General features: G+C 46.8%; 38 protein-coding genes (2 of these 38 only partly in view). 32 read left to right on the top strand and 6 right to left on the bottom strand.

Translation table 11 applies throughout. From position 1 onward, the window contains the following. From MHI37_RS24855 to MHI37_RS24845, 3 genes are all read left to right on the top strand, one after another. Window positions 1-4139: the 3' portion of an immunoglobulin-like domain-containing protein gene (locus MHI37_RS24855; RefSeq protein WP_076337182.1), read on the top strand. 238 nt of this gene lie to the left of the window's left edge; 4139 of the gene's 4377 nt are visible here — the last part of the coding sequence; the start codon falls outside the window, past its left edge; it ends in the stop codon at window positions 4137-4139. 101 nt (window positions 4140-4240) lie between these two features. Beyond that, complete coding sequence (locus MHI37_RS24850) at window positions 4241-7066, top strand: CotH kinase family protein (protein ID WP_076337183.1); 2826 nt, start codon at window positions 4241-4243, stop codon at window positions 7064-7066. 294 nt (window positions 7067-7360) lie between these two features. Further along, a complete protein-coding gene (locus MHI37_RS24845) occupies window positions 7361-12484 on the top strand; it encodes an immunoglobulin-like domain-containing protein (RefSeq protein WP_342556516.1) in 5124 nt (1707 codons plus the stop codon). A 1131-nt stretch (window positions 12485-13615) separates the two neighbouring features. Here the strand turns inward: MHI37_RS24845 and MHI37_RS24840 are convergent. Then, window positions 13616-14506, bottom strand: coding sequence for an AraC family transcriptional regulator (locus tag MHI37_RS24840; RefSeq protein ID WP_256710614.1), 891 nt, complete (start codon window positions 14504-14506; stop codon window positions 13616-13618). 172 nt (window positions 14507-14678) lie between these two features. On the opposite strand from MHI37_RS24840, the gene MHI37_RS24835 reads away from it, so the two are divergent. Together MHI37_RS24835 and MHI37_RS24830 are read left to right on the top strand one after the other, a co-directional pair. Beyond that, window positions 14679-16430 (top strand): beta-galactosidase family protein, encoded by a 1752-nt coding sequence (locus MHI37_RS24835; protein ID WP_076338232.1) that lies wholly within the window; start codon window positions 14679-14681, stop codon window positions 16428-16430. 113 nt (window positions 16431-16543) lie between these two features. After that, window positions 16544-17965, top strand: coding sequence for an arylsulfatase (locus MHI37_RS24830; RefSeq protein WP_256710617.1), 1422 nt, complete (start codon window positions 16544-16546; stop codon window positions 17963-17965). A gap of 117 nt (window positions 17966-18082) precedes the next feature. Here MHI37_RS24830 and MHI37_RS24825 read toward each other — a convergent pair whose 3' ends face one another. Next, a complete protein-coding gene (locus MHI37_RS24825) occupies window positions 18083-19849 on the bottom strand; it encodes a sensor histidine kinase (RefSeq protein WP_076338234.1) in 1767 nt (588 codons plus the stop codon). Continuing rightward, a complete protein-coding gene (locus tag MHI37_RS24820) occupies window positions 19846-21273 on the bottom strand; it encodes a helix-turn-helix domain-containing protein (protein ID WP_076338235.1) in 1428 nt (475 codons plus the stop codon). The genes MHI37_RS24825 and MHI37_RS24820 overlap by 4 nt, the downstream gene beginning before the upstream one ends. Window positions 21274-21700: 427 nt before the next feature. Here MHI37_RS24820 and MHI37_RS24815 point away from each other — a divergent pair, with 427 nt between their 5' ends. From MHI37_RS24815 to MHI37_RS24785, 7 genes are all read left to right on the top strand, one after another. Further along, window positions 21701-22069 carry a hypothetical protein gene (locus tag MHI37_RS24815; RefSeq protein WP_083676400.1) on the top strand — a complete coding sequence of 123 codons (369 nt, stop codon included), beginning with the start codon at window positions 21701-21703 and terminating at the stop codon, window positions 22067-22069. Window positions 22070-22093: 24 nt separating this feature from the next. Further along, window positions 22094-22774 carry a family 20 glycosylhydrolase gene (locus tag MHI37_RS24810; protein ID WP_083676401.1) on the top strand — a complete coding sequence of 227 codons (681 nt, stop codon included), beginning with the start codon at window positions 22094-22096 and terminating at the stop codon, window positions 22772-22774. Next, window positions 22719-23597 (top strand): hypothetical protein, encoded by an 879-nt coding sequence (locus MHI37_RS24805; RefSeq protein WP_144023737.1) that lies wholly within the window; start codon window positions 22719-22721, stop codon window positions 23595-23597. Before MHI37_RS24810 ends, MHI37_RS24805 begins: the two co-directional genes overlap by 56 nt. 44 nt (window positions 23598-23641) lie before the next feature. Then, a complete protein-coding gene (locus MHI37_RS24800) occupies window positions 23642-25033 on the top strand; it encodes a sulfatase (RefSeq protein ID WP_076338236.1) in 1392 nt (463 codons plus the stop codon). Between the two features lie 236 nt (window positions 25034-25269). Next, window positions 25270-26208 carry an ABC transporter permease subunit gene (locus tag MHI37_RS24795; protein WP_076338237.1) on the top strand — a complete coding sequence of 313 codons (939 nt, stop codon included), beginning with the start codon at window positions 25270-25272 and terminating at the stop codon, window positions 26206-26208. Window positions 26209-26233: 25 nt separating this feature from the next. Next, a complete protein-coding gene (locus MHI37_RS24790) occupies window positions 26234-27130 on the top strand; it encodes a carbohydrate ABC transporter permease (protein ID WP_076338238.1) in 897 nt (298 codons plus the stop codon). A 69-nt stretch (window positions 27131-27199) separates the two neighbouring features. Continuing rightward, the gene (locus MHI37_RS24785; RefSeq protein WP_076338239.1) at window positions 27200-28834 is read left to right on the top strand and encodes an extracellular solute-binding protein; all 1635 of its coding nucleotides are present in this window, start codon (window positions 27200-27202) and stop codon (window positions 28832-28834) included. 91 nt (window positions 28835-28925) lie between these two features. On the opposite strand, the gene MHI37_RS24780 is transcribed toward MHI37_RS24785, so the two are convergent. Then, window positions 28926-29462: a chromate transporter gene (locus tag MHI37_RS24780; protein WP_076338240.1), complete on the bottom strand. Its 537-nt coding sequence runs from the start codon at window positions 29460-29462 to the stop codon at window positions 28926-28928. Window positions 29463-29472: 10 nt separating this feature from the next. After that, window positions 29473-30099: a chromate transporter gene (locus tag MHI37_RS24775; RefSeq protein ID WP_076338241.1), complete on the bottom strand. Its 627-nt coding sequence runs from the start codon at window positions 30097-30099 to the stop codon at window positions 29473-29475. 365 nt (window positions 30100-30464) lie between these two features. Here MHI37_RS24775 and MHI37_RS24770 point away from each other — a divergent pair, with 365 nt between their 5' ends. The 14 genes from MHI37_RS24770 to MHI37_RS24705 all read left to right on the top strand — a co-directional run bounded on the left by MHI37_RS24770 (window position 30465) and on the right by MHI37_RS24705 (window position 48856). After that, window positions 30465-31472: a formylglycine-generating enzyme family protein gene (locus MHI37_RS24770; protein ID WP_179090262.1), complete on the top strand. Its 1008-nt coding sequence runs from the start codon at window positions 30465-30467 to the stop codon at window positions 31470-31472. 89 nt (window positions 31473-31561) lie between these two features. Continuing rightward, window positions 31562-33208, top strand: coding sequence for a response regulator (locus MHI37_RS24765; protein ID WP_076338242.1), 1647 nt, complete (start codon window positions 31562-31564; stop codon window positions 33206-33208). Window positions 33209-33340: 132 nt separating this feature from the next. Then, window positions 33341-34417, top strand: a complete 1077-nt coding sequence (locus MHI37_RS24760) for a glycoside hydrolase family 88 protein (RefSeq protein WP_076338243.1) — start codon at window positions 33341-33343, stop codon at window positions 34415-34417. Window positions 34418-34442: 25 nt separating this feature from the next. Next, window positions 34443-36224 (top strand): histidine kinase, encoded by a 1782-nt coding sequence (locus MHI37_RS24755; RefSeq protein WP_076338244.1) that lies wholly within the window; start codon window positions 34443-34445, stop codon window positions 36222-36224. A 172-nt stretch (window positions 36225-36396) separates the two neighbouring features. After that, on the top strand, window positions 36397-38286 hold the full coding sequence (locus tag MHI37_RS24750) for a heparinase II/III family protein (RefSeq protein ID WP_076338245.1): 1890 nt from the start codon (window positions 36397-36399) through the stop codon (window positions 38284-38286). 33 nt (window positions 38287-38319) lie between these two features. Continuing rightward, window positions 38320-39474, top strand: coding sequence for an aminotransferase class I/II-fold pyridoxal phosphate-dependent enzyme (locus MHI37_RS24745; RefSeq protein ID WP_076338246.1), 1155 nt, complete (start codon window positions 38320-38322; stop codon window positions 39472-39474). A 262-nt stretch (window positions 39475-39736) separates the two neighbouring features. Further along, window positions 39737-40810, top strand: coding sequence for a glycoside hydrolase family 88 protein (locus MHI37_RS24740; protein ID WP_076338247.1), 1074 nt, complete (start codon window positions 39737-39739; stop codon window positions 40808-40810). Between the two features lie 34 nt (window positions 40811-40844). Next, window positions 40845-41792: an ABC transporter permease subunit gene (locus MHI37_RS24735; RefSeq protein WP_218638944.1), complete on the top strand. Its 948-nt coding sequence runs from the start codon at window positions 40845-40847 to the stop codon at window positions 41790-41792. Window positions 41793-41819: 27 nt separating this feature from the next. Further along, a complete protein-coding gene (locus MHI37_RS24730) occupies window positions 41820-42752 on the top strand; it encodes a carbohydrate ABC transporter permease (protein ID WP_076338249.1) in 933 nt (310 codons plus the stop codon). A gap of 80 nt (window positions 42753-42832) precedes the next feature. Continuing rightward, complete coding sequence (locus MHI37_RS24725) at window positions 42833-44479, top strand: extracellular solute-binding protein (protein ID WP_076338250.1); 1647 nt, start codon at window positions 42833-42835, stop codon at window positions 44477-44479. A gap of 72 nt (window positions 44480-44551) precedes the next feature. Further along, the gene (locus tag MHI37_RS24720) at window positions 44552-46249 is read left to right on the top strand and encodes a hypothetical protein (protein WP_076338251.1); all 1698 of its coding nucleotides are present in this window, start codon (window positions 44552-44554) and stop codon (window positions 46247-46249) included. Beyond that, on the top strand, window positions 46242-46895 hold the full coding sequence (locus MHI37_RS24715; RefSeq protein ID WP_076338252.1) for an SIS domain-containing protein: 654 nt from the start codon (window positions 46242-46244) through the stop codon (window positions 46893-46895). The genes MHI37_RS24720 and MHI37_RS24715 overlap by 8 nt, the downstream gene beginning before the upstream one ends. Then, window positions 46873-47850, top strand: coding sequence for an ROK family protein (locus MHI37_RS24710; RefSeq protein WP_076338253.1), 978 nt, complete (start codon window positions 46873-46875; stop codon window positions 47848-47850). The genes MHI37_RS24715 and MHI37_RS24710 overlap by 23 nt, the downstream gene beginning before the upstream one ends. Window positions 47851-47854: 4 nt before the next feature. Beyond that, on the top strand, window positions 47855-48856 hold the full coding sequence (locus MHI37_RS24705) for a Gfo/Idh/MocA family oxidoreductase (RefSeq protein WP_076338254.1): 1002 nt from the start codon (window positions 47855-47857) through the stop codon (window positions 48854-48856). Between the two features lie 13 nt (window positions 48857-48869). Here the strand turns inward: MHI37_RS24705 and MHI37_RS24700 are convergent, their stop codons facing one another. After that, window positions 48870-49769 carry a helix-turn-helix domain-containing protein gene (locus MHI37_RS24700; protein WP_076338255.1) on the bottom strand — a complete coding sequence of 300 codons (900 nt, stop codon included), beginning with the start codon at window positions 49767-49769 and terminating at the stop codon, window positions 48870-48872. Between the two features lie 146 nt (window positions 49770-49915). On the opposite strand from MHI37_RS24700, the gene MHI37_RS24695 reads away from it, so the two are divergent. From MHI37_RS24695 to MHI37_RS24670, 6 genes are all read left to right on the top strand, one after another. Next, window positions 49916-50737: a phytanoyl-CoA dioxygenase family protein gene (locus tag MHI37_RS24695; RefSeq protein ID WP_076338256.1), complete on the top strand. Its 822-nt coding sequence runs from the start codon at window positions 49916-49918 to the stop codon at window positions 50735-50737. A gap of 716 nt (window positions 50738-51453) precedes the next feature. Further along, window positions 51454-53160: a histidine kinase gene (locus MHI37_RS24690; protein WP_076338257.1), complete on the top strand. Its 1707-nt coding sequence runs from the start codon at window positions 51454-51456 to the stop codon at window positions 53158-53160. A gap of 17 nt (window positions 53161-53177) precedes the next feature. Next, a complete protein-coding gene (locus MHI37_RS24685; protein WP_076338258.1) occupies window positions 53178-54764 on the top strand; it encodes a response regulator in 1587 nt (528 codons plus the stop codon). Between the two features lie 180 nt (window positions 54765-54944). Then, the gene (locus MHI37_RS24680; protein WP_076338259.1) at window positions 54945-56252 is read left to right on the top strand and encodes an extracellular solute-binding protein; all 1308 of its coding nucleotides are present in this window, start codon (window positions 54945-54947) and stop codon (window positions 56250-56252) included. A gap of 77 nt (window positions 56253-56329) precedes the next feature. Further along, entirely contained in the window at window positions 56330-57265 is a 936-nt protein-coding gene (locus MHI37_RS24675; RefSeq protein ID WP_076338260.1) for a sugar ABC transporter permease, read from the top strand. A 1-nt stretch (window position 57266) separates the two neighbouring features. Beyond that, window positions 57267-57671, top strand: the 5' portion of a protein-coding gene (locus MHI37_RS24670) for a carbohydrate ABC transporter permease (RefSeq protein WP_076338261.1). 423 nt of this gene lie beyond the right edge of the window; 405 of the gene's 828 nt are visible here — the first part of the coding sequence; the start codon lies at window positions 57267-57269; its stop codon lies off the right edge, out of view.

Raw genomic sequence — 57671 nt, 5'->3', positions numbered from 1 at the left:
CCTCGTCGCCGACCACGAACCAACCGTCTGCTAACAATCCAGTCTGGGTCATGATTGATCTCGGTTCACAGTATCAGGTAGATCAGATTGTACTTTGGCCTCGCAACGATGGCGGAACGATTAGCAAAGGAGTCGGCTATCCGGTAGATTTCAAGGTCCAGATCTCAGCCGATAAGACGACGTGGATCGATAAGGCTGTTCATACGAACTATCCGTCTCCAACAACAGGACTGCAGCAAACGATTGATTTCAACAAAGACGGAGCTCGATATGTCCGTGTTATAGCGACTAAGCTAGTCGCGGATGATTGGAATCAATACGTTATGCAATTCCGTGAAATTGAAGTATTCCAGTCGGCTAGCGCATTAAATGACGCTGAAGCCGTTGCTGCGGATGCAGCAGCAATCGATCTGGGAAATCTAACGGCAATATACAAAAATTTATACTTGCCCAGCCTTGGCGGGGAGGCATCCAATATTAGCTGGGTTAGCTTGAATCCAAGCTATTTGAATGCCGAGGGTATTATTGTTAAACGACCGGAAGCAGGCGAGCCTGATGCGTCTGTAGTGCTTGAAGCGCTTGTTAAGAGAGGACAGGAATCGCAGGTGCGGGAATTCTCCGTAACGGTGAAGGCAAAGATCGCGCGTGTAGCCGAGCCTGATTCATTCAAAATCGGAATTTTCTGGCCGCCGACATGGGAGTTCACGAATGATGAGCAGTATAAATATATCAAGGAAGCGAATGTGACCGATGTTGAGAATGTTATCGGCGGGGGACTCGACTCCGAGGAGAAAAATCTCGAAATGCTGGAACTGGCAGAGGCAAATGGGCTGAAGGTGTCCGTTGCTGATACTCGTGTTAATGGGTCAGATCGGCAGATTCAGGAAATGGTGCAAACGTATATGGATCATCCGGCGACTAGTGGATATTACATCCAGGATGAGCCAGGGGTTGGGGGACTACAAGCAGCAGCAGACAGGTATGGCAAAATCCTCGCTGTTGACCCGGATCGGGTACCTTACGTAAACTTGCTTCCAGAACAAGCCGTTGCTGGTTACGAACATAATTATGTCAGAGCATGGGTGGAGAAGGCTGGACCTCAAAACTTAAAATATTTATCTTTCGATAATTATCCGCTGCTAATGGGCAATAGCTTTAGTGGTACTTATTTCAGCAATCTAGAAATCATTCGCAAGACGGGATTGGAGTATGGTGTGAAAACCTCCTCCTATCTGCAGTCCATCGGTATCCCAGGAGGATTAAGAAGGCCTATTGCTACAGAAATGGATTATTTGGCCTATGCCAACATGGCGTATGGAATGAAAAGTCTCGTATGGTTTACGTATTGGACACCAACTGAGCGCACAGAGGCGTTCACGGATGCAATTATAGATGCAGCTGGTAATAAAACAGACCTATACGTACCATTTCAACAGATCAATGGGAAAATCGCGAAGCTGGGACAGACGCTGATCAACCTGGATGCGGTACAAGTGTATCATTCGGGTCCTTCGAAGCCGGCAGGCGTGCCAAGCTTGCCAAAATCGTTTTTCTTCCAGCCAGAGGAACAATCGGATGATTTAATTATTTCTCATCTTGTGCATCAGACGAATGGGCAAACCTATATCATGATTGTGAACAAATCGTTAACCGATGCGAAGCAGCTAAGCTTCTCACTAGATACATCTGTCCGCGGTATTGAGGAAATTTCAAATGCGACGGGTCTAGCAACAAGTACAGATTTTGACCCTGAAACAGGTTTGCTTAAAACCGTATTAGAGGCAGGCGAAGGTAAGCTATACGTCATCCTTGGAAGCGAGGGGGGATTCCATGGACCTCAGATACCGGAGACGCTGCAGCCGGAGAGTAATCCGGTAAATCCTTTTCTAAACGTTGCACTTGGTCGCCCTGTGGAGGCCTCTTCGGATATTGGCCAATGGGGATGGCTTAAGGACAATGTGGTGGATGGCAAGCTATTAGGCGACTCGAATAACAGTGGATGGACCAGCCTGCCAGCTAAAAGCCAGCCTGCCGAGCGCGAATGGATTAGTGTGGATCTAGGCAGCATATTGCCAGTTAATAAAGTAAAGCTATGGCCGCGAAATGATAATCTCGCCGTCGGTTTAGGCTTCCCGATCGATTATCGGGTGCTTGTATCCACGAATAAGCAAATATGGACAGAGGTAGCGAAGCAGACGGATGTTGCCTTGCCAGACAAAGGCGAAGCGCAAGAGGTTACCTTCGACAGCGTGAATGCACGGTATGTCAAAGTTGAAGCCATCACGCAGAGACCGGATAACAATGAGGATTATGTATTTCAAATAGCGGAATTTGAAATCTATTTGGAGCATGAGCTAAGTACGCATTTACATGTTCAGGCAACACCGGCAAGCGTTGCCGTAGATGCTACTTCCCAATTGAATATAGGCTTATGGCAAGGAAGCGGGAGCTTGCTCCCTTTAACTGATGCGGTATTCTCTAGCTTAAATGAAGAGATCGCAACGGTGAGCTCTGCTGGATTAATTACAGGATTGAAGCCAGGAACGGCGACGATAAAGATTGATACAGCTGATGGAACGGATACAACGACGATCGATATCGTAGTCGATCGTTTGACAGATCCTTGGAAGCTATCGACCTACGGTAGTGCATGGGGGATCGCCAAGGAGGATTCCGGGGCTCTGCAAGTTGAGGCAGCGGGAACCGGATTGGGTAGTCAGGATTTCGTTTATGTGAATAGACCATTGGCTGCAGACAAGATCAATGAGCTGTCTGTTTCATTGAACCGGTATCAGATTCCAGATGCAGCGGCAGGTTTGGATGGTCGTACTGGCATTATGATGAGCGATTCTAATGCATCAGATGCTTCTTGGGTATATCTATCTATCTCCCCTGAGGGTAGGCTGAGAATGGAGAGCCGTCAAGGAAATGAAGCACCTACTGTTGCGGTCACAGGGTCATACATTCCTCTGCCTGCACAATTAAAGCTCGTGAAGAACGAAGATACTTTTACAGGCTATTATATGAGCAATGGAGTGTGGACACCAATCAACCTCACCGAAGCTGCTTCTAGCGTTTCGGTGCTATTCTCGGAAGGATTATCGGGAGGAATTGCCCAATTTTCTGGGTTATCAACGCGACATTCTGTGATTCATGCAGCCCTTCCGCAATGGGAAGCTTCTGACTATGCTGCGGACTTGGATATAGCGGAGGTTAATGATGCTCATACTGCACTGACTTTAGGCGATACAAGCGCTGTAACGGGCAATATTACATTGCCTTCAAAGGGCTTGAACGATACGGCAATAACTTGGGTGAGCTCGAATAGCACCTACATTGGTAATGATGGCAAGCTGATTACACGTCCAACTGCTGCGCAGGGCGATGCAACGCTGACGCTTACCGCAACGGTATCTAAAGGCGAAGCTAGCATGACGAAGGTATTTACTGTAACCGTGAAAGCGGAAGCTGCTGGTGGCAACAACGGCGGAAATAACGGAGGAAATAACGGAGGAAACACAGGCGGAAACACAGGTGAAAATACCGGTGGAGGCACGGGCGGTGAAACCGGTAGTAATACTGGGAACGGGAATGATATTACGTTAAGTGACATTACAGGCCATTGGGCTGTTAGTGCGATCGAAAGGGCTGTGGAGCTTGGCTTCGTCAACGGCTATAAGGATGGTACTTTCAAGCCAAATGGAGATGTGACTCGCGGAGAGCTCGCGGCGATGCTGAGTCGTGCGCTTGACCTGACAGCGACCTCCAGCTCGATCTCCTTTAAGGATGCTGATCAAATCCCTGCTTGGGCTCGCGGTCATGTGCTGGCAGCTGTCGATGCAGGATTGTTCAACGGCTTTGAGGATAATAGCTTCCGAGTCCATGCGTTTATGACACGTGCGGAATTAGCAGCGGTCATTATCCGTGCGCTTGGGATTCCAGTTAATCCGATGGCAGCGCTAAATTTCTCAGATGCTTCAGATGTGTCTGCATGGGCGAAGCCTTATGTAGCAGCTGGAGTGGAAGCAGGCTTCTTCCAGGGAAGAGGCAACAATAGGTTCGCTCCTAATGCGGTAACAACGAGAGCAGAGGCCGTAACCTTAATCCTGGCTTTAATCGATTACAAGGCGAAGCAATAATCGTATACGTGTAAAGCACCAACATGAGAAGCTGGAAATCCTTGAGTTATTAAGGCTCCAGCTTCTCTTTATTATGAGAAATGATCGAGGAGGATTCATACATGTTGAAACGACGGTTTACCCCGTTATTGATCATGCTCTTATGTCTTAGTATGTTGAATATTCCTTTGGGATCAGCAGCAGGAAATAAGAATGAGAATGAGAGCTTCGGGAAACATTGGGCAGTTGATGCGTTAGAGAAATGGAACGATCAAGGTATATTGAGAGTCGGTTTAGACGCCACGATTAACCCGGATAAGGAAATGACGAGAGGTGAGTTCATTGCCTTAATTAATTTTGTGTTTAATTATATAGCTGTAGATTACACAAGGTTTACTGACGTGCCAAGCTCTGCTTGGTATAGAGAAGATGTAGCTAAGGCTGCGGCTGCCGGTTATATGAAGGGGGTATGGAATAAGCAGGGGCAGTTGGAAGCGAGGGCGGAGCAGAAGGTGAGCCGGCAGGAGGCCGCTGCGATTATTTATCGGGCGTTTGGCTTTGACGCTGATCTGGATGATGCACCCTCCACTACTACTTTGAACCAGTTTATAGATTCACAAGAAATAGCGCATTATGCGAAGCCAGCAATGGCTTTATTGGTGAACGAAGGATATCTCTCAGGTTATCAGGACGGGCAAATAAAACCTAAGAGACTGATTACATTAGCTGAGGCGATTACGATATTAGATCGTGTATCTGGTTATATTTTGAATGAGCAAGGTATATTTACGGGCATTTTCACTGGCAATTTGGTTGTGAATAGGATGGGTATAAGCTTGAAAAATGCGACCATCCTAGGAGATTTATATTTGGGTGAGGGGATTGAGGCAGGAGGGGTAACTCTCTCGAATATTGTTGTCAAAGGGAATGTGTATGTTAGAGGCGGTGGGGAAAATAGTATTCTCATCGATAGCGCCACAATTAGTGGGAAAGTGATTGATGTAGTTGGCGACGGCCGGGTGCGAGTAGTCATTCGGGATTCTTTAACACCGGATATACCGGAGGTTCTTCCGGCACCTCCTCCATCCTCAGGTGGGAATAGCGGTGATGGGGACACTGGAGGCAGCACAGGCGGCAATAATAGCGGCGGTAATGGTGGAGACAGCGGTAATGCTGGTGGCGATAATCAAGGAGAAATCCAGGATCAGCTGGACCGTACGGATGTGGCTAATGCGAAGGAGGCACTCACTTTAGAGGGGCTAGCACAAGTAGTCAGCAACCTAAGCCTGCCAGCGAATGGGGCTAATGGAACAACGATTGTATGGTCATCTGACAAACCAAATATGATTTCGAGCTCTGGGATCATCAATAGACCTGCATTCGATCAGGCTAATGGTGTCGTTACGTTAACGGCGGTAATCACGAAGGGCATTGCGGCAGCTACTAAAATATTTACAGCAACAGTGCTTGCCAAGGAAGAAATGAAACTGAACGGATTGACTATAGGGGGATATGCAGCTAAAATCGATGCCCCTAGCCGGAACATTACGTTGCTTGTTCCGAATAGTACAAATTTAAACACGGTTCAAATGGATTATACGATAAGCGGAGAGAAATTAATGCTTGGTTCTTCCTCGTTAACGAGTGGGCAAGCTGTAAGGCTCGAAGAGACGCAGCAGCTAACCGTGATCGGTGAAGCTTCAGAGACTGTAATCTATACGCTAACCATTCGCAAAGTTGACAAGCTGATCAACACAGGCCTTCCGACGATTGTTATAGAGACAGCAGCGCCTGTAGTAGACAAAGAGAATAAGATTAATGGCACAATGCTCATTCAAGACGGCAGCAGCGATCCCTATGGAACTGGCTTATTTATCGGGGATATTACGATGAAAGGAAGAGGAAACTTTACGTGGGGGCAGCCTAAGAAGCCGTATGCTATCGAATTATTGAAGGACGCGCAGCTATTGGATTTGCCCAAAGACGATGAATGGGTATTATTAGCCAATTATGCAGATAAATCGTTGATGCGCAACTTTATCGCTTTTGAATTTGCACGATTGCTTGGTATGGATTATAGTCCCAGGGCTCGATTTGTAGATGTTTATATCAACGGCATCTATCAGGGGAATTACAATCTGACGGAGAAAATAAAAATATCCAACGATAGAGTAGCCATTAACAAGATTGAAGAAACCGATGTCTCAGGTGATGCGTTAACCGGAGGATACTTGATAGAGAAGGATTATCGGGACAGACTGGATGCTGATGATGTATTTTTCGAAACGACGCTTGTAAATGGGGGCAATGTGTTTGCGATAAAGGGACCGAAGAAGAAAAAAATTCAACCTAAGCAAATTGCCTATATTCAGCAATATTTTCAAGAGGCGGAGAATGCTTTGTACGGAGCTAGCTTTACTGACCCGGTGGAAGGCTACGCCAAATATTTCGATGTGGATTCGATTATCGACTGGTATCTCGTTAACGAGTTGTACAAGAATATAGATGCTGCATTCGGTACGAGTGTATTTCTTCATAAGGATAAGAATGGCAAGCTGAAGATGGGACCTGTATGGGATTTCGATGTTGGTGCAGGTAATGTTGAGGATCGGGGCGGGGATAATCCGGTTGGTTATTATGTCAAAAATGGTCTGTGGCTGTCTCGATTTTTCGAGGATCCTGCATTTAGATTACGGCTTGCCGAGCGATGGAAAGAAGTGAGAAACAATCAAATGGTGCAATTATTTTCACTGATCGAGGAAACGGGTGCAGCATTAGAGCGATCACAGCAGGAAAACTTCAAGAAGTGGGACATACTCGGCAAATATTTTTACCCCAACCCACCGGGGTGGCAGCAACGAATAACCTATCAGTCTGAGGTAGACTACTTTACGAACTGGCTGGAGGCACGTGCGAATTGGTTTGATCAGGAGTTTGTTCAAATATAGGACAGTATAAGTTTAACATTTATACTCCGCCTATATTTTTGGAGAAACTTCTGGTCCTTAGACAAGAACGATGTAGTCGTTTCTTCTTAGTTAACCTTGTATCGGTATCCATTAAGGCTCCCCTTAGGGGGAGTCTTCGTATTATAAAACTCCCGAAAATAAAGGATTAAACATGAAGTTTACGTCATTTTGATCTTGTCCAATTTACTCTAACATGAATATTAAGATGTGAATTTGATAGAAGGGCTTTCACCCTTCTAGAATGATCAAACCTTATTTTCAGGAGGCGGGCTTATGCGAAGAAGAGGATTGTGTGTGTGGTTAGCGATTGTCTTATTGTTGAATGTTGTTTCTATATCGATGCAAACGGTTACATTTGCGGATGCGGGGGTACCCGCTGTACGGGTGAATGCTGCGCTTAACAAAACCGTTCAGGTTTCTTCTGAATATGCGCAGGATGGCTGGGGAAAGGAGAAGCTTGTTAACGGTACTACAATTGGCACTGCCGGTGATATGGGCTGGACTAGTAGTGTAAAGACTACGAGTACCGAAGAGTGGGCTTTGATTGATCTGGCTCAAGGATATGCCGTCGATCAAGTCGTACTATGGCCTCGCAATGACAGTGGAATGAACAAAGGGGTAGCTTTCCCGATCGACTTTAAAATCGAAGTTTCGCTTGATAAGGCAGATTGGCAGACCGTTGTGGATAAAACCAATTATTCAAACCCAAGTACCGCTGCAGCGCAAATATTTGATTTTTCGCCTGTTTCTAATGTTCGCTATGTAAGAGTAACTGGAACCAAGCTAGTTATGGACGACCATAATGAATATGCCATGCAATTGGCTGAAATGCAGGTTTTTGGTGTTCTTGAGGGACCAGCTGTGATCCAACCAGAGCTTGGACTTGATTATAAGTATCTCAACTACCGGGAGGACTTTGAACAGGGGGTACCGGCAAGTTGGACGATTAACGGATCTAGTCATAAAATCGTGGATAATCAACTTCAGCTAGAATCCTCACTCGGTTATTACACTGGGAAAGAGTTTGGTGATTTCAAATATGTGACGGAAGGGACCTATGTCTTAGGCAGTGATACAAGCGTTGTTTTCCGAGCTAAAGATGCGAATAACTACTATCAAACGAACATGAGCACTGTAGGGGGCGGAATTAATCTATACAAAAATGTGGGTGGTGTTTTCACTCAAATTGGCGAATCTGCTAGCTTTATGCCTGTAGTGGGGAAACCAATCCGCATGACGTTAATTGCGGAAGGAAATAAGATCAGCTTCACCGTTGACGATGGCAGCGGCTCGAAGACGATTAATGCGACGGATAACACTTATACTAGCGGATACGTAGGTTTGAGAACATTTAATTCCATTGTCAATTATAATTATGCAAAGGTTTATGAGAAGACGGAGCTGCCGAATACTGACCAAGACAATATCCAGATCGGGGTTTTCTGGCCGCCTACTAAAGCTTTTGTGAATTCAACGCAATATGACTACTTGGCTGATGCCAAGGTTGACATGATCATGAATGTCGATTCCACTGACCTTCAGGAATTAGAGACGAATAAACAGATGCTGCGGCTCGCTGCCGAGCGGGGAATGAAGGTTCAAGTATCGGATACCCGATTTAAAAATACAGCATGGATGACGGATGCAGCTGTCAAGGCAATCGTTGAAGACTATGATGGTCGACCGGGTTTGGCTGGATACTACGTGAAGGATGAGCCTCAAGTGTCTGAGTACGATGCCTACGCGGCGACGTACAACAAATTTCTGCAATATGATCCGGATGCGATTCCGTTCGCGAATATGCTGGGCGGGGCTGACTTTAACAAATGGGTGAGTTCTGTTGGGGCAGATAATTTGAAATATCTTGCCTATGATGATTATCCATTCCTTGTAGGTGGAGGGTATAGGCCTACGCATTTTCAGGTAATGGAAATTATAAGGAAAATCGGAATTTCCAACAATCTTAAGACTGCACGTTTTTTGCAATCCCTTGGATGGCAAGGTGTATATAAAAAACCTACTGAGAACGATATGAGATTCGATGCTTATACGAGTCTTGCCTACGGGTTTAAGGCGCTCTACTGGTTCACTTGGTGGACACCAACAGGGCAGCAGGAATCGTTCACCGATTCGGTTATTGATAAAGATGGGAATAAGACAGCTACCTTTGATCAGGTGAAACAAATTAATACGGAAATCAAAGCGCTTGGCAGCACATTGGCTAAGCTGACAGCCAAAACCGTGTATCATTCGGGCGTTATGCCATCTGGTGGCGTGGCTGTACCAAGTGATTTCTTATGGAAACCTAATGCTGCAAGTGATGATCTGCTTATTTCAATGCTAGTTAATGAGCAAACAGGCCGTTCATATATTATGGCTGTGAATAAATCACTTACACAATCCAAAGATTTCACCTTTAATATCGATAAGAAAATTGGAGAAATTAAGGAAATTTCCAAAGCAACCGGCTCTGAAGTCGTTAGTTCTTCTTATAACGCTGAGACCGGTAAATTAACGGATACCTTCCTAGCCGGAGAAGGCAGGCTCTATGCGCTTCCTGCGGATTATAGAATCTATGATCCCTTCGGTGCTAAGCTGGAGTCAGAGGACGGGGTAACGGATAAGATCATGCTTGAATGGAATCCAATGCTAGATCAAGCTGGCATTGAAGCACCGACCTATCATGTTACCATCGCACAAGACCCTACTTTTACTGAGATTGTAGCAGAGCAAGAAATAATCGGAAATCGTTATGAAATAGATTTAAGCTTGTATAAATATTATCATGTGAAATTATCAGGCAAAACCGCGAGCGGCGATTTGATTCTGAACAGTAATGGCATTTTGCCTATCCAATTGAAGGAGGTTCAAAATCTTGCATACAGTGAATCATTCGATCAAGATAAAGCCGGTTGGACTACGGCAGCGGGAACAGTTGCGTTAACGAATGGGAAACTGCGTATGGGGACTGCAGCAGGGGACAATTCAGTAGCTTACTATAACGCTAAGAACTTCACGGATTTCACCTACGAATTGACGCTCGTTTACGAAAGTGGATCAGATACGAGTATGCTTTTCCGGTATAAAGACATCAATAACTACTATCAGACCAATATCAGCACGCATTCTACTGCAGGTGTAATGAGCTTGTATAAAAACGTGAATGGGACGTTTACCCAAATTGGGAATGCGGTTCCCTTCTCAGCGGAGATAGGGAAAACCTACAAGCAAACGGTGGTTATCAAGGGGAATAAAATTACGTTCATGTTGGATAACGGGACCCAAGTCAGAACGATCACAGCTACGGATAGTGCATTCACCGAGGGTTATATTGGTGTGAGAGCGTTTCATTCGGTTGTGAACTATGATGATATTAGTGTATATGTTCAGCCGGAGGGTGAACAGGATGCGATCGATGCGGCAAAAGCATTGTTTCTCAGCAACATCAGTGCAGTGACTGGTGATCTTACTCTGCCAGCTGCGGGTGCGAACGCAACGACAATTACTTGGTTGAGCTCGAATGGCACATATATTAGTAATGATGGGACACTATTGAACCGTCCATCGATCGAGCAAGGTGATGCAGCATTGACCTTGACCGCAACGGTAACTAAAGGCGCAAGCAGTGTCAACAAAATGTTCAATGTAACGGTTAAAGCGGAAGCGGGAGAAGTGATCGACCCGAATATAGCGGCAGTGGATGAAGCACTTGCGGCGCTGACACTGGGCGATACAAGCGGAGAAACGGGAGATATCAGCTTGCCTGCAACAGGTATGAACGATACCGTTGTCACTTGGTTGAGCTCGAATGACGCTTATCTCGGCAATGATGGGAAGCTGATTGCTCGGCCGTCTTCCGAAGCAGGTGATGTGGCGCTGACGCTTACAGCGACGATATCCAAAGGCGAAGTCAGCAAGACGAAAGTATTTAGTGTAACGGTTAAAGCGGAAGCGGGAGAAGTGATCGACCCGAATATAGCAGCAGTGGATGAAGCACTTGCGGCGCTGACACTGGGCGATACAAGCGGAGTAACGGGAAATATCAGCTTGCCTACAACAGGTATGAACGATACCGTTGTCACTTGGTTGAGCTCGAATGACGCTTATCTCGGCAATGATGGGAAGCTGATTGCTCGACCGTCTGCCGAAGCAGGTGATGTGGCGCTGACGCTTACAGCGACGATATCCAAAGGCGCAGTCAGCAAGACGAAAGTATTTAATGTAACGATTAAAGCGGAGGCTGCCAGCGGCAACAATGGAGGTGGCAATACAGGCGGTGGTGTTGTGACGCCAACTCCGACTCCGGAGGCTGCGAATACGCAGACGGTATCAAGTGCGCAATTGAAAGAAAATAACGGTACGATTATAATGCAAATGGGCAAGCATACACTGTCCCTGCCAATCGATACAGCAGAATTGCTTCAGAACCATGATTTAACGGTACAAACAGGTCAAGCAGCTGTAGTCATTCCTTCCAGCGTGTTAAAGGCGTTACAGGCACAAGCCGTACAAGAATTACGAGATGCAGCCTCTATTATCGTGAAGGTTATACCTGCACCGTTGTCGGCAGTCATTGGAGATTCGTCGTTGCATGCAGGAGAAACGGTATACGATCTTGACCTATATGTAGTGAATAAGGAAGGCAAGGAAACGCGGTTGGCTTCCTTTGCAGAAGCTATTCGTATTGAGCTTCCTTATGAGACTTCACAGAATACAAATCTGATCGGTATATATTATTATAATGAAACAAGTCGTAATTGGGAGTATGTCGGAGGCGAGGTGAATGCAGCAAAAGGAATGATATCTGTAGAGGTTCGTCATTTCAGCAGCTATGCGGTCATGGCGTACGATAAACAATTTACGGATCTCCCTTCGACGCATTGGGCTTCACCTGCGATTAAAGCATTAGCAGCGAAATATGTGGTTTCAGGTGTGGATGAGAGTCACTTCCAGCCTAATAGACTTACAACACGGGCGGAATTTACAGCGATGCTCGTTCGAGCTTTACAATTGAAGGCCGTGACAGAATTGGCTCCATTCAAGGATGTCGCATCGAATGCTTGGTATTCAGAATCTGTCCAAGCGGCTTATGCAGCAGGACTGATTCAAGGGAAAGCTGCGGACCAGTTTGCTCCTCAGGCTCAGATCACGCGTGAAGAGATGGCGGCTTTGCTCATTAGAGCATCGTTGTATGCGAGTCAGAATAGAGCATCCGATCACGCTGGGCTTGATAGCTATCAAGATCATGACAAAGTATCAAGCTGGGCGGCCGAAGCTGTGGACAAAGCCATTCAAACCGGACTCATGAAGGGCAAGAAAGCAGGTTATTTCAATCCCTCAGACAAGGTGACACGCTCAGAAACGGCTCAAGCTATCTGGAATTTGTTGCAGCAATAAGACAAGCCATAATGATAATTACAAACGCTACTGACATCTTGTTGTCGGTAGCGTTTGTGCGTCGTGAGTAAGGCTTAGGTCCATTTCCACCGCAGACAAGCTATCCTGCACATTCGCACTAACTTTGCGCTTTTCAGCCTCACATTGCTGCCTATCCTGCACATATGCATTAGAATAGGTTGATTTCAGCTTGACACGTCTCTGTAAGGCTGTCTATATTGCAGGCGTGCAACATAGGCAAGCGGGAACACAGAAAACCAGCTGCTATCCTGCTAAAGTGCAGTATAGCTAAGAGTGACCCTAAAACCCGATGTCGGTAGCGTTTGTGCGTCGTGAGTAAGGCATAGGTCCATTTCCACCGCAGTCAAGCTATCCTGCACATTCGCACTAACTTCGCGCTTTTTAGCCTCACACAGCTGCCTATCCTGCATATATGCATTAGGATAGGTTGATTTCAGCTCGACACGTCTCTGTAAGGCTGTCTATATTGCAGGCGTACAACATAGGCAAGCGGGAACACGGAAAACCAGCTGCTATCCTGCTAATGTGCAGGATAGCTAAGATTGGCTCTAAAACCCGATGTCGGTAGCGTTTGTGCGTCGTGAGTAAGGCATAGGTCCATTTCCACCGCAGTCAAGCTATCCTGCACATTCGCACTAACTTTGCGCTTTTCAGCCTCACATAGCTGCCTATCCTGCACATATGCATTAGAATTGGTTGATTTCAGCTCGACACGTCTCTGTAAGGCTGTCTATATTGCAGACGTACAACATAGGCAAGCGGGAACATGGAAAACCAGCTGCTATCCTGCTAATGTGCAGGATAGCTAAGATTGACTCTAAAACTCGATGCTAGTACATTCAAATAGGGTATATGCTGAGGATACTATTTTTTGGGGGAAATCGTGGGTTGTACGTAATCATGCAGCGGATTAAATTGATCTATAAACAATAAAGCCCAGTATTTCAAATCGTTCAAAAGTATAAAAGCTATATTTGATGAAGCCAAGCATCTTTTTTCCTCACCGCAAGGTGTTGGCAGATGATTGATTACTTCATGGTTAGGAATGCATGAAGTAATCTGATAGGTGGTATTCGCAGCCGGATCCGTTCATACGGCAACGACACACGATTATTCATAATCATGGCTTTCTGGTACATTTCCTTGGTGCTTTGGCTTGAACGCTGTCGGAGAATGGCCAGTCCAGCGTCGGAACTGCCGGGAGAAATGGCTGGACGATTGAAAACCGAGGCGCTCAGATATTTCGGAGATAGGCAAATAGGATGTGACGAGCAGCTCTTTAGCCAACATCAATTTTCTCCGGCTTATGTATTGCCGCGGCGACAAGCCATACACCTTGGTGAACAGTTTTGTGCATTGGCTGCGGCTCATGTTAAGCTCTTTCGCTACGTGCGCGATCGAGATATTCTCGAAAAGACTGAGCGACAGCCTTTCCTCAATCGCATGCGCCGTGTCGGCGGCAAGCGGCGTAACTTTGCCCGCCTCTACTCGTCCCTCGCTCTGTTCGCGGACTAGCGACAATATCTCGCGGGTAATGAGCAGGATGTTCGCTTGCAGCAACAGCTTATCTCCTAATTGAGCCTTGTCAGGGCATTCTTCCTCGCTGGGGTTATTTCCCGTCAAATCTCGCATTTCCTCGATATAACGGTTCAGCTTACCAGAGCGTGCGGCATCAGTGGCCGGTACAAGGCGGTAAGAAGCTGTACCGAGTAGGCTGCGGATGTCCAGATCGTCCAGGTCGAAATGTACATTGAAAAACTCGTAATCCATTTGGGAAGCATTAGTTGTCTTATGCCTCTCTCCCGCGTTTATCAACAGCCAATCCCCCACTCCAAGCGTGACGGTCGTTCGATTGATTTCTTGCTTCACCTCTCCACCCAGACAGCATAGGAGCTCGAATAAATGATGATGGTGACGCGGGTATTCCCAGCCGGGAGGATATCTGCCGATTTGAAAGCCGGTCACCTGCAGCGTTGAAGTCATGTTTGGGAAGTCAATCACGTTTTGCATGTGCCTCACTCTTTCACTAGAGTTTTGCCCTTATTTTATCATATGCAGCTGCGAAGTGAACTAATCGATACAAATGGTATATAAAATGCACCATTTGGCGATTGAGGCTCGGACAGACAATTCGGATAATGAAGCTAACGTCATTTGTTTTGGAGGGGTTATCATGTCTAAACTTAAAGTGAAAGGCTCGCAATTTATGTTGGAAGGAGAAACGCTTCAGATTTTGTCTGGTGCAATTCATTATTTCCGTGTTGTTCCTGAATATTGGGAGGATCGTCTGTTGAAGCTTAAAGCTTGCGGTTTCAATACGGTGGAAACGTATATCCCGTGGAATTTGCACGAACCAGAGGAAGGATCGTTCTGTTTCGAAGGATTGGCGGACGTCGAACGGTTCATCGCCCTCGCTGGGGAGCTTGGTCTGCACGTTATCGCTCGGCCGAGCCCATACATATGTGCGGAGTGGGAATTCGGAGGATTGCCTGCCTGGCTGCTGCGCGAGCCGGATATCCAACTGCGCTGTATGGACGAGTGTTATTTGCGGAAGGTTGACGCGTATTATGACGTGCTTATACCGAAGTTAGTGCCGCTTCTTAGCACAAACGGCGGATCGGTTCTCGCGGTGCAAATCGAGAATGAATACGGCAGCTACGGCAATGATAAGGATTATTTGTCCTATATAAAGCAGGGCCTGCTTGAGCGGGGCATTGATGTATTGCTCTTCACCTCGGATGGTCCGACGGATCAAATGCTGCAGGGCGGGACGCTGCCAGACGTGCTGGCTACTGTGAACTTCGGATCCAGACCCGATGAGGAGTTTGCGAAATTTAGGGAGTACCGTCCGGATGAGCCGCTCTTTTGCATGGAATATTGGAACGGTTGGTTTGATCATTGGCTCAACCCCCACCATACCCGGGATGGAGAAGACGTTGCGAGAGTGCTCGACCAGATGTTGACCGCTGGCGCTTCAGTCAACTTCTATATGTTCCATGGCGGAACGAATTTCGGTTTCTATAACGGGGCTAACGAACAGGAGAAATATGAACCTACCATTACCAGCTACGATTACGATGCACCGCTGTCTGAGTGCGGAGATATTACTGAGAAGTATTTAGCGGTGCGCGAGGTGCTGCGCAAGCACGGCGCTGTGCTACCAGAAGATGTTCCGGAGCCGTCTCGCAAAAAGAGTTACGGCACGTTGGTCATGAAGGAAGCCGCAGGTTTATTCGCTAATCTTGACTCGCTTTCTGCTGCTGTTCGGCGGCGTTGTCCGGAGCCAATGGAGAAGCTCGGCCAAAACTACGGCTTCATCCTGTATCGGACGCGGATATCTGGTCCACGAAAGTCGCAGGAGCTGCACTTGCAGAATGTGCATGATCGGGCGCAGGTTTTTCTTGAAGGCCGCTGTATCGGTACGATCGAACGCTGGGAACCGAAGCCGCTTATCGTTGATATTCCAGCAGAAGGCGCAACGCTTGACATTCTCGTCGAGAATATGGGGCGGGTCAACTACGGGCCGCGACTAAAAGATGCCAAGGGAATTACCGAGGGCGTGCGTCTCGACAATCAGTTCCAGTTCGATTGGACGATCTATCCGCTGCCGCTTACCGATCTGTCAGCCTTGCCGTTTACGCAGCTTGCGAGTCATTCAAGAGGTATTGAAAATCCGATGTTCTTCAAAGGTGAGCTGATCGTCAATGATATTGCGGATACGTTCGTGCGCCTTGATAGATGGACAAAAGGAGTCGTCTGGATCAATGGCTTTAATTTAGGCCGCTACTGGGAAAAAGGACCGCAAAAGACTTTGTACGTCCCAGGGCCGTTGCTCCGTAAAGGCAGAAACGAGATCGTTATTTTGGAGCTGCACGGTACGGACAATGCGGAAATCGAGCTGGTAGATGCTCCCGATCTCGGATAGGCATGGTGCAGGGGGAATGCTCGCTGCCCGCCTGCGACTAATTATAATTAGAAGGATAGGTGACGAAATTGGAAGATTCCCGGCCGAATTTGTTGCTGATTACCGTAGATCAAATGAGGGGCGACTGTCTGAGCATTCTTGATCATCCAGTCGTTGAAACGCCGAATTTGGATCAATTGGCGAGAAGGGGCATGCTGTTCCGAAATGCATATTCCTCGACACCGACCTGCGTGCCGGCGCGGGCAGCGTTGTTTACCGGCATGAGTCCACGTTCGCACGGCCGCGTCGGTTACGAGGAGAAGGTGCCGTGGAATTACGAGCATACGCTTCCCGGGGAACTGGCGAAGGCCGGCTATCATACGCAGTGCGTAGGCAAAATGCATGTCGATCCGGCGCGCAGTCTGTTAGGCTTTCATAACGTTGTGTTGCACGATGGCTATTTGCATCATAACCGATTTAAGCATACGAACACGGTGACGGAGTCACATGACAGTTGTGACGATTATTTGCCATGGCTTCGGGAACGCGCGGGGGCCAGCACGGATCTTATAGATCTCGGTCTTGACTGCAATTCCTCTACCATCGCCCTCCCTTGGCATCTGCCGGAGGCGCTCCATCCGACGAACTGGGTCGTGACTCAATCGATTGACTTTTTGCGCAGGCGCGACCCGCGAAAGCCATTCTTTCTTTGGAGCTCATTCGTTCGGCCTCATCCACCGTTTGACCCGCCCCAGACGTATTGGGACCGATATGTCGGGGCGGACTTCCCTGATCCGGTCGTCGGCGAATGGGCGGTGCAGGATGATATGGCTCGTGGCGGTCTCGACCCCGTGACCCGGTCTGGCATTGTGCCGAAAAGACGCCTGCGACGTGCGATGGCCGCATATTACGCGCTCATCACCCATATTGACGATCAATTGGGCAGGCTTATGAACGCAATGGAGGAGTTCGGAGTACTGGACAATACGATCATCATCTTTACCTCCGATCACGGGGAGCTGCTTGGTGATCATCATCTGTTCCGCAAGGCTCTCCCTTACGAAGGCAGTGCGAGGATCCCCCTGATCATAGCTGATCCAGGCGGGAAGCTTGGTGCCCGTCAAGGGGGAGTCGTCGAGGCGGTCGCAGAACTGCGGGACATTATGCCGACTCTGCTTGACTGTGCGGGCGTTAACATTCCCCCGAATTTGGATGGCGAGAGCTTGCTGCACGCGCGAGAGCGTGCTGAAGATGGCAGCTGGCGATCGTATATTCACGGTGAGCATGCTTATGGCGAGCAATCCCATCAATTTATAACCGATGGCCGTCAGAAATATATTTGGTTTACGCAAACGGGAGAAGAGCAGCTGTTCGACCTGGAACTTGATCCGCATGAGCTAACGAATAGGGCGGAAGAGAAAGCGTACGCCGCCAGTAAGCAATTGTGGAGAGAACGACTCGCCCGCGAGCTGGACGGACGAGAGGAAGGTTATGTGCAAGGCGGCAGACTCATCGTGGGACGGAAGCCAAAAACATGTCTTAGCCATATTCTATAGTAGAAATAGACAAATACGGGTGAACCTAGCGGGAAAGCACCGCTTGTTCACCCGTATTTATTATATTAGCCTCCTTAGGGAGAACGTTTTTGGACAGCACTCATTGTTTCTGGGCGTTTATGGTGGCGATAGAGGGAGACGTACCCGTATGATGGTACCGCTTCCAAGCCAGCTATTGATCTCGATGCCGTAACCTTCCCCGTAATGGAGACGAATGCGGTCGTTCACATTCTTCATCCCGATATGTTGATAGGCAGCGTGATCTTTGGAGAGAAGGGTGCTCCTAAGCTGCGCCAATCGTTCAGGCTCTATGCCAACGCCGTTGTCCGTCACGATAATTTCCATATGCCGATCTTCCCGGAGCTCCGCTTGAATGACGACCTTGCCGCCGCTTTCATGCGGTTCCAGCCCGTGGGTCAGCGCATTTTCGACAAGAGGCTGAACGATCATCTTCGGTATAAGGACATCATGCAGATCCTCCGAGGTATACTGCTCGAACTGGATTCTTCCTGGGAATCTTCCTTGATGAATCGTAATATAGGAGCCGACGATCTTCAATTCTTCCTCCAGCCTTACTTCGTTCGCTCCCTTAATGCTGTAGCGAAGCATACGACTTAAGGCAGCGGTCATTTCATAGATATCTTGATTTCCCTTCACAATGGCTATGCCTTTGATTGCATCGAGCGTATTGCTGAGAAAATGCGGATTGATCTGACTTTGCAAGAACGACATCTCCGCACGCTGCCGCTCGATATCGGCTTGGTAAAGCTCGCCTGTCGTCTCCAGCAGTTGCTCCGTAAGATCGTTGATTCGGTTCAGCATCGTGTTGAACTGGGTCGAGATGACCTCGATCTCGGCGTAGCCCTCCAGCTCGACCTTTGTATGCAATACCTCCAGATTGCCGCTTTTGAGCCGCTTCATGAACGAAATCAGCTTCCCGAGCGGTTTCAATATATTCATCATGAGTACGGAATACGGTATTGTAACGAGAAGGATCGTAACGAACAGCATCATGTAGCTCGTTCGCTTCAGCCCTTCGAGCTCCTTGATGAGATTGCCTATAGGCACCGCAGACACGATGTTCCCTTTGATCTCCGGCAATTCAAACGATTGGATCGCGTATGTTTTTCTGCCAATTTTCTCGTTGACGGCGCTCTCGCCATAGCCGGAATAGAGTGTCAGACGATCCGCGTCCAGATTCAGCTCCAGTCCGTCAGCGTTCGCATAAACCAGCTTGTCGTTTGTTCTGAGGTAGAAACTTGTGCCTGACAGCCTAGGGAACTTTTCGATCTCTGATTGTATGGATTTGGAGTCCAGAACTATCGTGATAAAGCCGATTTTTTCACCATAACGGTGTGTGTCGCGCGACGCGAACAGATTCATACCAAAGAGAAACGTATCTCTGACGAGCAGATGATCTGCTTTTTTGAACCCGCCGTAGCGGATGTTCCCTTCGTGTTCGTTCAGCTTACCCAACATTTCATGAGCCAACCCAATTTTTCCGTACAGCGATGTGTGCTTGCCGGAAGCGTTTACGATGATAATGTCCACGATATCGGGGTTGGTGCTTTTGATGACTCCCATTAAGCTCTGTACTTTTTTTGACAGTTCATATATTCGTAAATTATCGTTTTCCGCCAGAAAATCTTGAACCGTCGTATCATAACCAAGATTGATCATAATACCCGAAATTTTTGCATAGTTGTCGGATACTCGTTGCTTCAGATTAGATACGAGCTCCATGTTATATTGCGTGTTCTGGTTCACGATGACTTCGCTGGATTGCCGGAATGCCATAATGCTGACCAACGGGATAACGGCAAGGAGGATGGCGCCGATTGCGAGCACCTGCGTCCGAATGGAAAGCTTGCTGAATACTCTCATCGCGTCTCCCTGTACTGCGTCGGTGTCATACCGTTCAGCCGTTTGAAGATGCGGGTGAAGTAGAAGTAGTCGTTAAAGCCACATTTTTCGCCGATCTGGCTCACGGTCATATCCGTCTCGGTCAGCAGCTTGCATGCGTACTGAATACGCTGACGGGACAAGTATTCTACGAAGTTTTCCCCTACCTCTTTCTTGAATAGCTGAGACAAGTAAGTGGGACTTAGATAAAACTTCTCGGACAGGCTCTGGATCGATATTCCCTGATTAAAGTGATGATGAATGTACGTAAGAATTTCCTTGATGCGGATATGCGTCACGCCTGCTAGTCTAGAGGACAGCTCGTCGGATAGATGGTTGAGCGTATGCTTGATAAGGTAGTCGATCATCACGTCGGAATGGCCGTAGTCGTAAGATAGCTGGTCATAGCCTTCAAGAAACCGGGTATGCTCTTTTACGCCTTCCCTAGTGAACAGATACATGACGGTATTGAAGATCAGATAAGCATCCTTGATTGTTAACTCATAGCGGTGGAACAACGGCCTACAGGACTCCATGACTGACATGAACCGCATTCTATCCTTCTGGGCGAGCGCGCCAGCCAGCTCGGATAGCAGAGTGTCAATCATCGATTCTGAAGGAGTGATCGGACGATAGACACCGCTCTTACCTGTCGAGAAATAGCCGTAAGCCGCTACGGACGCTGCCTCTAGCGAAGTTTCCAGTTGGGCAGGAGAGGCGGAGGATGGGCCTATGCCTATGCTGTAATCTATGGAGTTGCTGGATAAGTCGAATGAGCTCAGAAACCTCTCAGCCAGATGGCTATAAACGAGGAGACCTACCCGCCTGTTGTTTATGCGGAAGCGGATATGATGAATGTCTTCTCGGTATGGTGCCGGTACATATCCTTGTACGATAATCGGGGTTACGGGCATGTTCGCAGTTATCGGAATGCCAGCCGACGCAAGCTTCTCCGCCAGCAGCTGCACATTTCCGGAGCACAATACTTCGTACAGCTCTTGGGCGTCGCGTTCCGGCTCCAGCTGGGCTCGGTGTTTGAGGGTTTGCGAGAGCTTGCCCAGCATACTTTCAATTTCCTCGATCTCGAAGGGTTTCAGGCAATAGCCGAAGGTTCCGTAGTTTAACGCCTTCTGAGCGTATGCAAATTCCGCGTGCCCACTCAGTACGGCGAAGATCGTATGAGGGGAGATTTCCTTGCCCCGCTGAATTAGCTCAAGGCCGTTAACGAGCGGCATCTTAATATCGGTAAGCACGAAGTCCGGCCGCAGCTGCTCGATCAGCCCTAACCCATCTTGTCCATTCTCTGCCACTCCGACGACTTGAAAGCCGTATTTCTCCCAGCGCACGCCAGCCTTAATGCCTTCCACAATCCATCGTTCATCATCGATGATGACAGCTCTGTACATAGCAACGCCCCCTTTACAGCAATCGTATCGAGCATCCTTTCGGATTCGTATAGAAAAAAATAAGATAAATATGTGCAAAACTATGATTTTGAAAAAAAATAAGCACTTCAATAATAATAAACAGTGAATATACCGTTTTTATCTATACTCTGCAGTCCTAATTGTTCATTATAATATGGCTAAAACCATGATGGAAGGGGTTGTAGGAAAAGGTTGATACAAGTGTAAAGCGGACGATGCTCCTTGCCCGCATATGTGCTGGTTATGGCCGTTTATTATGTAAACGTTACCAGATCTGCTCTCAGTACACGACATATTATCATCGCGAGACGATGGGAACATCGGATTGTCAAAGTCCTGCCTTCCAGCATGCATGCAAAAACCATTGGCAGAATGATATCACTATGACAGATTGGAGTGGAGAGATATGGAGATTTATGTAATGGGTATAACGGAGGATCAAAAACAAGCACTATCCGAAGCGGCAAGCGGCTTGCGCGTGGCGTTCTCGGCGGAGGGGATTCCCGTGCAATTCATAGAGGGAAGTGGCGTGATAGCTGTTCAGTACGATGGGCAAGCGGCTGTAGTCTCTTGTGGCGGAGCTTCCCAGTTTGTTCGAGCGTTCGGACTGACTGTTGAGGGGATTAGAAAAGGCAAGCCGTTCAACTTGGAAGAGACGCCGTTGTATGACAGTCTGGGAGTTATGATCGATTGCTCCCGCAACGGTGTCCTCCATATGGATGCTTTCCAAAATATAATACTGCGCTTGGCGCTTATGGGCTATACGTCAGTGTAGCTGTATACGGAAGACACCTACGAGATGGAAGCCTATCCGTACTTCGGCCATATGAGAGGGCGCTATACGGCCGGGCAATGGAAGAGTATGGACCGTTACGCAGCGCTGTTCGGCATCGAATTGGTCCCTTGTATACAGACGCTTGCTCATCTCGGGCCTGCGCTGAAGTGGGGGGCGCATGCCGATCTGGTAGATTGCCATGATATATTGCTAATCGACGAGCCGAAGACCTACAAGCTGATCGATGAGATGTTCCGAACAATGGCGAGCAATCTGAGCAGCCGGAACATCAACATCGGGATGGACGAAGCGCATATGATGGGTTTGGGCAAATATTTGGACAAGCACGGTTATCATGACCGGTCTGCGCTGATGATGAAACATTTCTCCAAAGTCATGGACATAGCCCGTTCTTACGGGTACAAGCCTATGATGTGGAGTGACATGTTCTTCAGGCTTGCAAGCGGAGGCGAGTATTACGATCCCGAAAGTCAGATCAGGGAGGATATCGCCTCTCAGATACCTGAGGATCTGAGGCTGGTTTATTGGGACTATTACACGGAAGATCGAGCAAAATACGACGGAATGATGAGGAAGCACAAGCAGTTAAGTGACAATATCGTATTCGCCGGGGGGGGCTTGGAAGTGGATGGGATTCACCCCGAACAACGCGTTCAGCCGCCATATTGGGATAATGGCGCATGAGAGCTGCGTCGCAAGCGGGATACGCGAGACGATCGTCACGGCATGGGGAGACAATGGGGCAGAATGCTCTTTCTACGCGGTTCTACCTGCCCTGCAGCTGTGGGCGGAGCTTTGCTATAAGAACACGGGAGACGAAACTGTGCTTCGGGAGCGCTTTGCGACGTGCGCTGACGGCGATTACGGAGATTTCATGTCCTTGGATCTCACCAATCTTGTTCCTGATAATGCTTCGCCCGGTCGAAGCATGGGTAATCAGGTAAATCCAAGCAAATATTTGTTGTATCAAGACGTGCTCTACGGGCTGTTCGACAAGCATGTGCAGCCGGAAGCTTACAAGGAGCATTATGGCAGAAGCGCAGCGTTGCTGGAAGCCGCGGCAGAACGCAATCCTAAATGGAGCTCTCTCTTCGAGACGCAGGCCGCGCTTTGCAGCCTACTGGAGCTAAAGTCGTCTATCGGCATCGAGATAAGAGAGGCATACCTAAGCGGCGATAAAGAGAGGCTCGGGAAATACGCAGATACGCTGCTGCCAGAAATAAAGGAAAGAGCTTTACGGTTCATGAACGTGTATAAGCTGCAGTGGATGCAGGAGAACAAGATATTCGGCCTGGATGTATTCGATCTGCGAATGGGCGGGCTGCTGCAGCGGATCGAAGTAGCTATTCAACGAATCGGACAGTATGTACTTGGCGAGGTCGAAAATCTGGAAGAGCTGAACGAGCCGATTCTGTCATTCGATGCGAGGGAAGATAGCGAGACGAAAGTCATAAGCGTCGCCCTATGGCATTCGATTGCCACGCCATCGGTTATTTCGGGAATATAGAACGTCAGAAAGGCCACTATTAACGAACAGGAGATGGTTTCGACATGAGAATACTCTATTTGGACCTGGACTCACTTCGCCCCGATCATTTGGGCTGCTACGGCTATCATCGCACTACATCGCCTAATATTGACCGCATAGCGGGAGAAGGCGTTGTCTTCACCAACTATTATTGCTCCGATGCGCCATGCATGCCTTCTCGGACAGCTCTTATGTCGGGCAGATTCGGGATTCATACTGGCGTTGCGGGCCATGGAGGAACTGCGGCGGATATGCGACGGGACGGGGCGATACGGGGCTTCGAGGATCGTCTGAAGCGGGAGAGTCTCCCCTTTGTTTTACGGGAAGCGGGCTATAAGACCGCTACGATCAGCACGTTCGCCGACCGGCATTCCGCATGGACCTTCAACGCGGGATTCCATGAGGTCCATAACATTGGGGAGAATGGATTGGAATCAGCGCATCAGTTACTCCCAACCGCGCTGAAGTGGTTAGAGGACAATGGGCGATCTGACCAATGGTTCCTGCATCTGAACTTCTGGGATCCTCATACGCCTTACCGAGTGCCGAATCATTACGGTCATCCGTTCGCGGATGAACCGTTGCCAGAGTGGTTGACGGAGGAGGTATTCGAGTCCCATCTGCAGAAGGAGGGGCAGCACAGCATTGCGGATATGAACGCGCTTGCGAAGTCGCATTACAGCAAGTGGCACAGGCACGGGAAGCAGATCGAATCCTATGAGGACATCCGTCAGATTATTGACAATTACGATTGCGCGATTCGCTACATGGATGATCATATTGGAAAGGTGCTGTCACAGCTGGAGCAGCTCGGCGTGCTGGAGGATACGGCTATTCTCATCAGTGCCGACCATGGAGAGAATCTGGGAGAGCTTGGCATCTATTCCGAGCACGGCACAGCCGACCAGGGTACCTGCCGCATTCCAATGATCTTCCGCTGGCCGGGCGGCGCGCGAGGCGTGAAGAATGAGGGACTGTATTATCATTTGGATCTGGCCTCCACGCTGGCTGATCTTGTTGGTGCAAAACATCCGAAGCGCTGGGACGGCATCAGCTATGCCGACAGCATTTCAGGCAAATCCGATCAAGGAAGAGACTACCTCGTATTGACACAATGCGCCCATGTCTGCCAGCGGAGCGTCCGATTCGGGGATTGGCTCTACATTCGATCCTATCATGACGGTTATCATGGTTTTCCGAAGGAAATGCTATTCAATCTGAAGGATGACCCTTACGAGCAAAACGATCTGGCGAAGGAGCGGCGGGATTTGTGCAAGGAAGCTGTTTATCTGCTTAACGAATGGCATGACGACATGATGGCGACGATGGACTGCGACATCGATCCGTTATGGACAGTCATGAAGGAAGGTGGTCCGCTGCATGCCGAGGAGTATCGAAACTGGAGGGATCAATAGCAGAGTATAGAGTCGGCGTGTGTGCGCCGGCTTTTTTTTTTTTTTGGACTATGTACATATGTATGGCGTCTATGTCGGATTATGTGGTTGAACATAATTGAAAGCACTTTCATTATGGAGTCCACATAGAAGGCTGATTATGTCCATACTCCGCTCTCGCCATCCATTCTATACTAAAAAAAAGAGGACAATGTTCCACTAATACACAAATTTAGAAAAGCAAGGAGTGACTTCTGATGCGCAGCGGGGCAAGCGTTAGAACAACGAAGAAGCTTTGGGACACAATGCTTCAGTACAAATATTTTTATCTGATGGTTCTGCCGGTTATCGTATGGTACGCGCTGTTCGCATATGCGCCAATGTACGGCGTGACGCTGGCGTTTAAGACTTTCGACTACAATGGCGGTATTCTAGGCAGCCCCTGGATCGGACTTGAGCATTTCCAGAAAATATGGACTGACGCGGATTTCCATACTGCATTCAAGAACACGATCGTCATCAGCTTGATGAAGCTGCTTATCAATTTCCCTATGCCGATTTTTTTAGCCATTTTACTTAATGAATTCTCCAGGAATACAGCCAAACGATTTTTTCAGACGGTTCTTACGTTTCCTCACTTCATCTCTTGGGTTGTGCTGGCGGGTATTATTACGGACATGCTCAGTCGCGACGGCGTTGTGAACCAATTCATCATGGCTTTGGGCTTCGAGTCCATCTCGCCGCTTACGGATAAGGAATCCTTCCGGCCTCTCCTGTATATCACGCATATGTGGAGGGAAGTCGGCTGGGATTCGATCATTTATCTGGCTGCACTGGCGGGCATTAATCCCGAACTGTACGAAGCGGCAGAGATAGACGGAGCTAACCGGTTCAAGAGACTGCTCCACATCGCCTGGCCGGGCATTAAAAGCACCGTGGCGATCCTACTCATTCTCCATGTTGGCCAGCTTTTGTCACAAGGCGCAAGCTTTGAGCAAATCTTTAATTTATACAGCTCGCCAGTCTATTCCGTAGCCGATGTCGTCGATACGTATATCTACCGGACGTCATTCCAGATAGGTGGAGATTTTGGTTATATGACGGCAGCTGGACTCATTAAGTCAGTCATCAGCCTGGTGCTTCTCGTATTAGCGAACACGATCGTGAAGCGAATGGGTGAGGAAGGACTCTATTAAACTAAAGCTTGGAGGTATTCCGCAGATGAAGCTAACGCATGCAAAGAAGAGGACAAGGCTAAGCACTTTCGACATCGCCGTATATATCGTGCTTGGACTGCTGTCTCTCATCACTTTTTTTCCGTTTTACAACGTGCTTATCATTTCGTTCGCCAAATTTGAGGTGATCAGTCAGTTCAATCTCTACATGCTGCCCTTGTCCTTCGATTTAACGGCTTACAAGGTAATCCTGTCCGATACGAAGTTTTGGAGCTCTACGGTTAATACGGTCATTGTTACCGTCGTCGGCGTATTGTTCAGCATGACGATATCGGTTGCAGGCGCTTACGCGCTCTCCAAGAAAGGGATGCCAGGCCGGAACGCAATGCTGACGTTAATCCTGTTTACGATGTTTTTTAACGGCGGGCTTATTCCATTCTATCTCATCATTAAATCGCTGGGGCTAGTCAACAGTATACTCGTTATGATCATACCGGCAGGCTTGAATACGTTCTACTTGATTATTATGAAAAACTATTTCGGCACGCTTCCGGAGAGCTTAGAAGAATCCGCGAAGCTGGACGGTGCCAACGACCTGTACATTTTGCTCAAGATCGTTCTGCCCATCTCTGCGCCGTTCATCGCCACCTTCGGTTTATTCTACGCTGTGGAGCGTTGGAACGAGTGGTGGTACGCGCTCATCTTCATTAGCGACTCTGCCAAGACGCCGCTCCAGATTTACTTGCGGGAGACGCTCATCACAAGCAATCAGCTGCTTAACACGCTGGCTCAGCAAGCGGCTGACAGTGCTTCCAGCAAGGTGTACACCCCCGCTTTGCAGATGGCGACGATCGTCATTTCGAGCGTGCCCATCCTTATGGTATATCCCTTCCTCCAGAAGCACTTCGCCAAAGGGATACTAGTAGGCTCCATTAAAGGATAAGGAAATTGATATAGATGCTTGTCCTATCCTAACAAAAGCTTCAAAATGAAAAAAAGGGAGGCTTCACAAATGAAAGGATTTAAGAGGTTTGGCTTCATCATGGTAGGTTTGGCATTGATGACAGGATTGCTGTCGGCTTGCAGCGGCAATGGAAACGAGAAATCTTCCGAGAGCGAGAATGCAGCAGCAACGAATTCGGGTACGGGAGGCGAGGAAAACCCGTATAAGGATCCAATGCAAATTTCCGTTGCTTTCTGGGATGTAGAAGCAGAAGTCGCAAAGATCGAGAATGACCCGATCGTGCAGGATATTCTGAAAAAATTCAATATTACTATTAAGCCAGTCAATACGACTTGGGATGACTATGGCCAGAAAATTCAAATGTGGGCCGCGTCCGGACAACTGCCTGACGTATTCGCGATCGACGCAATAGGCACGCAATATCAGCGCAAATGGGTCGATCAAGGCGTCGTTGCCCCTTTACCGGATTTGACGAATTATCCGAATTTAGCAAAATATTTTGAAGCGCCGGACATTGCGGGACTGGCTGTCGATGGCAAGCAATACACGATTCCAAGAAGGATGTTCCCGAGCACAGACTGGAGCGCGCTTGATCGCGTCGTCTACTACCGTTGGGATTTGGCACAGGAGGCCGGCATTACGAAGGAGCCGGAAACTTGGGAAGAGTTCAAGGTGATGCTTGATGCTATAGTGAAGGCCGATCCGGAAGGCAAAAGGATTACTGGTCTGACATCGTCTCAAGTGAAGATGCTGGGCGGATTGTTCTGGCTGTACGGCAACCCGGTTGCCACAAGCGACGGCAGTGGAGCGGATTTCAAATGGATCAAGGAAGACGGCAAGTTCATTCCGGCTGTATTCTCCAAGACCGCTCTGCCTGCTCTTCAGAACATGAAAGATATGTATGACAAAAATCTGATCGATCCGGACATCGCGCTTACCAGCCCGGAAATCGCATACGACAAATTTGCTTCAGGCAAATCCGCAGCAATGCTTTCCGGAGGTGGATTCATTAACCTCGATGCGAACATCCAACGCAAACGTTGGGCGAACAGCTACCCGGATAAGGAAATATCGGAAACCGTAAAAGTATTGAAACCGCTAATAGGGCCTGATGGAGAGCGTCATCACGCCATCTTCAAAACGTACTGGTCGGAGAGCTACTTTAGCGGCAAGATCGATCCGAAGAAGCTTGACCGTATCCTTGCACTCTTTGATTACGTACTTTCTCCCGAAGGCAAAACATTGCTTACCTATGGTATCGAAGGCGTCGATTACAAGGTAGAGGGTGATAAGAAGATCATGCTGGAAACGAAAGCGCTGAACGAGAAGTATCCAGCCATTTCCTTCCTAAGAGACTTAGTTGCTTATGAAACGGCAGACCGTTACGATCTAAGCAACCCGTCCATCAGCGACGTAGGTCTCAGAGAAGAAGCGGTGGAGTACATCGACTGGATTCTGAATAACACGAAAGTGCCGGAATACGACATTCGCTTGACCTATATGTCGACTCCAACTAAGGATAGCTTTACAGTATTCGATCACGATGATTTACTTAACGTAATGTTATCGAAGGAACCTGTGGAGCAAGCTTGGCAGAAGATCGTTGACGGCTACAAGTCTAAGGGCCTTGACAAGATGATTGAAGAAGTGAACACGAAGGCGAAAGAGCAAGGGATCGAATAGTTTAGGCGTGGAGGCGATTCAAGGCGGGAAACCCGTCTTGAATCGCCTGTTGCTGTTTATGGGATCGGATACGAATGGCATAAGTGGGCGATCAGAACAATACGATTCCGATAACCGCTGCTCCCCCAATTACGCTGATCGGATGGACTTTATATTTGATAATGGCTAGAAAGGCTAAGACACCGATTAGTAGGTTTGCGAAGGTAGACCAATGATAGATGGTTTCAGAATGATCAGAGAATCCAAAATGAATCGCGGCGTATGCGATCAAGCCCGTAATAATCGGACGCAGACTGTAAAAGGAGGATTTAACCCATAAATTCTTATTCATCTTATAAAAAAAAGCAGCGATTAAAATAACAATGAACAAAGAAGGCAGGACAATCCCCACTGTGGCTGTGACGGCACCCATTAGCCCACCCGCTTGGTAACCGACTAGCGTGGCATTATTGGTTGCGATAGCCCCGGGCGACATACCGGCTAGTGAAACGATCCGCTGATACTGCTCAGTTGTTAGCCAGCCGTACCTCTCCACTTCGTACTGAATCGTAGGAATGACGGCATATCCGCCGCCAAAGGACAATAGCCCAATCTTGAAAAAGGAGATAAATAATTGCCAATATAACATGGAGCTCCCCCTAAATATAGTATTCAATCATTGCGGAATTGTCATGAGAGACCCTTTCGGTCTGAATGGTCAGTCCGAGCAGCTGCTTCAAGCGGATCAGGACAATTCCGAAGCCTAATCCGAACAAGATCATGGCCGTCGGACTTATCTTGGTCAGCAAAAGAAGAGCTAACGAACAGACTGAGATAAGGATAGTAGTCCAGTCGAACAAGGCTGTTTTTCCCATTTTGAAAGCTGCTGTGGCGATTAGCCCGATGATTGCACCGTGGATACCCTTGAATGCGGCTTCTACCTTTGGTTCAGATTGGAAGGCCGCATAAAAGGCACTAAGCAAAAAAACGATTATAAAACTGGGAAGCGTAATGCCTAGGGTAGCGGCGATTGCGCCGGGTATATTACCCATCCGATAACCCAGAAAGGCAGAAGCGTTCACGCCAATACCTCCTGGTGCTGCTCCTGCTAATGACATTAAATCATTCATTTCTTGGCGAGTTATCCATTTCCGCTTATCCACAATTTCTTTTTCAATCATCGGAATCATGGTGTATCCTCCGCCAAAAGTAACGGGGCCGATTTTGACAAAAGTCCAAAATAATTGAAATAAGAGCGACGTTCCATTCGGGGGGCGCATCTTCATAGTTGACACCTCTTCTTGCTTCGGTTTTCTTTATTATACCATCTTTATTCCAAAACGGAATAAAGTATTAAGGAAAACTTTATAAATAATTTTTATTGAGGCTATAAAATCGTAATAACGGATGGGAATACTTGATTTTTTCTATGTTTTTTTATTTCTCTATTCTTCTTTTTACCAATGTGGTATTAAGGTTGTGAAGAAAGGTCTATAACATAAACGGCACGATGGTTATACGTCCAAGAGTCGATACTGCGGGGCTGCCGTCCGATTATAGAGCGGAACGAGATATTCAAACTGAAAATAATTCTATCAGTAACGTATTTCTCTATGCTAAACTGTGTGGAATATCACTAGACTGCAATAAAATGACCACTGAGCTTAAAGGGAAAGGGACGAGTAAACTGGAGCCAAAACATTCATGCTGTTCAATCAGCCGAGGACGAGTATCGCCAACTGCAGCCATTCAATTAAAATCTGAACCTGAAGAAACGATCATAGTGACCTATGATAATAACAGCTTCATTTCCTTGGAAGGCGGGGAATTTTATATGGGGACGGACACAGCGGAAGGATTTCCGGCAGACGGGGAGGGGCCCATACGGAAAGTTCGCGTCAATCCGATCCGTATTTCACCTTACGCGGTTACTAACAAACAATTTAGCACATTCGTTCAAAAAACGGGTTATGTGACGGAAGCAGAACGATTCGGCTGGTCCTATGTGTTTCATTTGCTAGCGTCGGAACAAACGCGTCAGCGCGTTGTGAACGTACCACAGCAAGTTCCCTGGTGGCTTGTAGTGGAGGGTGCTTATTGGGCGAAGCCGGAAGGAGCTGATTCGTCAATCGAGGATCGTATGAACCACCCGGTTGTTCATATATCATGGCATGACGCTGCAGCTTATTGTGCATGGTCGGGAACGCGTTTGCCGACGGAGGCAGAATGGGAATATGCAGCAAGAGGCGGGTTGAACAGGAAGACGTATCCGTGGGGGGACCTGTTAAAGCCGGAGGGCAAGCATATGTGTAACATTTGGCAGGGCAAATTCCCGGTTAAAAATAATGCAAGTGATGGCTATGTGGGTACAGCACCCGTAGACGCTTATGAACCAAATGGATATGGCCTTTATAATATGTCTGGTAATGTGTGGGAGTGGTGCGCGGATTGGTTTAGTCCACAATATCATAGAAGAACGACAGATGAGAACCCTCTGTTCACCGATCCAACAGAGAGGCGTTCGCTGCGAGGAGGCTCTTATTTGTGCCATCGTTCCTACTGCAATCGCTATCGGGTTGCAGCTAGAAGCAGTAATACGCCAGACAGCTCGTCGGGGAATATGGGATTTCGCGTCATAGAAGACCATAACGTACGATAAACGGTCATACTAGGCGATTATATAAAACTAAACGGGCGCTGCGCGGGGAGTTCATTCTTTTCTTATCGAATCAACGGGGAGGTATACATGTGAAGAAGTCTGTTGTAGTCATAGACGATAAGCCACTCATACTGCAATCGATCGTACAGACGGTGGACTGGGATGGACTAAACTGCACAATTGTGGGCCAGGCCGCAGATGGCATCGAAGGCAAGCAGGTCATTCATGATAAGCAGCCGGATATATTAATTACAGATATTAAAATGCCTGGCCTTAGCGGACTTGATCTAGCTGAATATATGCATTCCGTTTTTCCGAGGTCCAAGACCATTCTTATAACCGGATATCAGGATTTCGAATTCGCTAAACAGGCAGTTAGGCTCGGAGTATATGACATTGTTGTGAAGCCCATCCACAATGATGAGCTTCAGCGCATCGTTAGACAAGCGGTTCAGGCACTCGATAGCGAGCAGTCCAATCTGTCGCAGCAAGCGAAGCGGGATGAAGCGTTCAGCTTACTTACTGAGCATCATCAAAGCTCGCTGCCATCGCTTAGAAGCAAGCTCATCTCCGAGTTGATTGGCGGGAGCAACCCGCCGGATGGTTTTCTTGTGAAAGCAACCGCGGAGCTAGGAATTGAATGGAGCTCCGGCTCCGTGATTATTGTCCGTTCGAAACGGATGCTTGAAACCGTGCAGGGCGCCAATAGTCAAAGCATTAACCGGCAGCTTCGCGGTGAATTGATGGAAATGGCCCGAGCCGCAGCAGCATTGCGGAAATTTGAAATTATTGAATCGTATCGGCATGATGATTTTGTACTCGCTTGCCTGTTTCCGAAGCCTTTGCCTCCGCGTGAAATGAAGCTGAAGCTGCAGAGCTTCTGCCATGATTTGATCGAGCTGATCCGTCAAAAGCACGGACTGCTCTGCTGCATTGCTGTTAGCTCCAACTACCGGCAGCTTCAGACGCTGCATGAAGCATTTTACGAGGCATCGACATTGATGGACACGAGCTTTTTTCGAACCGAAGAGCCTGTCTTGTTTCCAGAAACGTTCGAGCCAGCGGAAGAGGGCGTTAAATTCTCGATTATTCGCGATCTTGAGGAATTTAATCAATTGCTGGAGTACGCTACTGGCGATGAGATGATCGGTCATTTGGAGAAGTTTCTCGAGCATATCAAGGCCTATAGCAAAGGAAATATTTTGGTAGTGAAAGGTTTGCTCTCCGATGTCTGCCTTGCTGCTGCCCGCTATTATTACCGGATCACCGGAGACGAGTTCGGCTTCGACAAGAGCATCGATGAAATTTTGGAGGATGTATATCGACTGCCTGACATGAAGACAGCAACGGATTATTTGTCAACATTCATTAAAATTGTCAAAAACAAGCTCGAAGGCGACGATAAAGAATATAGTCTCGTCGTTAAAAAATCGATTGAATATATTAATAATCATTTTGCCGAGAGCATCACATTAACCTCGATTGCTGATCATTTTGGGCTCAGTCCAAGCTATTTGAGCAGGCTGCTGAGAGCAGAATCTGGCATTAACTTCGTTGATTTGGTTGCTAAGGCTAGAATCGAGGCAGCAAAGCGACTGCTTCGCAATCCACGGCATAAGGTGAATGAGGTTGGAGAAATGGTGGGATATAAGGAGTATGCCTATTTCTATCAGGTATTCAAAAAAATCGAAGGCGTGTCTCCCAAGGAATACAAGAATAGAAGTAAAGAATCCTAATAAAACCGTAAAATCACAGTCTTCCTTTCAGTCAGCGAGTACGTTAAACTTTTGCCTAATTGGAGTATTAAATTAAAAGAGGAGCGTCTGTTCAATGTTGTTAGCGTTTACATTCGGGAAGGAGCATGGTAAATGACGATTAACCATTTGCAGCGGGAAGAAGTAGAGGTGTTAATCGCGAAGGTGATAGCGGGAATGCAGGACTTAGAGGTGATCAATGAGGAGGAAGCTCCCTTTAGCATGATATCCATGGAAACATGGGACTGGTCTCAAGGGGTCGGATTATTTTCTCTCTATTTGTACTATAAAGAAACGGGCAATCGAGAGATTTTGAATTACCTGACTGATTGGTTTGATCGTCGACTTCGGGAAGGGCTGCCGGCCAAAAATGTGAATACGATGTGCCCGCTGCTGACGCTCAGTTATTTGTACGAGGAAACGCGCACGCCGGAATATTTAGTCATCTGCGAGGAATGGGCTAGCTACGCCGTGAATGAAATGCCGCGCACACAGGAGTTCGGAATTACGCATGTTACACGAGATAGCAGGAATGAAGGCGAGCTGCGGGATGAAACTTTGTACATGACTGTGCTTTTCATGGGCCGGATGGGCGTTCTTCTAAGAAATGAGTATTACGTACAAGAGAGTATTCGCCAGTTTCTAGTCCACCTCAAATATTTGACTGACACGCAAACGGGGCTGTTTTTTCACGGCTGGTCCTTCATTCGCAGAGATAATTTCGCCAGGGTGCTCTGGGCACGCGGCAATGCTTGGTATTTGGCAGGTTTAGTTGACTACCTCGATATGGTCCAGCTGCCGCTCAGTATTGAAATTTTTTTACTGGCTTCTATGGAGCAGCAGGTGCGCAAGCTTACCGAGCTCCAGGCCGATAGCGGCATGTGGCATACGCTGCTTGACGATAAAGATAGCTATGAGGAAACCTCAGCGACAGCAGGCTTTGCTTACGGTATTTTGAAGGCAGTGCGCAAAGGATATATTAGCGAGACTTACCGGGAATCAGGCATTGCCGCACTGCAGGCGGTTTTAAACCGAATTGACGTGACCGGAATGGTGCAAGGCGTATCGTATGGTACCCGGCTTGGCTTGACTGCGCAATTTTACAAGGACATTCCACAGAGCTCTATGCCGCATGGCCAATCGATGACGCTGCTGATGTTAGTGGAGAGCCTGTATCATTTAGACGAATAGCAATCCTAGCAGGAACGAGTGATATATGGTGCGTAAAATAAGAGAGTTTTTTGTTGATGCCAAGCTAAGAACAAAGTTTTTGCTCTCGTTCACGGTCATTATTTTGATCACCGTCTTAGTAATTAGCGGAATTAATTATTGGGTGTCGGTCGGTGTCATTAAACGGAATTCAGGTGATTTCTCACAATATTTGATTGGACAGATCGGTATCAACATTGAGAAGAACACGACGGATATTGAGGAGATGGCTTTTCAGCAGTTCCGTAATTCTTCTCTTAGCGAAATGCTTAGTCAGTCCGTGGGGGAGGAGGATACCTACTCTAGGGACAAGTATATCAATGATTTTCTAAACGATATGCTGTTTTTTAAGGAATATTATTTGTCCGTATTCATCATTGATGTGAACGATAAGCGATATTCCATCGAGCGTAAAGGGGTAATGAGATACAATGCGGAATTGATAAAACAAATTAATATCGACGAGATAAAAGAGAAAAGGGGCAGGGCAACTTGGTACCGCGGATCAAACGATGCGTTGTACATGGTCAAAGCACTGTACGATATTGAAACGACTAAATATGTGGGCATTATCGCGATCGGCGTGGAGAGCAGCTATATCAGCGACATCTTAACCGATGTTCATAACCTGATGGACGGGGATATTCTTATCCTGAATGAGAGCAATGAAATTTTTGTTGTCAGTACCCATTTGAGCGAGGCTGCACAATATTATATGAATCATGACCTGTATATGATTAATACGGTTCAAAGTGACTTCCAGCATGGAGGCAAGCATTATATTTCAAGCGTCCTCTCCACCGATTACGACAAATGGAAAATCGTGCAGATTATCGATGTTGGACAGCTCACGCGTGGAACGGAAAGTCTTAAATATTGGACAATTAGTACGTTAATTGTGTCGTTATTAGTTGCTTTTATATTGGCCGCTCAAATTTCCAAAAGCATAACTGAAAATATCCGCTTGCTGCTGAGAGCGATGTCCAGCTTCTCTTTGGATTCCAATCATCAAATCATTGTGCCGAGAAGTCGTGACGAGGTCGGCATGCTTACTGTCAGATTCAATACGATGTCAGAGAAGATCAACGATTTGTTTAATTCGGTTTATCGCGAGAAGCTGCTGAAGCAGAAAGCCGAGTATCGGACGTTGCAGTTTGAATACAAGGCGCTACAAGCGCAGATGAATCCCCATTTTCTATACAATACATTGGAATCTATTCATAGTATGGCAAAGATTAAAGGCGAGGAGGAGATAGGCGAGTTAATCTATCTGCTCGGCAAGCTGCTCCGTGAAAGCATTCGCAAGAAGGGGGATCAAATTGCCCTGCGGGAAGAAATTGAGTTCAGCGTCAATTATTTGTCCATTCACAAAATGATTTATGGCGATAGAATCGAAGTAGAGTACTTGCTTCATGAAAAATTAAATGACTGTCAAGTGCCTAAGTTTATACTTCAGCCGCTCATTGAGAATGCAATCGTTCACGGTATTGAAACGAAGCCTGGAAAAGCGCTCATTCGCATTAGAAGCTATGAGGAAAACGGGGATATGCTGCTTGAGGTTATTGACAACGGCATCGGCATGGACGAAAAAAAAGTCGAGCGATTGCTGGACCCCGTATGGTACGAATCACAGGACGGAACGAACAAGCATACCAACGTAGGTGTCATCAGCGTGCACAAGCGAATTCGCATCCTATATGGAGCTAGCTACGGACTTTTGATTCGCAGTAAACCCGGGGAAGGAACGACGGTCCGCATTCGGCTGCCAATCGTTCAGCATACCGAATAAGGTGCGGTTTTCAGGTTATCTGTGATCGATAACAACAAAATAGCTAATATAAGCGCAAGAATCCCCAATGGTAAGCATTTGTAGTTCTTGTAAAATAGGAAGCAATGAAAGACAAGGTTCCGTTGCTGACAAGGAGCTATCTTATGCAACATCCATAGGAGAGTGAAGCCAAGTGAATGCTACAAAGCAGATGGTAAAGGATTGGCCGGCGGTGCGCGATAAAATTCAAACCTTTGACTGGGCTAGCCGAATCGTTCATACGTTTAAGCCAACCACGGATTGGTGGGTCGCTAATTATAAGGACGATGTAAACCGGGTAGCCGGCTGGGGACATCATTATTTCTGTGATCAATGCTTCGCGGCACTGATCTTTGATCCAGGCAATCCGAACGAGCATCGCTGCAGCGGCTGCGGTGAGATTAGAGCAGCGCAGGAGGTGGATGATGCTTGGTGCTATATATACAGAACCTCGGCATGCACGCAGGTGTTTCACGCAGCTGTTTTGTACAATTTATACGGGGATCCTTCCTATTTGGCTTTTATACGAAAAGTGCTGGCGTTTCTATGCGAGCACTATGGCAGCTTCCAGGTGCGCACCCCTCCCGGACAGGAAGGACGCTTCACTGGCTGTGATTTAACGGATGGAGTAGCTGACATCTGGCTGTTGAACGGCATGGAGCTGGTGAAGGATTGCTTCACGCAAGACGAGCTGGACCTGTACAAGAACCGTTTCTTTATTCCACAAGCTGAATTTTTGATCGAGAAGGTCGGCTGCACCCCGAACATTATTTGCTGGATGAAAGCGGCAGCGGGAATGATCGGCCTGTTTTTCAACGAACGGATCTGGTGCGAACGAGCAGCAGCAGGGGAGAACGGTATTAAGATGAGGCTCGCTGAAGGACTGCTGCCTGAAGGGTTCTGGTATGAAGCATCGTTCCATTATCATTTCTACTGTGCGGAAGGTCTTACGTACTATCACGCGTTTTGCAAGCTGTATGACTATGATTTTCCGATTCTGGAGGACGCGCTTCTGCGGATGTATCGTTACCCAGTCAAGTACGCATTCGCAAGCGGATATTTTCCGAATCCAAATGACGGCTGGCCGCTGCTTAGGTTCGGCAATTACGCTCAGCAATACGAATGGATTCGCAACATGCACGACGAACCGTCGTTTCGTTATGCTTTATCGCGCAGCTATGACAAGCCGGATCAAGCATTTATCGGCGCCAATATTGGCGGTGTAGCTCGTCTGTTGTTTGGAAGGGATTGGGCAAATGAGGAATTCGATAAAGTCGCTGCAGGCAGCGGCTTGCCAGACGGACAGTCCCACTACGATAAGGATATTTATTTTGCCATGCTGCATAGCGGCGAAGCCTCGGTCTTCCTTAAATACGGCTATGTGATTAGGGAACATTCCCATGCCGATATTATGAATTTTGAGTTGAATCTGAACGATGAAGTCGTCTCGCGAGATATTTCCAACAGCGGCTACGGTTCCGATTTGTTCAGGGAATGGCAGCGCAAGACGATTGCCCACAATTCAGTCATGATCGATAGACAGACGCAGCCGAACCGTCCTATAGGAAGAATGGAACGGTTTGATAAAGAACGGAATTTGTGCCGCGTATCCGCGGATGAGGTTTATCCAGGTATAGGCTTTTCTCGTTCCATGCAGCTGCAATCGGACACTTTGACGGATATTTTCGAGGTGAAGCCTGAAAGCGGACATACAGATGAGCATACGATTGACTGGCTGTTCCACTGCTCTGGCGAATTCAGCTCGCAGTTGACGTTTACGCCTTGCGGCCCTCCAGGCAGTGAGGATGGATACCAATTGATGCTGGAGACGGCCTGCTGCGAAATCAATACCGACTGGGAAGCAGTCTGGACATTGGCGGATAAGCAGCTCACGCTTCGTATGGAGGGTGCTCCGGGAACGAGTGTCTATCTATTCAGAGGTTATGAGCACCGGCTTGATCAAACACGGTGGGGTGTCATGATTCGCCGGAACGGCAATTCCGCAGTTTTCAAGGCGGAGTACAAATGGACGATAGTCCATTAAACGATTGAAGCAGCATCATGAGGAGGAGCTTCCATGGACGAGAGCAAGGCTTGGAGCAAGGAAGAGATTTGTACCCACTTGGGTGATGACTACGATCGTTATCTTGGAGCGATCGTACCGCCAATATTTCAAAACACACTATTTACCCGTAAAAATATGGACCACGGCTACACGTACACCCGTGTAGCCAATCCGACGACAGAAATTGCCGAGAAGAAGATTGCGGCACTGGAGGGGGCGGAGCAAGCCCGCTGCTTCTCGTCCGGAATGGCGGCGATAACAGCCGCGCTGATGAGTGTTATGGAAAAGGACTGCCATATTATTTGTCCGTTAAATGTATACCCTCCAACGAAGAGCTTCCTCGACACATATATGAAGAAGTTTGGGGTGGAGACGACGTTTGTGTCGGGTGAGAGCACAGATGAGCTAGAAGCGGCCATTCGACCAAACACGAAGGCAATCTATCTCGAGACACCGCTCTCGAACGTATTTACGCTGCAGGATTTACGGGCAATCGCGGCGATTGCTAAAGCGAAGGGCATCATAACTATCGTGGATAATACATGTGCAACGCCGCTATTTCAGAATCCAATTGCTTACGGCATCGATATTGTCGTTCATTCCGCGACCAAGTACATGGGCGGGCACAGCGATATTCTAGCTGGTGTCATGGTCGGCAGCAGCGAGCGGATGGAGCAAGTCACTCACCGTGAGCGAGGCATGTTCGGAGCAACGATGGACCCGCATCAGTCATGGCTGCTGATCCGCGGACTTCGGACACTTCCGCTGCGGATGCGGCAGCATCAGGAGAGCGGCCTTCGTTTAGCCGAATTCCTTGAAGCTCATCCGCTCGTAGAGCGTGTGCTATACCCCGGACTTCCTAGTCATCCGCAATATGAACTTGGACGCAGTCAGATGAGCGGTTATTCCGGCTTAATCAGCTTTGTACCCCGCGGTAACCAGGAGCAGATTATCGCTTTTATCAAAGGACTGGAGCTGTTCGAGGAGGGGCCGAGCTGGGGAGGATTTGAGAGCTTGATCAATTCGCCGGGACTTTGGATTGACGAGGAAACCTCCAAACAGACGGGAATGCCACAAAGGCTGATCCGCATCTCTATCGGGCTGGAGCATCCTGATTCACTGATGAATGATCTTGACCGCTCACTAGCGGGCATGAAGCGTAATTAACTGACATGAAGCCATCCGGCAAACTGCCGGATGGCTTTTTTTTTGTGAAACGAAGACAAGAAAACTAATAAAAAGTAAAATGTGACTCATATAAAATAGGCTCTCATACAGTTACACTTGAAATATCGCAAAGCACATCTCAAGCGATGAAGAGGAGCTCCCCAACTGGAATCGTCCATAACGATAGTAAAAATGCAAGCGTATACATTATTAGGTTTCTGCAAACCTGATGAAGCAGAGTGAAAGGTGTGACCTTCAGCAAATGAATAGACTGGATGTGCAAGAGCTAATCGAGAAAGTGATCGTCGGCATGAGGAATTTGGAAATTACAATTCAAGAGGATACGGTCGATAGTATTATCTCCATGGAGGTTTGGGATTGGTCTCAGGGTGTAGGCCTATTCTCGTTATACCTCTATTACAAAGAAACCGGAAATACAGAAATTCTGGAGTACTTAACCAACTGGTTCAATAGGCAGATCGAGCGAGGGCTTCCGGAAAAGAATGTAAATACAATGTGTCCGCTGCTGACTTTAAGCTATCTATATGAAGAGACAAGGGAAGAGAGCTACCTTCGCATATGCGAGGAGTGGGCGAGCTATGCGGTAGAACGGATGCCGCGTACGCCGGAATTTGGCATTACGCATACGGCGGTGGACAGTCCGAATGAGGGTGAGCTATGGGACGATACGTTGTACATGACCGTATTGTTCATGGCCAGAATGGGCGTCGTTCTAAACCAGCCGTCTTACGTCGAAGAAAGTGTAAGGCAATTTCTCGTACATCTGAAATATTTGACAGATACGAGTACCGGACTGTTTTTCCACGGATGGAGCTTCGAGGAGAATCATCATTTTGCTAGAGCCAGATGGGGCAGAGGCAACGCTTGGTATACAGCTGGGCTTGTTGATTATCTGGATATGATATCAGTGCAGCAAGGCGTGAAGGAATTTTTGCTAACCTCACTTGAGAGGCAGGTCAGCAAGCTTTCCGAGCTGCAGGCGCCGTCAGGCATGTGGCATACATTGCTGGATGATCCTTCCTCATATGAAGAAACATCGGCAACAGCGGGATTCGCTTATGGAATACTCAAGGCCGTTCGCAAAGGCTATCTTAGCGAAAGCTACAGGGAGACTGGGATGCGCGCGCTGCAAGCGGTCATCCATAGAATTGACGCTAACGGCACGGTGCAGGGAGTTTCCTATGGCACAAGGATGGGACGCACGCTGGAGTTTTACAAAGAGATCCCGCAATGTCCAATGCCCTACGGCCAATCGATGGCATTGCTGATGCTGGCGGAGAGCTTGCACCATTTTCCAACGGCAGAGAGAGGTTGAGCATTGAAAATCAATGTCAGGAGGGGAGCGGGCAATGAAGGAACAAGCAGTTAATCGAATCAGCGCATCTGGAGCCGCCAAAATAGCTCTTAAGGAATGGAAGAAAAATTATGCTCTTTATTTGCTGCTACTGCCTGCGATCGCTTTTTTTATCATTTTTGCATATATCCCCATGGGGGGATTGATCATCGCCTTTAAGGACTACAATATTTTCACAGGAATTTGGGCGAGTGATTGGGCTGGTCTGGCCAACTTTAAAGAAATGTTTTCGATTCCAGAATTTTTTCGAATTACGCGCAATACGCTGCTCTTGAATATACTGGGACTGCTTGTAGGCTTTCCAGCCCCTATTATTCTCGCCCTAATGCTGAACGAGATTCGTTCTAAATATTTTAAGAAGATTTCTCAATCCTTGCTATATTTGCCTCACTTTATGTCATGGATTGTACTTGGAGGCATTGTTTATGCGGTGCTGTCTCCAAAATACGGCATCGTCAATGAGATTATGCGCTGGATAGGAATGAATGAATTTTATTTTATGGCGGATAAAACCTCATGGGTTATTGTTTATACGTTATCGGCGGTCTGGCAAAGCGCAGGCTGGGGAACCATTATATATTTGGCTGCGATCACCGCGATAGATCCTTCGCTTTATGAAGCAGCCTCCATTGATGGAGCAGGCCGTCTGCGTAAAATTATAAGCGTGACGATTCCGAGTATTATGCCGACTATTATTATTTTATTCATTCTTGCTGTAGGAAATATGGTCTCCATTGGCATTGAACAGCCGCTTGCATTAGCGAATGCGGTAGTGGGTGATGTATCAGATGTCATAAGCACGTATGTCTATCGAGTCGGAATTAAGCAGGGCGACTTCGCATTAACGACAGCAGTTGGCATGGTGCAATCTGTCATTAATCTGTTCTTAATTCTTACTGCGAATCATTTTGCGAAAAAAGCGGGCGGAGAGAGTCTCTGGTAATCAGCCTGTACGAGAGGAGAGAAGTCCATGGAAACTCATGAAACTGAACTGGATCATAAACCAGTAAGTAAAAAGCTAATAGGCAGCAAATTCAGTTTAGGTGAGACCATCTTTAGTGTTATCGTATATGGAACATTGATTGTGTTCACCTTCGTCTGTTTGTTTCCTTTTTTGAATACACTTGCTAACGCTTTCAGCAGCAGTAATGCCATCCAGACTGGAAAAGTTGTTCTGTGGCCAGTACAATTTCAGTTGGATTCCATTAAAATGATTCTGGCTGATCAATCTGTCATTCGTTCTCTCTTAGTCACGATCTATCTAACGGTTGTTGGGACAGCTTTGAATTTGGTTATCACGGTCACGACGGCTTATCCACTGTCACGCCGAGATTTAAAGGGACGCTCCGTGTTTATGAGATTTATGGTGATCACGATGCTGTTTAGCGGAGGCATGATTCCGTTATTCCTGCTCATCAAGTCGCTGTATTTGCTCAATACACTCTGGGCGCTCATTCTTCCGGGGCTAATTAGCGCCTTTAATGTCATTATTATGAAAAGCTTCTTTCAGGCCATACCGGATGAACTGCGTGAAGCATCGATTGTTGACGGCTGCGGGAATATGCGCTATTTGCTGCAAATCGTTTTACCGCTATCCGGCGCATCGCTGGCAACCATCGGATTATTCTATGCGGTTGGACATTGGAATTCCTACTTTGGCGCGGTTCTCTATATCGACAATCAGGATCTGGCGACGCTTCAAGTTAAGCTTAGAAATATATTGCTCCTTGCACAAATGGGAACCTCTATCGAACAGATGTCTGCGGATAGTAATTTTACCGTTGTTCAGGAATCTTTGAAGGCGGCTGTTATCGTCGTTGCTACGGTTCCGATTCTCATTGTTTATCCATTTCTTCAAAAGTATTTTGTTAAAGGCTCGATGCTAGGCTCTGTGAAAGGTTGATATTCGGCTCGGGCTGCCAGCAGCTGCTAAGCAGTCCGTCTTAATATAAATAATGCGTAACAACCAAGGAGGCAATGAATATGAAGGGGATTTTCACAAGGGGATTGCTGCTAAGTTTGTCGTTAATTATTGTTGCAATATCGCTAGCGGCTTGTTCTGGAAACAAAAATACAAATAATGGTGGTAATTCAACGCCAGCCAAGAACAATGGTGCGGCTTCAACAGATGAGCCAGTTAAATTGGAAAAGGTTCGCGTATCGCTTTGGGATCGCTCGAATTCACCGAGCGGACAGAAGCTGGAAGACACCGTTATTGTTAAGAAGCTGCAGGAAGAAGCTAAAAAAGAAGGCTTAGATGTGGAGTACGTTGTTTTGCCTCGTTCCCAAGAAAGTGAGAAAAACAACATTTGGATGGCTTCAGGCGATGGACCTGACATTATCATTACTTATGATATGAACGCTATGTTCAAGTGGGCAGAGCAAGGCGGCCTATGGGAGCTGGACGAATTGCTTGACCAATATGGTTCGGATATTAAGAATAAGATTGGCCCTGCACTAGATGCAGCAGGTACGTATAAGGGCAAACGCTATGCCATACCTGCTATGCGGATGAGCACTGCTGCTGGCTCGAATATGAAGATTCGTCAGGATTGGCTTGATAAGCTCGATATGAAGGCGCCAACTACGCTTGATGAATTGTATACCGTATTGAAAGCGTTTAAAGAAAAAGATCCAGGCGGGCTTGGCAGCGCAAACGTTGTGCCATGGGCGCTTCCTGCGATCAGCCAAGGGATGAAAGGATTTTTCTTCGGTCCAATGTGGGGTGCTGGAATAGCATCTGACGGACCTGGTACGGAAATTTATATGCCAAGCGGCAACTTCACCGACGGTGTATTCCATTCCTCGTTTGTTACGGAGGAAGGCAAGGAATATTTCAGATTCATGAATAAATTATACTCAGAGGGCTTGATCTCCAAAGAGTTCGTCACCGACGTGAACTCTCAGCAATATATTCAAAATTATACATCCGGAACTACAGGCTTTATAGACTCTAATGAAACGCCATGGGCCATTACAAAAGAGACTAGAAAAACAGTGCCAACAGCGAAATGGGTTACGCTTGACCCGTTCATTAGACCGAATGGCACACAGGCGATGACAGAATCCAATGTATACGGCTTGCTTAATCTGATTCCGAAATCCTCCAAAAACCCAGCAGCAGCCGTTAAATATTTAAACTTCCTGACGAAAAACCTCACGTTGGTTCAAGGCGGTATTGAAGGCGTGCATTACAAGGAGCAGAACGGCTTGTTCGTACCGATCGACCCTGCAAAAAATACAGAGGAGCTCGACTGGTACATGGTAGATCTTAATTTGATTACACAGGGCTACATGGGCAACCCGACTAAGGAGCAGATGGTGGCTATATATGCAAATGAGCCGAACGCAGAAGAGATAGCAGATATTCTTGATCCTTATTATAGATCCTTCGAGAATTACGGCAGACAGATTCCTGTGTTTGACACCCCGCGCCCAGTGTCGGAGAAGAACCTTCCCGACTTGACCAAGTTCATCTATGAAGCGCTGTCCAAAGTGATTATTTCCAAGGACTTTGATGCGGAATGGGCAAATGTTGTCTCTGGCTGGAAGAAGTATAACGGAGAACAATATGACGCGGAAGTTACTGAAAATCTGGTTAATATGAATTGGAAAACGACTAACGAATAGAAATTGACAAGGACGGATGGTGGGTACAATACTCCGCCATCCGTTTTTGTTATCCATGGGAGGCAAGAGAACATGAATCAGCAATCCGTAGTCAATGAACAAATCAATGAAATCGTCCGCGAGCAGGAAATTAAATTAGCGGAGCTCCGGGCCGTAATGGAGTCCGAAAAAAATGCAAAAAGGAAGCTGCGCGTGCAGGGGCAAGAGCTCAGCAGGCTGACGTCGATGCTGCTGTTATACTGCCAGCCCAAGTCTATTTATTACCTTGATAAACAATTACTGCCTGAAATGGAGAGGTTAGCGGAAGCTTTTCTTGGTACGCAGCTGCCGAGTGGTAATGTTACCCTATACTTTTGCAATATCGACTCTCCTCCTGATACGGCATTCACCTCTCATCACGTCGCTACATTACTGCAATTAGCGATGAGGGATGCGGGAGAGGAAGCTGAAAAAATTACAAATTGTTTAATGCTATTCATGGAGAGAGCTGCGCCAGCTCTGCTGACGGGAGGCATTCATACCCCAAATCATCGCTGGGTGATGGCGTCCGCGCTTGCCAAGATGGAAGAGCTGTTTGGCGGCACCGAATACCGTGCACGCGCCTTTCAATTTCTAAATGAAGGTCTCGACATTACTGAGTATGGGGAATGGACGGAGAGGAGCAATTCGATTTACAATGCGGTGTGCTCGTATTATCTCTATACGATAGGCAAAGTATTTGACCATAAGCCAGCGATGGAGGCTGCCAGCCGTACGCTTCATATGATGCGTTATATGATGCATCCGGGGGATACAATCGCAACTGAATATTCCGGTAGACAGGATTTAGGTAAGATCGCGTACATGGATGATCGGTACTATGTAGCCTATCATTTGCTTGCTTCCTATGATCAGAACCCGGAATTGGCAGCAATGGCACGCATGGCGGCTCGTACTGCGCCAAAGGGTTCGTTTGCCCTTATGCATTGGATGCTTGAACCGGAGCGGATGATACTGCCAGAAACGGCAGCAGAGCTAAGAGACAACTATACGGAATTGTTCGGAGAGCGCAATCTTGTTCGCGTTCCAGCCCATGTTCCCTATTTAGGTCCGCTCGTCAAGCATCCGCACGGTGCAGCCGTGCTTCGCCATCGCAGGGATAAGCTTAGTATCACGGTCATGGCGGGACAGCCGGAGAGCATTTACCTTCAGTATGGGAAAGCTCGCATGTTTGGAATGAAGCTCGGAGTTGGCTGGTTCGGTATTGGTGCCGCGGCATTTCCTGGAATAGCTAAGCTCGGCGAGGACTTGTATAGAATGGAAATCGAACTGGAGGGCTGCTATTTCGGGCCGCTTACCGACGAGCATACGAAGCACGCTAAGGGCAGCTATGTGGATATGCCGAACCATTTGCGCGAGAAGACAAGTGTGCTAAAGATGAACGCGGCGATTGAAATTAAACTGCTTGACGATGGTATGGATGTTAGAGTGCTCTCAAATGATCCCGACGGACTTTATCTGCAAGCGGTTTGCATGTTTGATGAGAGCGGATTGCTGAGCGGAGAAGGTCTAGAGAGAACCGGTCCCTTAACGCAGCGCTTGTCCTATGGCGATGCTCTGTATCGTGTCGGCAATGATTGCATTCGCATTGAAGGAGGCGCATATGAGCATGATGAGATCGTTATGCGAAATGATTCCATCCATAGCAATGCCATTAATATGATGGTGAATTGGATCACGCCAACGGACTCTATTCTTAAATTTCGGTGCTACACAGCAGTCGATGAATAAGCTTATAGAACGTCTTGTGGTGAAATACCCGGATTTGACGTGCTGTCTTGCTGATATTGATCAAGCGGTGGAGCTGTTGAAAGCTGCTTATAGCCGTGGAGGAAAGCTGCTCATCTGTGGAAACGGGGGAAGTGCAGCCGATTGCGAGCATATCGTCGGCGAGCTGATGAAGGGCTTCAATTCCCCAAGGGAGCTTCCGAAGGAGCAGCGCAATGTACTTATCTCAGCATTCGCAGAGGAGGGGGGCTACTTGGCGGAGCATCTTCAAGGGGCACTCCCAGCCATCTCACTCGTCAGTCATTCGGCATTAATGACAGCTTATGCTAACGATGTTGAAGCGGATATGGTTTTTGCTCAACAGGTATACGGATATGGTCAGCCTGGCGATGTACTGATTGGACTGAGCACATCTGGAAATTCCAGAAACGTTATACGAGCCATGCAGGTCGCCCGTGCATTCGGACTCCGAACGATTGCGTTCACAGGTCATTCGGGCGGGAAGCTGCTGGGCTTGGCTGATGTCACGATTCGGGTTCCTTATGAGCAAACGCTGGATATACAAGAGAGACATCTCCCCATTTATCATACGATTTGTTTATCTTTGGAGGAGGCTTTTTTCGCAAATGGGCTACTTAGCGGGAATTGATATCGGCGGGACGAAGTGCGCGGTCAGCTTGGGACAAATCAAGGGCGAGGAATTGATTATTTTAGAGAAAAGACAGTTTGCTACACCATCGGGACCCGATCAGACCATTGGCATGCTTATAAAGCAGTTAACGGATTTATTAATTGTATATCATGTCGAGAAGCCGTCTGCGATTGGCATTAGCTGCGGCGGGCCATTGGACAGCAAGCGGGGACTGCTCCTGTCCCCTCCCAATCTTCCGGGCTTTGATCATATCGATATCACAGCTCCGTTTCGAGAGCGTTACAAGGCTCCGGTAAGGCTGCAGAACGATGCAAATGCGGGTGCACTGGCGGAGTGGAAATGGGGAGCGGGCAAAGGAACCCGTAATATGGTCTTTCTAACCTTCGGAACAGGGATGGGAGCAGGTCTTATTCTTAACGGGCAGCTGTATTCTGGAACGAACGATATGGCTGGGGAAATTGGGCATGTGGCGATGGCGCCGTTTGGCCCAGTGGGCTATGGAAAGGCAGGCTCTTTCGAAGGATTTTGCAGCGGAGGCGGAATCGCGGAGCTCGCCAGATCCTATGCGCTGGCTTCGCTTCAATCAGGAGAGCCGCTTTCCTTCTGCAGAAGCTATGACGAATTACATGTGATTACGGGAGAAAAGGTAGGAGAAGCGGCTCTGCAAGGGGACGCAGCAGCGATTGATATCATTCGTATCGTGGGTCAGCAGCTAGGTATGGGGCTGGCGATATTAGTAGACATATTAAACCCAGAGAAAATTGTTATCGGCAGTATTTATCATCGGCAGCGCAGCCTTCTTGAGCCGGAGGTTTTGGCCGTCCTTGAGAAGCAAGCTTTAAGACGGTCGTTACAAGTATGTGCAATTGTTCCTGCTCAATTGGGCGAGCAAGTAGGAGATTACGCCAGTCTGACTGTTGCTTACATGGAATTACTTGAAAGGGTGTCATAATCTGATGAGAATCGGCATAATCGGTATCGGAATGATCGGCAGTAGACATATGAAAAACTTAGTCAACATCGCTGATGTTAAGATTGCTGCGGTATGCGGCAGAGATAAGACGAAGACAGCCGCAATTGCTCGTGAATACGGAGCAGATCCTTATACAGACTACAAGCAGCTGTTCGAGCAGGCAACGCTTGACGCCGTATTTATTTGTACGCCGCCAGGGCTGCGCAAGGAACCTATTGCTGAAGCAGCAGCTAGAGGAATTCCTTGCTTCATAGAGAAGCCGCCGGCTAAAACGATGCAGGAAGCAGTGGAGATAACGGAGATCATACAGAAGAGCGGCATCATTCATTCCGTAGGTTTTATGTACCGCTATACCGGTGCTGTAAGCAAAGCCAAGGAGCTCATTGAAGCTTCCGGGAGTCCTGTGCCTATAGTGCGCAGCATCCATGTATGCGGGGCTGGTCTGATTCAAGCGACCACTCCTCGGTGGCTGTACAATAAATCGCTTTCTGGAGGTCCTTTATTTGATCAGGCTATCCATTTGGTAGATGCTGCTCGTTATGTTGCAGGCTCCAGCGCAGGTACAGTAAGGGATATACATGCGTTCGGCAGCAATGTTCAAAGACAGAAGAGCGAGGAATTCACGGTCGAAGAAAATTTCATTGTCAATCTAGCGTATACATCGGGAACCCTTCATACCCATACTCATTCCTGGGGCATCGCAGAGTCTCAGGCGAAGATAGAACTTCTATCACATGACTATCGGCTTCTCATCGATTTGACTCAGCTAGGCAGCAGGCTTCAAGGCAGGTTCAAGGGAGAAGAGATAGCTCTTCATTATGTGGATGAAAATATGTATGCGGAAGAAGCACGGGTGTTCCTCGAAGCTGTAAGAACTGGAGATCCTTCGTCAATCCGTTCATCGTATAAGGATGCAGCTCTATCGCTCGGCCTAGTCATTAAAGCGAATGAATCAGTAGACAGTCGAGAAGCAATGTCGTTGTAGGGAAGAGCTTTCGCTAGATCAGCGTCTCCAATTGACGATATAGACTAGGCGGACAACCGACTCTGCGCTTGAACAAGCGTGAAAAGTGGTGGATGGAATTAAAGTGCAGCGTATCAGCGGTCTCCAGTACGCTTAAGCCGTCATTCGCCAGTAATTTTTTAGCCAGCTCAAGCTTGCAATTAATAAAATAATCATGTGGGGATATACCTGCATGCAATACAAATAGCGATGAAGCATGATTTTCGTGATAGCGAGTCCAATCCGACAACCATTTTCGTTGGTATGGCAGCTGGGCATGCTGCTGAAGCAGCTGCTTCATCGACTCCACTAGCTGAGCTTGTTCAGGTGAGTACCGTGTCGTCCTGACTTGTCTAAACCATTTGTGAAGCTCAAGCAAGAACTGGCTTAGCAGGACTCGATTGTCAAAATGATGCTTCGCGTCTGGATGCTGGAAGGTTTCCACTGCCCGTTCAAAAAAAGCTTCAACAAAACTGGCGCTAAGCGTTGTATATTCAGGTATGCGCAGACGATCGGCCGGATCTCCAATAAGGAGCTCAGTCGTCGCTGCAGCTGAAGAATAGCCAGGCTTTACGTCGATAGGAGGACGCAGCGGCACAGCTCCTACTGCAGGAATTTGGCCAGACGGTGTAAAGTGCAAACCGTATAAACTAAACGGTTTTTCAGTAGAAGAAACAAATTGATGGATGAGGTCAGGCCCATAGAAAAATAAATCCCCCGGCTTAGCCTCGTAGGATCGATCTCCTATGAAGGCTTTTCCTTGTCCGCTAATAACGTAAATAAATTGGTATTCTCTAATGATTCTGGGGCCAAAGGTGTAGCCAGGTTCACAATTAAGCCGATTACTATATAAAATAACAGGACTTAGCTGTTCCCAGCCTAATATTTGCTCCATACGTTATCTCCTCGGAAGTTATCATCTTTATAAAGATCAAATACTTGATTATGAAGAGCAAAGACAGAACAGGATTGAAGGATTATGCTGAGAGTAATCTCATGAGATTATATTTTATATCTTACCATTCCGAGGAGGAAACCACTATGGCGACACAAGAGATGCTGGAGCTTGAATCATCGACTCATCTAGTTAACAACATCAGCGCTTTAAGAGCTAAATTACACGAGGAGGGGTATTTGTTTTTTCGAGGCTTGCTTGATGTTCATACCCTGATGGCGATCCGAGAAGATATTTTATCGGTGGCTGCTGAATATGGGCTTGTGAAAGAGGATTCGCCTTTAATTGACGGCATTTATTCAGGAGCTCCGCTCCTTGAATCTCGCAAATTCGAAACCTCACCGCTCTATCGCAAAATTTTGGAGCTTCCAAGCTTCAATGCTTTTGGACAGCATCCGTTGTTATCGCTTTTGTTCACGGGGTTATTGGACAGCGAAATTATAGAACATAGACGCAGAATCGGTCGGATCACTTTCCCGCAAAGCTTTAAAAATACAACACCGCCGCATCAAGATACGTTTTACATTAAAGGAACACCCAATACGTATACGTGTTGGATTCCAGCGGGAGATTGTCCTGAAGAGCTAGGGGGGCTGGCGGTGCTGCCGCGCACCAATCATTTGGGAACAATGCTGGAGCACGAACCTATGGTTGGCACAGGCGGACATGGCATTTCACATGAAAAATGTGATTCACTTGGTGAAAAGTGGAGAACTACTCATTTTAAAGCAGGAGACTTGCTTATGTTTCATGGCTTAACGGTTCATAAAGCTATGGATAATCGTTCAGAGGATCGTATGAGGGTATCCTTAGAATATCGATTCCAGGCCAAAAACGAAGCCATTGATCCTTCCTCACAGATGTTCCATATGCAGTCGGCCTATGAAGCCATCGAGAGCCAAAGCTGAAAACGCATTTATGAAATAAACAAAAGAACGCCGCAGGTATGAACCTTATCAAGCGTTGTATGTAGATCTTAAGGGAAAAGCAGTCAAGGACATCGCCGATTTCTTTGGTTCAACTGATATAGTTGGGTTAGTTCGTTTAGGAAATAGGGCGATATTCGTTGGTTTGGAGCTCATTCTCCTGCATAATTACAATGTAGCCAGCAGAAACAGCTCTCACGTAAGGTTTCTGTTGTACAAAGTGCAGGCTAGGCTGCTTCTCCTTAAACGATATACCTTGAACCGAGGTGAAACGGCTATCGCCGTCCTTTGGCGGCGCCAGCGCGTTTCATTCCGGAGAAATATAGAGAAAGTATGGTGAAATGCTATCCTTTCCTATATTTCAAGGTGAAACGGCTATCGCCGTCCTTTGGCGGCGCCAGCGCGTTTCATTCCGGAGAAATATAGAGAAAGTATGGTGAAATGCTATCCTTTCCTATATTTTTTAAAAAAATGAAGATTTAGCGAAGCGAGAAGATCGTTCTGGAGAAACGAAGTGTTCTCCTTTGCAGCTGGTTGCAACAGCGACCCTTCAGAATGATCTACTCGCGCAGCGACCAAAACGTAAATGTTTAGTTCAACTTATATAGATATTGATTGGCATTGTCTTCTTTTATAGACGAAATATCGAAATCCGCTTATGATACAAGGAAAAAGTGTTTTGTCTAAGGAGAATGGCTATGAGCAATCAGGCGAGGCGTTTACGATATCGTTGGAGGAACATCAGGCTTCCCTATAAATTGCTGCTCGTATACATGCCGCTTATTTTGCTTCCCGCATTAATCGGCATGTATTATTTGACAAATAGCTATACGAGCACTTCCAAAGTACAAACGACTGAATATACGACGGACTTGCTTAATCTCATGGGACAAAAAATAGATGAGCGATTAATCAGCTATGAGAAGTTCAGCCGACATATTATGACGGACCCGGAAATATTAGAGCTTGTTTCCAGTGAAGCTGCTACCACGTATGAAAAATTTCAAATTCAAAATAAAATTAATGAAAAAATAAATACGATATGGCTTGGAGCGGATCAGAATGTTTATATTCGCTCCATTTTGATTGAAACTCCAGAAAATATTTATAGCTATGGCAAAAGCGCTACCAATAACTACAAAATTAATGAACCAGACTATATGAATCAGATTGCCAGCATGAAAGGAGGAGCCATATGGTTTGAACCGGAGTCCTTCTCCGATGGTTTTCAAGAAATCAAAGGCTTTCGACTAGGCAGAAGCATCCGAAATAGTAAGCTCAAGGAGCTAGGGACACTAACCGTTATCATTGATGCTCGTGCGATTACAGACCTGTTCGAGCAAACAAGCTTAAAAAATGTTTCTCTAAAGCTATTGGATGAGCAAGAGCAGCTTTTATTAGATAATGCAGTCACCATTTCCTCAGAGGAGCAGCAGCTATTAACCTTTTCTCAGGAACGAATCCATACGGGATGGCTGCTATCAGCAGAAATGCCATTAGGGCAGCTTTATGAGCCTATTTACCGCACAGCCAAAATTGCTGGAATTATCATTATGGTCTGTATCGTGCTAGGACTGGTGGTTACTCAGTTATTGGCGATGGATTTAGTTATTCCAATCCGAAAGCTAATGCGCAATATGAAGCAAGGCATACGAGGAGTACGGCCAGAGCGTCTTAATCGTTTTGGCGGAGCGATTGAAATTGTAGAAATGAACGATACCTTTATCTCGGTTATGTATGAAATTGAACACTTAATAAGTGAAATTGGGAAGCAGGAGCATAAGAAGAAGGAAGCTGAAATTCGTGTATTGCAAAACCAGCTTTCCCCTCATTTTCTGTACAATACGTTAAATTCGATCCGCTGGATGGCGATTATTCAAAATCAAGAAAATATTAAAGAAATGGTCGATTCACTAAACCGTCTTCTTACTTATGGATTAAGAGGGAAAGACTATACAGTCACATTAAACACAGATATAGAGATGCTGGACAATTATGTGAAAATTCAACGTGTTCGGTATCAGCATTTTGATCTAAAAAAGAATATTCCGGCCTCATTGGAGAATGCTGCAATTCCGAAGTTTTTGCTCCAGCCTGTCATTGAAAACGCGCTTATACATGGTCTTTCTCAAGCCGATCGCCCCGGCGAAATTACGATTAGCGCAAGTGTAGTAGACGCTAACCTGCTGCTCGTGGTGACGGATAATGGTATCGGGATGGATGCAGATAAAGTAAATGACATACGCAGCAGCTTAAATAATAGTGAGCAGCACTTTGGTTTTCATAGTGTGAATGAAAGAGTGCAGCTTCATTATGGTTTAAGCTACGGTCTGGAGTTAACAAGTCAGTTAGGTGAAGGAACCTGTGTCACGATCAAAATTCCACTTCAAATTCATGATTCATAAAGAGGGAGCGAGCTAGCATGCGTAAAGTCATGATTGTTGATGATGAATCACTCGTCAGGATTGGTCTACAGTCGATGATTCCATGGGAAAGCAATGGCTATCAAATTACAGGGGTATATAAAAACGGCGAGGAAGCGCTTGAAGCAGCGAAAAACCAATCCTTTGACATTGTGCTAACCGATATTAAAATGCCTGGGATGAGCGGGCTCGAATTAATCCGTGAGCTAAAAAAAATCGCACCTCATATTAAAGTCATTATTTTGAGCAGCTACAATGATTTTGAATATACTCGTCAAGCGATTCAGCTAGGCGTTAAGGATTACATATCAAAGTATGAGCTGGAGCCAAAAGATTTGTTTCATGTACTGAACGAGTTGACCTTCTCAGAAGAACAGCTTTCTAATCAAAATGTTAAGCAGAAAGCACCTTTTGAAGCGGATCAATGGGCATTGGAGAAGCAAAAAATGATAGATCATAGCTTGCTCGATTCAAGCAGTGAGCAGGCTTTTCCTCTGTGGGATCAATTATGTACCCAAGCAGGTGCAGCTAGAATACGCTGGATTACATTAGTGCCGCTTCCGCGTGAGGGCGGATATTCTCCATCCGAGTATAAGGCAATGGTTTTTCTAGCGGAAGAAATGTTTGCTCGGTTAAGGAACCCGATATTTCTAGGGGAAAGTCAATTATGTCTTCAGGGGATACGTTTGGAAGCGGAGGATGAAACAGAGCTTCAAGCAAGGGAAGCCTGCGAGAGGATGGCTTCAGAGTGGGTGTCTGCGTTCGCACATAATTTAAACATTACGTTAAAGGTGTTTTATGGCCCTGCGGTTGATGGAATGAATAATTGGCATAGGGCTCATCAAGCAGCCATGCAGCTGCAATCGATGTCTTTTTATCGGGATGATCACATTTATTTTTATGAACAGAATCAAGAAACAGGGGAATTTAGCGAGGAAGAATGGGTAGCATTACATAAAAAGCTGCGTCTCCGTATTCAATTTTTACAATTTGAAGTTATGGCTAATGAATTAATTGAATTGTTGGCAGATGGTGGAGAACGTAGATATCCAAAAGAGTGGATTCGTCTATTTCGACTAGCAGCCTCTCAATTGGCAGACGAATTAATGGAGCGGTTCCAATTGGAGGCCGGTGAAATCCGCGAGTACTTTGGGACGTTGTGGCCCTTTCCTGAGTCCATTACGCAAGCGCAATCGAGACAGCAATTAATTACTCTGCTGCGTCAAATGACAGAGCAATCAACGTTAGTTCTCAATCGTCGACAGCTCCATACGAGCTGGGTAAATCGGGTGAAGGAATATGTCGGAGAGCATTATGCCACAACGATTCGTTTAGAGGATGCTGCGGACTTTGTAAATTTCAGCGTAAATCATTTCAGTCAACGGTTTCGGCAGGAAACTGGAGAGGCATTTACTGATTATTTGACACGAATACGGATTAAAGAAGCAGCGAGATTATATCGAGAAACCGAATTATCGACGGAGGAAATTGCCGATCGAGTAGGATATTCGAATGCGAACTACTTTGTCAAAGTATTCAAAAAAACGACCGGTCAAACCGTTAAGGCATTTAAAAAAGAACATTAAATCTGATGATTTGGAATCAATAGTGTGGAATATGGAATCACTGGCCTTGTTATTTTGAAATGAGCAGAAGGATTGGCATGATAACTGTTGTTTAGTACGTTGAATGACCTTTCTGTTAGCGCTTACAATAAAAAAGTAATCAACAGCAGTATGAGACAACGACAAATGGAGGGGTTGCTAATGAAAGGCAAAAACAGAATTTTATTGTTAGCTTTAGCGCTTATGCTTACTGTGGTTTTACAAGCGTGCGGAGGCAATAACAATAAACAAGAGGGGACTACACCGAAATCGGAAAATAATGCCACAGATACTCCAGCGCCTGCTAATGTTACGTTGAAAGTATGGGGCGATCTTGGAAACCAAGCGGTTCTCGAAGAACCGTACAAACAAATTAACGCAGCATTTACAGCAAAACATCCGAATATTAAATTGGAATATGATTTTGCACAAAACGATCAAAGCTTAGGTGTCGCGCTTCAAGCCCAAGAGCTTCCTGATTTGTTTATCGTGCAAGGCGATAAAACATCAAAGATGAGTGAAATGCAGAGAAATGGTTTTTTACTGGATCTGTCCTCTTACAATATGGACCTTTCTCGTTTCACTGATGCTGAGAAAGCCTACTGTACGATTGATGGCAAGCTCTACTGCTCACTTCCATCATTCTTTGATACAAACGTTGTCTACTACAACAAGGATATCTATGAGAAAGCCGGCATTAGTGTCCCTACGAATTGGGATGAATTTGTAGCTGGTCTTGAAGCACTGAAAACAAGCGGGGTAACTCCAATAGCACTTGCTGGAAAAAGCGAGTGGGATCGCGCATGGCCGGTATTTGCACTTGCACCGGCATTTGCCAATGATGTGCTGAAAGCTTCCCTTACAGGTCAAGGTAAATTAACAGATGACTCGTCGCTTGCAGAGATGTTCCAAGCGTTCCGCGATTTCGCAGACAACGGTTATTTCGCTAAGGATTTCTTAGCTGTTGATGGTGCAGGTGCACAGTTCGCATTCACTAACGGTAAAGCTGCTACTATCATTGATGGTACTTGGAGCAATTCCACCTACGTAGCTTCCGGTATTAATTTGGGACGTTTCCCAATTCCGAACAAAGAAGGCAAACGAATTGTACAATCCAGCTACAGCAACTTTATGACCTATGCAGTATCTGCAAACAGCAAGCAGCCTGAAGCAGCGATTGAGTATTTGAACTTTCTTAACAGCCTAGAAGCTCAACAAATTATGGAGGACTTTACGGGCTTAGTTCCAACGCTTAAAGACATCGTAGCTAAGGATGAGGGTGTTAAAGAGCTTGCTGTATTTGATGAAGCTGGCCTAAATATTTATTCCGTTCTTACCGCATTGTCTACACCTGAGAAAAATGCGGCAGATATTATGATGAAGGATGTTATTCCTAAATTAATGACATCGGCAATAACAGGTGAAGAAGCTGTTCAAATCCTGGATCAAGCCTCGACGTATCCAAACTAATTTACGCTAAAATCTTTTGATGCTATAGGCGGCGTGCTTTATTACGCCGTCTGTATCGCATCATAAGAGGAAATGAGGTGACTTCAGTGGTATTGACATGGATGAAAAATCGTCCTTTTTTATGGTTTATTTTACCTGGATTTATCCTCTATTCGATTTTTTCTATTTATCCGATTTTCTCAGCTATCCAAATTAGTTTAACGAAGTGGGACGGAATTGGTGCGAAAACCTTTGTTGGGTTTGACAACTACGTAGAGCTATTTTCCAATCCAGAGCTATCTAAGCAATTGACGAATGCGCTGCTGAACAGCGGTACCATCTTTTTATTAAATGCAATCGTCGTATTGCCGCTGCAAATTATTTTGGCCTATCTGCTTTATTCTCAAATTAAGGGGCATCGTTTTTTTCAGGCGATGATCTTCTCCCCTCAGTTTATTTCAACTCCTGTAATCGTCTTTATGGGAGCGCTAATCTTTGATGGAAATATTGGAGTATTTAATAAGCTGCTTGAGCTGATTGGGTTAGGAGAATACACACGTCCATGGATGGGGCTTCCGGAGCTCGGTATTTATATCATATGGATCTTAATTGCATGGTCTGGCATTGGTGTAGGAATGGTATTCTTTCTAGGCGCCATGAAAATGATTTCAAACGAAGTGATGGAAGCTTCTGTGCTTGATGGAGCTAGCTATTGGAGAAGATTCTGGTCGATTATTCTTCCTCAGATTAAGACGACTATTTTTAATATGCTAATTCTAACGTATATTTTTGCCATGACGACCTTTGATTTTAGCTTCATGCTGGGGGGAGTGTCAGGGGGCATCAATCGCAGTGTCGATGTCATGTCGCTATTTTTCTACCGAATTGCTTTTGGGGATAACAGTGCTGTGGGCGGGACAACGAATGTAAATGCGATGGGAATGGGCACAACGATCGCTTGTGTAATGTTTGCCATTGTATTCGTAGTTGCACTGTTCCAGGTATTAACAACGTACCGCAGATCGGAGGATTAATATGAATATATTGCGACCGAAACGAATGATTATCAGCTCCATATTACTGTGGTCGGCCTCCTTATTCACTTTATTTGTTCTTGTCTATATGACCTATCAATCACTGCGTCCAAAGAAAGAGCTGCTATCGAGCACCTTTGGATGGCCAAAGGCTTTGAATTTTGACAACTATCGCAAGCTGTTTGTTGAAGCCGGCTTCTTTACCTATTTGTTAAATAGTGTATTAATATTGGTAGGTTCCTTGGCTGTAGTTATTATTTTGTCTACGATGGTTGCCTATGGAATAGGAAGATTTCAATTCCGCTTTAAGCGTGGCCTGCTTATCTATTTTCTCATTGGACTGATGTTTCCTCTGCAGCTAGGCATCGTGCCTATTTTTCTATTAATTCGTGATCTAGGGCTGTTG

The sequence above is a fragment of the Paenibacillus sp. FSL H8-0548 genome (assembly GCF_038630985.1).
GTDB lineage: Bacteria > Bacillota > Bacilli > Paenibacillales > Paenibacillaceae > Pristimantibacillus.
Note: the sequence above shows the minus strand (reverse complement) of the source record. Positions and strands in the feature narration are given on the sequence as shown.

What these genes read in the sequence shown, in the direction of transcription:
- MHI37_RS24715 (WP_076338252.1), top strand. Translation starts at nt 46,242, where the DNA reads ATGAATAAGCTTATAGAACGTCTTGTGGTGAAATACCCGGATTTGACG.
- MHI37_RS24820 (WP_076338235.1), bottom strand. Translation starts at nt 21,273, where the DNA reads ATGTACAGAGCTGTCATCATCGATGATGAACGATGGATTGTGGAAGGC.
- MHI37_RS24830 (WP_256710617.1), top strand. Translation starts at nt 16,544, where the DNA reads ATGAGGGGCGACTGTCTGAGCATTCTTGATCATCCAGTCGTTGAAACG.
- MHI37_RS24845 (WP_342556516.1), top strand. Translation starts at nt 7,361, where the DNA reads ATGCGAAGAAGAGGATTGTGTGTGTGGTTAGCGATTGTCTTATTGTTG.
- MHI37_RS24835 (WP_076338232.1), top strand. Translation starts at nt 14,679, where the DNA reads ATGTCTAAACTTAAAGTGAAAGGCTCGCAATTTATGTTGGAAGGAGAA.
- MHI37_RS24700 (WP_076338255.1), bottom strand. Translation starts at nt 49,769, where the DNA reads ATGGAGCAAATATTAGGCTGGGAACAGCTAAGTCCTGTTATTTTATAT.
- MHI37_RS24735 (WP_218638944.1), top strand. Translation starts at nt 40,845, where the DNA reads ATGAAGGAACAAGCAGTTAATCGAATCAGCGCATCTGGAGCCGCCAAA.
- MHI37_RS24710 (WP_076338253.1), top strand. Translation starts at nt 46,873, where the DNA reads ATGGGCTACTTAGCGGGAATTGATATCGGCGGGACGAAGTGCGCGGTC.
- MHI37_RS24695 (WP_076338256.1), top strand. Translation starts at nt 49,916, where the DNA reads ATGGCGACACAAGAGATGCTGGAGCTTGAATCATCGACTCATCTAGTT.
- MHI37_RS24775 (WP_076338241.1), bottom strand. Translation starts at nt 30,099, where the DNA reads ATGAAGATGCGCCCCCCGAATGGAACGTCGCTCTTATTTCAATTATTT.
- MHI37_RS24815 (WP_083676400.1), top strand. Translation starts at nt 21,701, where the DNA reads ATGGAGATTTATGTAATGGGTATAACGGAGGATCAAAAACAAGCACTA.
- MHI37_RS24825 (WP_076338234.1), bottom strand. Translation starts at nt 19,849, where the DNA reads ATGAGAGTATTCAGCAAGCTTTCCATTCGGACGCAGGTGCTCGCAATC.
- MHI37_RS24785 (WP_076338239.1), top strand. Translation starts at nt 27,200, where the DNA reads ATGAAAGGATTTAAGAGGTTTGGCTTCATCATGGTAGGTTTGGCATTG.
- MHI37_RS24685 (WP_076338258.1), top strand. Translation starts at nt 53,178, where the DNA reads ATGCGTAAAGTCATGATTGTTGATGATGAATCACTCGTCAGGATTGGT.
- MHI37_RS24850 (WP_076337183.1), top strand. Translation starts at nt 4,241, where the DNA reads ATGTTGAAACGACGGTTTACCCCGTTATTGATCATGCTCTTATGTCTT.
- MHI37_RS24760 (WP_076338243.1), top strand. Translation starts at nt 33,341, where the DNA reads ATGACGATTAACCATTTGCAGCGGGAAGAAGTAGAGGTGTTAATCGCG.
- MHI37_RS24800 (WP_076338236.1), top strand. Translation starts at nt 23,642, where the DNA reads ATGAGAATACTCTATTTGGACCTGGACTCACTTCGCCCCGATCATTTG.
- MHI37_RS24690 (WP_076338257.1), top strand. Translation starts at nt 51,454, where the DNA reads ATGAGCAATCAGGCGAGGCGTTTACGATATCGTTGGAGGAACATCAGG.
- MHI37_RS24795 (WP_076338237.1), top strand. Translation starts at nt 25,270, where the DNA reads ATGCGCAGCGGGGCAAGCGTTAGAACAACGAAGAAGCTTTGGGACACA.
- MHI37_RS24720 (WP_076338251.1), top strand. Translation starts at nt 44,552, where the DNA reads ATGAATCAGCAATCCGTAGTCAATGAACAAATCAATGAAATCGTCCGC.
- MHI37_RS24790 (WP_076338238.1), top strand. Translation starts at nt 26,234, where the DNA reads ATGAAGCTAACGCATGCAAAGAAGAGGACAAGGCTAAGCACTTTCGAC.
- MHI37_RS24705 (WP_076338254.1), top strand. Translation starts at nt 47,855, where the DNA reads ATGAGAATCGGCATAATCGGTATCGGAATGATCGGCAGTAGACATATG.
- MHI37_RS24730 (WP_076338249.1), top strand. Translation starts at nt 41,820, where the DNA reads ATGGAAACTCATGAAACTGAACTGGATCATAAACCAGTAAGTAAAAAG.
- MHI37_RS24810 (WP_083676401.1), top strand. Translation starts at nt 22,094, where the DNA reads ATGGAAGCCTATCCGTACTTCGGCCATATGAGAGGGCGCTATACGGCC.
- MHI37_RS24805 (WP_144023737.1), top strand. Translation starts at nt 22,719, where the DNA reads ATGGGATTCACCCCGAACAACGCGTTCAGCCGCCATATTGGGATAATG.
- MHI37_RS24770 (WP_179090262.1), top strand. Translation starts at nt 30,465, where the DNA reads ATGACCACTGAGCTTAAAGGGAAAGGGACGAGTAAACTGGAGCCAAAA.
- MHI37_RS24680 (WP_076338259.1), top strand. Translation starts at nt 54,945, where the DNA reads ATGAAAGGCAAAAACAGAATTTTATTGTTAGCTTTAGCGCTTATGCTT.
- MHI37_RS24740 (WP_076338247.1), top strand. Translation starts at nt 39,737, where the DNA reads ATGAATAGACTGGATGTGCAAGAGCTAATCGAGAAAGTGATCGTCGGC.
- MHI37_RS24780 (WP_076338240.1), bottom strand. Translation starts at nt 29,462, where the DNA reads ATGTTATATTGGCAATTATTTATCTCCTTTTTCAAGATTGGGCTATTG.
- MHI37_RS24725 (WP_076338250.1), top strand. Translation starts at nt 42,833, where the DNA reads ATGAAGGGGATTTTCACAAGGGGATTGCTGCTAAGTTTGTCGTTAATT.
- MHI37_RS24745 (WP_076338246.1), top strand. Translation starts at nt 38,320, where the DNA reads ATGGACGAGAGCAAGGCTTGGAGCAAGGAAGAGATTTGTACCCACTTG.
- MHI37_RS24755 (WP_076338244.1), top strand. Translation starts at nt 34,443, where the DNA reads ATGGTGCGTAAAATAAGAGAGTTTTTTGTTGATGCCAAGCTAAGAACA.